Annotated in this window: 42 protein-coding genes; 25 read left to right on the forward strand and 17 right to left on the reverse strand. The window is 70.0% G+C overall.

The window, feature by feature from the left end:
• Positions 1-307 precede the first annotated feature (307 nt).
• Positions 308-1,279: an O-antigen polymerase gene (locus tag AB0N17_RS17775; RefSeq protein WP_366012238.1), complete on the reverse strand. Its 972-nt coding sequence runs from the start codon at positions 1,277-1,279 to the stop codon at positions 308-310.
• A gap of 371 nt (positions 1,280-1,650) precedes the next feature.
• Here AB0N17_RS17775 and lnt point away from each other — a divergent pair, with 371 nt between their 5' ends.
• The 4 genes from lnt to AB0N17_RS17795 all read left to right on the forward strand — a co-directional run bounded on the left by lnt (position 1,651) and on the right by AB0N17_RS17795 (position 6,749).
• A complete protein-coding gene (lnt, locus tag AB0N17_RS17780; protein WP_366012239.1) occupies positions 1,651-3,261 on the forward strand; it encodes an apolipoprotein N-acyltransferase in 1,611 nt (536 codons plus the stop codon).
• A 114-nt stretch (positions 3,262-3,375) separates the two neighbouring features.
• A complete protein-coding gene (locus AB0N17_RS17785; RefSeq protein WP_366012240.1) occupies positions 3,376-3,855 on the forward strand; it encodes an NUDIX domain-containing protein in 480 nt (159 codons plus the stop codon).
• A gap of 54 nt (positions 3,856-3,909) precedes the next feature.
• On the forward strand, positions 3,910-4,719 hold the full coding sequence (locus AB0N17_RS17790) for a 3-hydroxybutyrate dehydrogenase (RefSeq protein WP_366012241.1): 810 nt from the start codon (positions 3,910-3,912) through the stop codon (positions 4,717-4,719).
• Positions 4,720-4,796: 77 nt separating this feature from the next.
• The gene (locus tag AB0N17_RS17795; RefSeq protein WP_366012242.1) at positions 4,797-6,749 is read left to right on the forward strand and encodes a helix-turn-helix domain-containing protein; all 1,953 of its coding nucleotides are present in this window, start codon (positions 4,797-4,799) and stop codon (positions 6,747-6,749) included.
• A 45-nt stretch (positions 6,750-6,794) separates the two neighbouring features.
• On the opposite strand, the gene AB0N17_RS17800 is transcribed toward AB0N17_RS17795, so the two are convergent.
• On the reverse strand, positions 6,795-8,174 hold the full coding sequence (locus AB0N17_RS17800; protein ID WP_366012243.1) for an MFS transporter: 1,380 nt from the start codon (positions 8,172-8,174) through the stop codon (positions 6,795-6,797).
• 1,327 nt (positions 8,175-9,501) lie between these two features.
• Between AB0N17_RS17800 and AB0N17_RS17805 the strand changes: the two genes are divergently transcribed.
• Complete coding sequence (locus AB0N17_RS17805) at positions 9,502-10,674, forward strand: hypothetical protein (protein WP_366012245.1); 1,173 nt, start codon at positions 9,502-9,504, stop codon at positions 10,672-10,674.
• Positions 10,675-11,179: 505 nt separating this feature from the next.
• Here the strand turns inward: AB0N17_RS17805 and AB0N17_RS17810 are convergent.
• Both AB0N17_RS17810 and AB0N17_RS17815 read right to left on the reverse strand, forming a co-directional pair.
• Entirely contained in the window at positions 11,180-11,371 is a 192-nt protein-coding gene (locus AB0N17_RS17810) for a hypothetical protein (protein ID WP_366012246.1), read from the reverse strand.
• 438 nt (positions 11,372-11,809) lie between these two features.
• On the reverse strand, positions 11,810-12,940 hold the full coding sequence (locus AB0N17_RS17815) for a hypothetical protein (RefSeq protein WP_366012247.1): 1,131 nt from the start codon (positions 12,938-12,940) through the stop codon (positions 11,810-11,812).
• Between the two features lie 333 nt (positions 12,941-13,273).
• On the opposite strand from AB0N17_RS17815, the gene AB0N17_RS17820 reads away from it, so the two are divergent.
• The 8 genes from AB0N17_RS17820 to AB0N17_RS17855 all read left to right on the forward strand — a co-directional run bounded on the left by AB0N17_RS17820 (position 13,274) and on the right by AB0N17_RS17855 (position 23,963).
• A complete protein-coding gene (locus tag AB0N17_RS17820) occupies positions 13,274-13,759 on the forward strand; it encodes a transposase (RefSeq protein ID WP_366012248.1) in 486 nt (161 codons plus the stop codon).
• Between the two features lie 66 nt (positions 13,760-13,825).
• Positions 13,826-14,173 carry a tyrosine-type recombinase/integrase gene (locus AB0N17_RS17825; RefSeq protein WP_366012294.1) on the forward strand — a complete coding sequence of 116 codons (348 nt, stop codon included), beginning with the start codon at positions 13,826-13,828 and terminating at the stop codon, positions 14,171-14,173.
• A 476-nt stretch (positions 14,174-14,649) separates the two neighbouring features.
• The gene (locus AB0N17_RS17830; RefSeq protein WP_366012249.1) at positions 14,650-18,630 is read left to right on the forward strand and encodes a P-loop NTPase fold protein; all 3,981 of its coding nucleotides are present in this window, start codon (positions 14,650-14,652) and stop codon (positions 18,628-18,630) included.
• 371 nt (positions 18,631-19,001) lie between these two features.
• Positions 19,002-19,496 (forward strand): Pycsar system effector family protein, encoded by a 495-nt coding sequence (locus AB0N17_RS17835; protein ID WP_366012251.1) that lies wholly within the window; start codon positions 19,002-19,004, stop codon positions 19,494-19,496.
• Positions 19,497-19,516: 20 nt separating this feature from the next.
• Positions 19,517-20,221 (forward strand): Crp/Fnr family transcriptional regulator, encoded by a 705-nt coding sequence (locus AB0N17_RS17840; protein ID WP_366012252.1) that lies wholly within the window; start codon positions 19,517-19,519, stop codon positions 20,219-20,221.
• A 111-nt stretch (positions 20,222-20,332) separates the two neighbouring features.
• The gene (locus AB0N17_RS17845; RefSeq protein ID WP_366012253.1) at positions 20,333-21,118 is read left to right on the forward strand and encodes a hypothetical protein; all 786 of its coding nucleotides are present in this window, start codon (positions 20,333-20,335) and stop codon (positions 21,116-21,118) included.
• Positions 21,118-23,175 (forward strand): hypothetical protein, encoded by a 2,058-nt coding sequence (locus AB0N17_RS17850; protein WP_366012254.1) that lies wholly within the window; start codon positions 21,118-21,120, stop codon positions 23,173-23,175. Before AB0N17_RS17845 ends, AB0N17_RS17850 begins: the two co-directional genes overlap by 1 nt.
• Complete coding sequence (locus AB0N17_RS17855) at positions 23,172-23,963, forward strand: hypothetical protein (protein WP_366012255.1); 792 nt, start codon at positions 23,172-23,174, stop codon at positions 23,961-23,963. Before AB0N17_RS17850 ends, AB0N17_RS17855 begins: the two co-directional genes overlap by 4 nt.
• An 865-nt stretch (positions 23,964-24,828) precedes the next feature.
• Here AB0N17_RS17855 and AB0N17_RS17860 read toward each other — a convergent pair.
• The 6 genes from AB0N17_RS17860 to acs all read right to left on the reverse strand — a co-directional run bounded on the left by AB0N17_RS17860 (position 24,829) and on the right by acs (position 30,524).
• On the reverse strand, positions 24,829-25,095 hold the full coding sequence (locus AB0N17_RS17860; RefSeq protein ID WP_366012256.1) for a hypothetical protein: 267 nt from the start codon (positions 25,093-25,095) through the stop codon (positions 24,829-24,831).
• An 81-nt stretch (positions 25,096-25,176) separates the two neighbouring features.
• Positions 25,177-26,007 carry a 3-oxoacyl-ACP reductase FabG gene (gene fabG / locus AB0N17_RS17865; protein WP_366012257.1) on the reverse strand — a complete coding sequence of 277 codons (831 nt, stop codon included), beginning with the start codon at positions 26,005-26,007 and terminating at the stop codon, positions 25,177-25,179.
• A complete protein-coding gene (locus AB0N17_RS17870) occupies positions 26,004-27,068 on the reverse strand; it encodes an alpha/beta fold hydrolase (protein ID WP_366012258.1) in 1,065 nt (354 codons plus the stop codon). The genes fabG and AB0N17_RS17870 overlap by 4 nt, the downstream gene beginning before the upstream one ends.
• A complete protein-coding gene (locus tag AB0N17_RS17875; RefSeq protein ID WP_366012259.1) occupies positions 27,065-27,415 on the reverse strand; it encodes a hypothetical protein in 351 nt (116 codons plus the stop codon). The genes AB0N17_RS17870 and AB0N17_RS17875 overlap by 4 nt, the downstream gene beginning before the upstream one ends.
• A complete protein-coding gene (gene bktB, locus AB0N17_RS17880) occupies positions 27,412-28,626 on the reverse strand; it encodes a beta-ketothiolase BktB (RefSeq protein ID WP_366012261.1) in 1,215 nt (404 codons plus the stop codon). Before bktB ends, AB0N17_RS17875 begins: the two co-directional genes overlap by 4 nt.
• Positions 28,627-28,652: 26 nt before the next feature.
• Positions 28,653-30,524: an acetate--CoA ligase gene (acs, locus tag AB0N17_RS17885; RefSeq protein ID WP_366012263.1), complete on the reverse strand. Its 1,872-nt coding sequence runs from the start codon at positions 30,522-30,524 to the stop codon at positions 28,653-28,655.
• A 324-nt stretch (positions 30,525-30,848) separates the two neighbouring features.
• Between acs and AB0N17_RS17890 the strand changes: the two genes are divergently transcribed.
• The 5 genes from AB0N17_RS17890 to AB0N17_RS17910 all read left to right on the forward strand — a co-directional run bounded on the left by AB0N17_RS17890 (position 30,849) and on the right by AB0N17_RS17910 (position 35,601).
• Positions 30,849-31,922 (forward strand): histidine kinase, encoded by a 1,074-nt coding sequence (locus AB0N17_RS17890; RefSeq protein ID WP_366012265.1) that lies wholly within the window; start codon positions 30,849-30,851, stop codon positions 31,920-31,922.
• Positions 31,919-32,695 carry a LytTR family DNA-binding domain-containing protein gene (locus AB0N17_RS17895; protein WP_366012266.1) on the forward strand — a complete coding sequence of 259 codons (777 nt, stop codon included), beginning with the start codon at positions 31,919-31,921 and terminating at the stop codon, positions 32,693-32,695. The genes AB0N17_RS17890 and AB0N17_RS17895 overlap by 4 nt, the downstream gene beginning before the upstream one ends.
• A complete protein-coding gene (locus AB0N17_RS17900) occupies positions 32,692-33,039 on the forward strand; it encodes a hypothetical protein (RefSeq protein ID WP_366012267.1) in 348 nt (115 codons plus the stop codon). The genes AB0N17_RS17895 and AB0N17_RS17900 overlap by 4 nt, the downstream gene beginning before the upstream one ends.
• Positions 33,036-34,715 carry a cation acetate symporter gene (locus AB0N17_RS17905; protein ID WP_366012268.1) on the forward strand — a complete coding sequence of 560 codons (1,680 nt, stop codon included), beginning with the start codon at positions 33,036-33,038 and terminating at the stop codon, positions 34,713-34,715. Before AB0N17_RS17900 ends, AB0N17_RS17905 begins: the two co-directional genes overlap by 4 nt.
• A gap of 217 nt (positions 34,716-34,932) precedes the next feature.
• Positions 34,933-35,601 carry an adenylate kinase gene (locus AB0N17_RS17910; RefSeq protein ID WP_366012269.1) on the forward strand — a complete coding sequence of 223 codons (669 nt, stop codon included), beginning with the start codon at positions 34,933-34,935 and terminating at the stop codon, positions 35,599-35,601.
• A gap of 239 nt (positions 35,602-35,840) precedes the next feature.
• On the opposite strand, the gene AB0N17_RS17915 is transcribed toward AB0N17_RS17910, so the two are convergent.
• Genes AB0N17_RS17915 through AB0N17_RS17925 form a run of 3 tightly spaced genes read right to left on the reverse strand, consistent with a single transcriptional unit; the run spans position 35,841 to position 37,338 of the window.
• Complete coding sequence (locus tag AB0N17_RS17915) at positions 35,841-36,275, reverse strand: TIGR03668 family PPOX class F420-dependent oxidoreductase (protein ID WP_366012270.1); 435 nt, start codon at positions 36,273-36,275, stop codon at positions 35,841-35,843.
• A 33-nt stretch (positions 36,276-36,308) separates the two neighbouring features.
• Positions 36,309-37,136: an LLM class F420-dependent oxidoreductase gene (locus tag AB0N17_RS17920; protein ID WP_366012271.1), complete on the reverse strand. Its 828-nt coding sequence runs from the start codon at positions 37,134-37,136 to the stop codon at positions 36,309-36,311.
• Between the two features lie 34 nt (positions 37,137-37,170).
• Positions 37,171-37,338, reverse strand: coding sequence for a hypothetical protein (locus tag AB0N17_RS17925; RefSeq protein WP_366012272.1), 168 nt, complete (start codon positions 37,336-37,338; stop codon positions 37,171-37,173).
• A gap of 991 nt (positions 37,339-38,329) precedes the next feature.
• Here AB0N17_RS17925 and AB0N17_RS17930 point away from each other — a divergent pair.
• On the forward strand, positions 38,330-39,973 hold the full coding sequence (locus tag AB0N17_RS17930; RefSeq protein ID WP_366012273.1) for a M4 family metallopeptidase: 1,644 nt from the start codon (positions 38,330-38,332) through the stop codon (positions 39,971-39,973).
• A gap of 79 nt (positions 39,974-40,052) precedes the next feature.
• Here AB0N17_RS17930 and AB0N17_RS17935 read toward each other — a convergent pair whose 3' ends face one another.
• The 3 genes from AB0N17_RS17935 to AB0N17_RS17945 are packed head-to-tail and all read right to left on the reverse strand — an operon-like array spanning position 40,053 to position 44,805.
• The gene (locus AB0N17_RS17935; RefSeq protein WP_366012274.1) at positions 40,053-41,414 is read right to left on the reverse strand and encodes an MFS transporter; all 1,362 of its coding nucleotides are present in this window, start codon (positions 41,412-41,414) and stop codon (positions 40,053-40,055) included.
• Positions 41,415-41,422: 8 nt separating this feature from the next.
• Positions 41,423-43,435 (reverse strand): PEP/pyruvate-binding domain-containing protein, encoded by a 2,013-nt coding sequence (locus AB0N17_RS17940; RefSeq protein ID WP_366012276.1) that lies wholly within the window; start codon positions 43,433-43,435, stop codon positions 41,423-41,425.
• On the reverse strand, positions 43,432-44,805 hold the full coding sequence (locus AB0N17_RS17945) for an ATP-grasp domain-containing protein (RefSeq protein ID WP_366012277.1): 1,374 nt from the start codon (positions 44,803-44,805) through the stop codon (positions 43,432-43,434). Before AB0N17_RS17945 ends, AB0N17_RS17940 begins: the two co-directional genes overlap by 4 nt.
• A 327-nt stretch (positions 44,806-45,132) precedes the next feature.
• Between AB0N17_RS17945 and AB0N17_RS17950 the strand changes: the two genes are divergently transcribed.
• The 5 genes from AB0N17_RS17950 to AB0N17_RS17970 all read left to right on the forward strand — a co-directional run bounded on the left by AB0N17_RS17950 (position 45,133) and on the right by AB0N17_RS17970 (position 51,572).
• Positions 45,133-46,287: a PAS domain-containing protein gene (locus tag AB0N17_RS17950; protein WP_366012278.1), complete on the forward strand. Its 1,155-nt coding sequence runs from the start codon at positions 45,133-45,135 to the stop codon at positions 46,285-46,287.
• 190 nt (positions 46,288-46,477) lie between these two features.
• Positions 46,478-48,169: a hypothetical protein gene (locus AB0N17_RS17955; protein WP_366012279.1), complete on the forward strand. Its 1,692-nt coding sequence runs from the start codon at positions 46,478-46,480 to the stop codon at positions 48,167-48,169.
• 202 nt (positions 48,170-48,371) lie between these two features.
• Positions 48,372-49,046 carry a hypothetical protein gene (locus AB0N17_RS17960; RefSeq protein ID WP_366012280.1) on the forward strand — a complete coding sequence of 225 codons (675 nt, stop codon included), beginning with the start codon at positions 48,372-48,374 and terminating at the stop codon, positions 49,044-49,046.
• Between the two features lie 135 nt (positions 49,047-49,181).
• Positions 49,182-49,775 carry a PadR family transcriptional regulator gene (locus AB0N17_RS17965; RefSeq protein WP_366012281.1) on the forward strand — a complete coding sequence of 198 codons (594 nt, stop codon included), beginning with the start codon at positions 49,182-49,184 and terminating at the stop codon, positions 49,773-49,775.
• A 72-nt stretch (positions 49,776-49,847) separates the two neighbouring features.
• Entirely contained in the window at positions 49,848-51,572 is a 1,725-nt protein-coding gene (locus AB0N17_RS17970; RefSeq protein WP_366012282.1) for an acyl-CoA dehydrogenase family protein, read from the forward strand.
• 75 nt (positions 51,573-51,647) lie between these two features.
• On the opposite strand, the gene AB0N17_RS17975 is transcribed toward AB0N17_RS17970, so the two are convergent.
• Positions 51,648-52,490 (reverse strand): hypothetical protein, encoded by an 843-nt coding sequence (locus AB0N17_RS17975; protein ID WP_366012283.1) that lies wholly within the window; start codon positions 52,488-52,490, stop codon positions 51,648-51,650.
• Between the two features lie 257 nt (positions 52,491-52,747).
• Here AB0N17_RS17975 and AB0N17_RS17980 point away from each other — a divergent pair.
• Positions 52,748-54,327, forward strand: a 1,580-nt coding sequence (locus AB0N17_RS17980) for a GAF domain-containing protein (RefSeq protein ID WP_366012284.1), incomplete at its 3' end; no start/stop codon positions are given.

The raw sequence follows: 54,327 nt of genomic DNA on the forward strand, positions 1-54,327 counted from the left end.
GGTCCTCGTCCCCGGCCGTCCCGCCGGTCCTCGTCCACCCGGCCGTCCCGCCGGTCCTCGTCCACCCGGCCGTCCCGCCGGTCCTCGTCCACCCGGCCGTCCCGCCGGTCCCCGTCCACCCGGCCGTCCCGCCGGTCCCCGTCCACCCGGCCGTTCCGCCGGTCCCCGTCCACCCGGCCGTTCCGCCGGTCCTCGTCCGTCCGCCCCGCCCCGCCGGTCCCCGCCCGTCCGCCCCCTCCGCCAGTCCCCGTCCGCCCCCTCACCAGGTCGCGCTCGACGCGCCCGCCCCGCGGGCGTCCTGGGGCGATCAGGGCTCCGGGCTGCCGCCGACGCGCGTCCACGGGCGGGCCGTCGCCCAGCCGGCGAGCAGTCCCGCGCCCGCCGTCACCGTCGTGAAGCTCAGCGCGTCGCCCACCGACGCGAGCGCGGCCAGCGCGGTCAGGGCGGCGCCCGCGGTGAGGGCGACCGGAGTCGGGCGGGGCGTGCGCCACAGCGCGTGCAGGACCCAGCAGAACGCGGCGACGAGCAGGGCCACGCCGACCAGTCCCTGCTCCGCCGCCTGCTGCAGCAGGGCGGAGTGCGGTTTGCCGTCGGACAGCGGCATCTGCGATGTCGCACGGCTCAGCTCGCCGAACCGGCCCGGGCCGACCCCCAGCCCGCTCTCCCGGCCGGCCAGTCGCAGCGCGTCCTGCCACAGCTGGACGCGGTGCGGCCCGAACCGGTCACCGAGCACTCCGGTGAGCCCGTCGGGCAGTACGCCGGCGGCGGCCGCCAGGGTCGCGCCCGCCACCAGGGCCGTCACCACGGCCATGCCCGCGAGCCACACGCCCCGGCGGGGCTTCGAGCCGGCGGCGAGTGAGCACAGCAGGACGGCGGCGCCGGCCACGCAACCGGCCGTCGACCCCAGCACGGCCCCCGTCAGCGCGATCCCGCCGGCCCCGGCCCGCAGGCATAGCCGCAGGGCCGGTACCGGCGTCGCCCAGGCGGCACAGCACGCGGCGCCGGTTGCCAGCGCCAGCAGGGCGGCCGTGGCCCCGGCGTGCCCGAGCGGGGCGGCGTAACGGGGCCCTCGGGACAGCTCCGGCAGTGTCACGGCGAGGACCAGCCCGACGACCGCGCCGGCCGAGGGCGCGGCGACCGGCAGCAGTGCCCCGGAGACCCGGCCCGTGGCATGGCCGGCGGTCACCGCGAGCACTGCGAGCAGCAGGCCCTCGGGCCGTCCGTCGTGGGCCGCCGCGGTGATCAGCGACCACCCGGCGCAGGCCCCGAGCAGGATCATGCCCGCCCCGTCGGAAACGTTTCTTCTGACGCCGTGCGCGTCCGCACCCCCACGATTGCCGATACCGCCGATACCGTTCGTGCCGTCCGCACCGGCCGCACCGGCCGCGGACCTCGTCCCCGTCGACCCCACCTGCTCGCCCCTCGCACCCGGTCCCCCGACCTGTGGCAGGCCAAGGCGGTGCGCCGGGTCCGGCCGCACTGCCGAGGCTGGGCACACCGTAACGGCCGACGAGCGGTTCGGGGACGAGGTACGGCAAAAACAGCGTGCCGGGCATCAGCGGCATGACCGCATCGACCTGGGTTTCAGGGCGAGGTAAGGACACCGGCCGAGCTGTCGGCGGCCGGCTCGGCGGCCGTACACTCACCCGGGTGACCGTCACCGCAACCTCCGTCGACCAGCCGGATCAGCTCCAGCCGTCCCCCGCCTCCGGCGTGCGCGGCGGCCGGCTGCTGCGCCTGGTCCCGGCCGTCGTCTCCGCCCTCTGCGGAGTGCTGCTGTACGTCAGCTTCCCGCCCCGCCCCTTGTGGTGGCTGGCCCTGCCCGCCTTCGCGGGTTTCGGCTGGGTGCTGCGCGGCCGTGGCTGGAAGGCGGCCCTCGGCCTCGGCTACCTCTTCGGGCTCGGCTTCCTGCTGCCGCTGCTGGTGTGGACCGGCGTGGAGGTGGGTCCGGGTCCCTGGCTGGCCCTGGTCGCCATCGAGGCGGTCTTCGTGGCCCTGGTCGGCGTCGGCGTCGCCGCGGTCTCGCGGTTGCCGGCCTGGCCGCTGTGGGCCGCCGCCCTCTGGATCGCGGGCGAGGCCGTACGCGCGCGCGTGCCGTTCCGCGGCTTCCCCTGGGGCAAGATCGCGTTCGGCCAGGCGGACGGCGTCTTCCTGCCGCTCGCCGCGGTCGGTGGCACGCCCGTGCTCGGCTTCGGCGTGGTCCTGTGCGGCTTCGGGCTGTACGAGGCCGGCCGGCTGCTCGCCGAACGGCGCCGTACCCGGTCCCTGCGGCGCGGTGCGGCGGCCGTCGCGCTGCTGAGCGTGGCCGTCCCGGTGGCGGGCGCGTTCGCGGCCCGCTCCCTGGTCAGCGACAAGGCCGAGGACGGCACCGCGACCGTGGCGGTCATCCAGGGCAACGTGCCCCGCTCCGGTCTGGAGTTCAGCGCCCAGCGGCGGGCCGTGCTCGACTACCACGTGCGCGAGACCCTCAAGCTCGCCGCCGACATCAAGGCGGGCAAGGCGCCGAGGCCCGACTACGTGCTGTGGCCGGAGAACTCCTCCGACATCGACCCCTTCACGCAGCGGGACGCCGCCGCCGTCATCGAGGGCGCCGCCCGGGCGGTCGGCGTGCCCATCTCGGTCGGCGCTGTCGTCGAGAAGGACGGCCGACTGCTCAACGAGCAGATCCTCTGGGACCCGGTCAAGGGACCGACGCAGACCTACGACAAGCGGCAGATCCAGCCGTTCGGCGAGTACCTTCCGCTGCGCGGGCTCGTCGGCGCCGTCAACAAGGACTGGACCGGCATGGTCCGGCAGGACTTCAGCCGCGGTGACAAGCCGGGCGTCTTCGACATCGACGGCGCCAAGGTGGGGCTCGCCACCTGCTACGAGGCCGCGTTCGACTGGGCCGTACGGGACACCGTCACGCACGGCGCGCAGATGATCTCCGTACCGAGCAACAACGCGACCTTCGACCGCAGCGAGATGACCTACCAGCAGCTGGCCATGTCCCGCATCCGCGCCGTCGAGCACAGCCGGACCGTGACCGTGCCGGTGACCAGCGGCGTCAGCGCCGTGATCATGCCGGACGGGAAGATCACCCAGAGGACCGGCATGTTCGTGCCCGCCTACCTCGTCCAGAAGGTCCCGCTGCGCACGTCCACGACCCCCGCGACCGACCTGGGCATCCTCCCGGAGATGGCTTTGGTGCTGGTCGCGGCGGGCGGGATCGGCTGGGCGATCGGCTCCGGCCTGCGCGCCCGGCGGGCGGCCGACGCCTAGGTCCTTCCTTCGGATCAGGCCGGTTCCGGCCGACGGCACTTTCCGGCCCCGCGACCCCCGGCAAGATCCGGAGGAGAGGGCCTGGCGGGGTCCACCGGCCGTTAGGGTCGGCGTATGGCTACTCCTGAATTCATCCGCACCATCAGAGCCACCGCGGGTCATCAGCTGCTGTGGCTTCCCGGGGTCAGCGCGGTCGTCCTCGACGACGACGGCAGGGTGCTGCTCGGGCAGCGCTCCGACAACCGCAGGTGGGCGGTGCTCTCCGGCATCCCCGACCCCGGCGAGCAGCCCGCGGCGGCGGCCGTGCGCGAGGTGTACGAGGAGACCGCCGTACGGTGCGTCGCCGAGCGGGTCGTCTCGGTGCGGGCCCTGGACCAGGTGACCTTCGGCAACGGTGACGTCTGCCAGTTCATGGACGTCACCTTCCGCTGCCGGGCCGTCGGCGGTGAGGCGCGGGTGAACGACGACGAGTCCCTGCAGGTCGGCTGGTTCGAGGTGGACGCGCTGCCGCCCTTGGACGAGCGCCAGCTGTTCCGGATCAAGCAGGCACTGTCCGATGAACCCACATGGTTCGAGCCCACGACGTTTGGCTGAACTATGGGGTGTGCCCACATGTGGGCTCAGGGGGCCGCTGCTTAGGGTCGAGGCATGACCTCGCCCAGCACCCTGTCCGGCCCGCCCGCTCCTCCCCTCGACCTCGGCGGCCGTACCGCTCTGGTCACCGGCGCCGCCAGCGGCATCGGCCGGGCCTGCGCGCTGCGGCTCGCCGCCGCCGGGGCCGAGGTCCGGGCCGTCGACCGGGACGCGGCCGGCCTGGCCGAGCTGGCCCAGCAGGCGAAGCGCGCCGGCGACCTCACGGGCACCGTCGTACCGCACGTCCTGGACCTCACCGACCTCGACGCCGCCGAGAGCGCCGCGGCCGACACCGACGTGCTGGTCAACAACGCCGGGCTGCAACTCGTCCGCCCGCTGGAGGAGTTCCCGCCCGATGTCTTCCACACCGTGCTGACCGTGATGCTGGAGGCGCCGTTCCGGCTGATCCGCGGGGCGCTCCCGCACATGTACGCGCAACGCTGGGGCCGGATCGTCAATGTGTCCTCCGTCCACGGGCTGCGCGCCTCTGCCTTCAAGTCGGCCTATGTGGCCGCCAAACACGGTCTGGAGGGACTGTCCAAGACGGCCGCCCTGGAGGGCGCCGCCCATGGCGTGACCTCGAACTGTGTGAACCCCGCCTATGTGCGCACGCCCCTGGTGGAGAAGCAGATCGCCGACCAGGCACAGGCGCACGGCATCCCCGAGGAACGCGTCCTCTCCGAGGTCCTGCTCAAGGACAGCGCGGTCCAGCGGCTCATCGAACCGGAGGAGGTCGCCGAGGCGGTGGCCTACCTCTGCAGCCCGCACGCCTCCTTCGTCACCGGGACCTCGCTGGTCCTCGACGGCGGGTGGACGGCCCACTGAAACCGGCGTACGGCCCCGGCCCCGGGAGTTGTCCACAGGCCTGCCGGGCCGGGCCGCCGATGCGGAATCCTGTGACCATGTCTCGCGATCACGTCCAGCAGGCCGGGCCACCCGGCACCGACGCCGCCCCCCGGCCGGCCGGCAGCAGTGCCGAGGCCCCGTACCTCGAGCTGCTGGCCCGGGACGCCTCCGTGGAGGCCTACGAGCAGCCGGTGCTGCTCGCCCGCGCCGAGGGCCGCCCCGCCGACCGGATCGCCGCGCTGGACCACGCCAGGCTGCTCGCCCTGCGCGTCCGCGCCGAACTGGAAGGGCGCAGACGACGCGAGGCGGAGCTGTCCGCGCTCTTCGAGACCGCCCACGACCTGGCCGGCCTGCGCGACCTGGACGCCGTCCTGCCGGCCATCGTGCAGCGCGCCCGCTCGCTGCTCGGCACGGACGTCGCCTACCTCACCCTGAACGACCCGCCGCGCGGCGACACCTACATGCGGGTCACGGAGGGCTCCGTCTCCGCCCGCTTCCAGCAGCTGCGCCTCGGCATGGGCGAAGGACTCGGCGGACTGGTCGCCCAGACGACACGGCCGTACGTGACGGACGACTACTTCAAGGACGCCCGCTTCCAGCACACCCTCACCATCGACGCGGGCGTCCGGGACGAGGGCCTGGTCGCCATCCTCGGCGTCCCCCTGATGCTCGGCCCGAACGTCATCGGCGTCCTCTTCGCCGCCGACCGCAGGGCCCGTGTCTTCGAACGCGCGCAGATCGCCCTGCTCGGCTCGTTCGCCGCGCTCGCCGCGGCCGCGATCGACACCGCCAACCTGCTCACCGAGACCCGCGCGGCCCTGGCCGGGCTGGAGCGCGCCAACGAGATCATCCGGGACGGCAGCGCCGTCATCGAGCGCGCCTCCGACGTCCACGACCGGCTCGCCGAGCTCGTCCTGCGCGGCGGCGGAGTGCACGACGTGGCCGCCGCCGTCGCCGAAGTCCTCGAAGGCACCGTCGAGTTCACCGAGGCCGACACGGCACCGCCCGAGGCGCTGGAGGCGTCCCGCGCCGAGGGGCACGCCGTACGGCACGGCAGCGACTGGATCGCCGCGGTGGCCGCCGGCGGGGAACTCCTCGGCGCGCTGGTCCTGCGCGGGCACCCCGGCCTCGACCCGGTCGACCAGCGCACCCTGGAGCGGGCGGCGATGGTCACCTCGCTGCTCCTGCTCGCCCGTCGCTCCGCCGCCGAGGCCGAGCAGCGCGTGCGGGGCGAGCTGCTCGACGACCTCCTGGACGCCCGCGACCGGGATCCCCGCCTGCTGCGCGAGCGCGCCGCGCGACTGCACGCCGACCTGGACGCCACCCAGGTCGTGCTCGCCGCACGCCTGGACGGCCCGGCGGCCGACGCCGACGAGGAGGCCGCGGCCCGCCGTCGCCTGTGGTCGGCCGCGTCCCACCTCGCCGCGACCCGGCACGGCCTGGCCGCCGCACGCGACGGCGGCACCGTCCTGCTGCTGCCGCTCGCCGCCGGCGACACCGCCACCGAGGTGGCCCGCCGCACCGCCCGCCACCTGGGCACGGCCGTCCACCAGCCCGTCACCGTGGGCGCCTCGGCCCCGGTCACCGGCCTCACCACCCACCCCGAGACCGTCATCGCCGCCTACGCCGAGGGCCGCCGCTGTCTGGAGGCACTGCACCTGCTGGGCCGCGCCGGGGACGGTGCGGCGGCCGAGGACTTCGGCTTCCTCGGCCTGCTCCTGGCGGGCGAACGGGACGTCGCCGGCTTCGTCGACCGCACCGTCGGCCCGGTGGTGTCGTACGACGAGCGGCGCGGCACGGAACTGCTGCACACCCTGGACGCCTACTTCGCCTGCGGGATGAGCCCGGCCCGCACCAAGGACGCGCTGCACGTCCACGTCAACACGGTCGCCCAGCGGCTGGAGCGGGTGGGCCGTCTGCTCGGCCAGGACTGGCAGGCCCCGGGCCGCGCACTGGAGATCCAGCTCGCCCTGCGGCTGCACAGGCTGGCGGCACCGGGACGCCACTGACCGGCCCCCGCACGGAGGCCGGTCGATACCGCTCGGACCTACGGGTCACACGGCCCGGGCCCGGGTGGCGGGACTCGCGGCGGAGGCCTCGCCGTCCTCGGCCTCGACCTGGGCGAGATCCCGGTGCCGCGTCTCGCGCGACACGGCCACCGCGACCAGGGTGAGGACGGCCGCGGCGATCACGTACAGGGCGATCGGGGTGGAGCTGTCGTAGTCGTCGAGCAGCGCGGTGGCGATGAGAGGTGCGGGCGCACCGGCGGCCACGGAGGCGAACTGGGCGCCGATGGACGCGCCCGAGTAGCGCATCCGGGTGGCGAACATCTCGGCGAAGAAGGCGGCCTGGGGTGCGTACATGGCGCCGTGCAGCACCAGTCCCACGGTCACGGCCAGGATCAGGTACCCGAACGAACCGGTGTCCACGAGCGAGAAGAACGGGAACATCCACAGTCCGATCCCGGCCGCGCCGAACAGGTACACGGGCCGCCGTCCGACCCGGTCGGACAGCGCGCCCCAGGCCGGGATGACGGCGAAGTGGACGGCGGAGCCGATGAGCACGGCGTTGAGCGCGGTCTGCTTGGAGACTCCGGCCGACGTGGTGGCGTAGACGAGGATGAAGGCGGTGATGACGTAGTAGCTGATGTTCTCCGCCATCCGGGCGCCCATCGCCACGAGCACCTCCCGCCAGTGGTGGCGCAGCACGGAGACGAGCGGCAGCTTCTCCGGGTCGTCCGCCCGCCGCGACTCGGCCCGCTCCAACGCCTCCTTGAACACGGGCGATTCGTCGACGGACAGCCGGATCCACAGACCGACCATGACGAGCACCCCGGAGAGCAGGAACGGAATCCGCCAGCCCCAGCTGCCGAAGGCGTCGTCGGAGAGCACGGCGGTCAGCAGGGACAGCACACCGGTCGCGAGCAACTGCCCCGCCGGCGCGCCGGTCTGCGGCCACGACGCCCAGAAACCGCGCCGCCGCGCGTCTCCGTGCTCCGACACCAGCAGAACGGCGCCGCCCCACTCGCCGCCGAGGGCGAACCCCTGGATGAGCCGCAGCGTGGTGAGCAGCACGGGCGCGGCCGCGCCGACGCTCGCATGGGTCGGCAACAGCCCGATGGCGAAGGTCGCTCCGCCCATCAGGACCAGGCTCAGCACCAGCAGCTTCTTCCGCCCCAGCCGGTCACCGTAGTGCCCGAACACCAGGGCCCCCAGCGGCCGGGCCGCGAAGCCGACGGCATACGTCAGGAACGACAGCAGCGTTCCGACGAGCGGGTCGGAGTCCGGGAAGAACAGCTTGTTGAACACCAGCGCGGCGGCGGAGCCGTACAGGAAGAAGTCGTACCACTCGATGGTGGTGCCGATGAGGCTCGCGGCGACGATACGGGGGAGGCCGGCGGGGGGCGGGGGAGCGGGTGGTGCCTGGGATGCCATGTGCGCCACTTCCTCGTGTGCGGTGGGGACGGGTACGTGTCGGCACACCGTAGGAAGATGCAGGTCAGGGGCACATGTGGTGGGGCAACATAGTTTGGGGGTTGGCTATGCGTGTGGCCACTATGTCGACTCGCGGAGGCGCGCTTCAGGAGCTCGAAGAAGGTCGAAATGAGCGCCGTCCGGGACGCGTAGTTCGAGGGGATTTGACAGTGCGGTGCTGACTCCCGTGCTGGTTTGGTGCTGACTAAAAGCCCATGTCATCACCCGTCTTCACCTATCCCGTGCTGACTTGGTGCTGACTACGCTCCGTCTAACTCGGACAACTGGGGTTGATCGGCTCAGAGGCGTTGCACGGTGGGTTACCGGACTGAGAGACCAGATCCGACCGCGCTGCTCAGTCTCTGCGCGCACGGGCACGGGCGAGGCGCTGTGGCGGGCCCCGGGGCTTGTTCGTCCCAGCAGGTTCTTCGTCTGCTGGTGGTACACGCCTGACCTCGCTCCTGACCTGCGACAAAGAGCGGGAACATCGAGTGTCAGGCTGAGTCGGTCCGCACCTGGTCCGGATCTTGATGAGTGGTACGTGGTGCTAGCCAGTGGGCCGCGGTACCACATGGCACAGGTTGTAAGGGCCGTCCATTAGGGTCCAGGGCAGTCCATGACGGGCACGTAATGCCAGGTCAGGACCACCTGGCCCAGGGGAGTCGATGCAGTCGGTGATAGGCGTGTGAGAGCGGCGTTCGACGAGAGCCCCGCCGACGCGGCCCGGCGGATTTGCGACGCAGCGCGTTGCAGCGTCTGGCGTTGGCGCGTTGCACTCGGCCGTCCTCTCTCGTAGCACCCGAAGCAAGGATGCGGTGACGACAAGCGTCGTACGGTCGATGCGCAGCACGTGACCTCGGAACTCCCCACGACGAATCAAGCCGTCCTGTTGGCTTCTGTAAATCATCGGCTTGCTCCGACTGGGGTGCTGCGTAGATGGGGACGTGATACGACGGCGCTCTGTCGGCTTGCTCCGGCGGGATGTCGCCGTGTAGTTGATCAAGACGGAATTGGGACTTGTATGGGGGCGCCGCGTCCCCGTGGCCAGCGAGGTGATGGTCAACGCGGTGGGGGGTAGGGCGCCCGCCGGTCTTGGTCCGAGCACTCGCGACTCTCGCACCTGTGCCTCCGTTGGAGGCCAAAGCGGACTGTGGCACTTCCTCAGGTGGGGCACCTCAACAGGGGCCCGGAAGGGTGAGAACGGCTGACTCGGTTGAGCCCTGCGGTCGTCGGGACGCAGTGGAAATGGAGTGAGAGTGGCCGGCGGAGCGACCTACGATCGTCTGTCATGGGTGTATACGCGAGCCGGAATCGGACGGATGCGGCGCCGAAGCGGGCGGCCGAGCCACAGGCCGAGTTCTTCGAGAGGGTCGCCGGTCCGTTCTGGGACCAGGTTCGGGATGTGATCAACGAATGGTGGTCGCGCTTTCCGGACAGGGCTCGCCCCGGCCTGCTCAGCCGGCTGCGGGACCGAAACTGCGACACGAATGTCTACTCTGCGCTCTGGGAGTTGTACCTGCACGCGATGTTGCTCGGTTCCGGTTGCAGCGTGGAGGTCGAGCGGCAGACGGGAACGGGTGGCTATAAGCCCGACTTCCTGGTTACGCGCGGCAACGAGCAGTTCGTCGTGGAGGCGATCTGGAAGGCTCAGAAGCGTGACGCTGGGTCTTACTCGCTCCCACCGCAGTTGAGCGATTCCATCGATCGCTTGTCGAGTCCGAACTTCTTCGTTGCGTGCGAACTGCACAGTGCCGGTACGGCAACGCCGCCGCAGAGACGGCTGACGTCCGGGCTGACGCGATGGCTTGCAAGCTTGGACCCTGACCAGGTCATCGCCGACCATGAGCGCAACGTGCCGCTTCCCAGTCACACTTGGCAAGAGGCTGGCTGGTGCCTCACCTTTCAAGCGATCCCCCGCAGCCCAGGAAAGCGTGGCAATCCATCCAGCAGGACAATCGGCGTGTACCCCTCGGCATGGGTGGTCGAGGACGGATCGGAGCGAGTGCTCGACGCCGTCACACACAAGGGTGGGAAGTATGGTGACCTGGAGCTGCCATTCATCGTGGCGGTAGGCCGTGCAGCCGACTTCCCCGAAGATGAGGACATCGAGAGAGCGCTGTACGGGAGTACGGTCGAGTACGCCTACGACCGCGGATCGGCCTTCAGTCGAAAGCCCGATGGCTACTGGACTGCCACCTACGACCATGCCCACAGCCGTGTCAGCGGCGTGCTCGTCGTGAACAACCCGGCACCCTGGACCTGGACGAAAAACACTCCCGTTCTCTGGCGAAGTCCGGATCCTGGCTCGCTTCCTGCTCCAGTCTTTCCTACCTGGGCAACCGCGCAACTGGCTGGGATCCAGGTCGAGCGCCAGCCCGCGATTCGCTCCGTCCACACCGCTCTCGGTCTGCCGGAACGCTGGCCGACCGGCGACGCCTTCCCGCGGAGTGACCCGACATGACGGCAGCGGGACCGTCAGCCTCGACAGCGGCACCCCGGTGAGCTGACCACTGGGAGTCGGATGTGGCTTCCGGACGGTTTCTCGCCCGCCGGGCCGCGCCTTAGGCTGCGACCGCTCCGAAACCTGGCGATCTCTTGGAGAGTGTGCAGGATGAATGAGCTCTCATGACCGCACTGGCGGCAGCAGCGTTGGTCGTGTCCGGGGGCAGCACCACCGCCTCCGCTTACGACGCCTCGCCGCGAACCACGCACGGTCCCTGCCAGTACACCCAGACACCGAACGAGCCGGCGGCGCGGTCGGTTCCCCTGCCGCCCGACCCGCGGCACACCCCCAGTCACGGCACGGTCGACATGACCGCCGACCCGCCAGCTGGCCTGGTAAAACACGCGTCCCAGGACGATGTGAAGCTCGCCAGAAACCTAGGGTGCGGGGTACAACGCCCGATATGAAACAGCGCCCAGCCGGGCAGCTGGGCGCCGCCATCAGCTGCGTGGACTCTCCGGAGCTACGCGGCGAGTAGGCCGATAACCGTCAGCGCGACACTCGCAACCGAGATAAATGCTGCACCTCCCCCACCCCAGCAGGCGAGAGGGCTTGCCCCGAGCTGTGCCGCGAACAGTCCCGTGACGATGCCGACAAGCGCGGAGAACAGAATGGCCACAATTACCCACATGGCCATGTCGTGCGAGCCGCTCAACGAGATTTCCTTCCGGTTCAGGAAGGGCGGCCAGGAGAGCGGAAGGGCAGGCTCAACCGAGCCGCCCTGTGCTAAGGGTGGCTTCGCATCGCCCTTGTCCAAAAGTGCGGGCGATGGGTTGAGCACTGCTGGCCGACTCAGCAAAAACTCAGCAATCTGCCTTGGGTTCCCTAGCCTCAGGATCGCGCTGTCCTCAGCGTCCTGCCGGGTTGGTTGCCGCGGTAGATCAGCGTATCTATCAGGCTCTGCGAGGTCGCATGTCGGCGCGACTGACCAGGCTCTGGCGCTGAAGCTCTCAACCTCCAAGCGCAGTAAGGAGTTTAGCACCGGCTATGAGCACCCGTGACCGATGTCTCTAGTCTCGTGCGGACTCTCTTCGGGAAGCCCCAGCTCAAGGTCTGCCCATCCACTCCGGTCAGGGGCTGGCTGTTAGTTCTTTCAGTCGAGGTCTCGTGACGCGATCAGCCGGTTGGTGAGTTCCACCGTGGCGAGGTACCACCAGAAGATCCAGTCGAGGAACGCTTCGTCGTAGTCGCCGCGCTGGTCGGCCCTGCGGTGGCGCAGGTCGTAGCGGTTGGCGATCTCGAACAGCGCCCCTTCGTCGGGCTTGCCGACCTGCTCTTTGATCAGGGTGCGGCGTTCTTCGAGGATGCCCGCGAGGGTGACGATCGCCGATCGCTTGCTCTCGGCTGATGTGCCGCGTCCCCGGAAGAGGGCGATGGCGTGGCGGATCCGGGTGGCGATGTCTGGGACGCTGTCGTTGAGGGTGCGGTGCACCAGCGTGCTGCGGGCGTCGTCCGTGACGGCGACCAGGCGCCCGAGGTCTTCTCCTTCGGCGGCGAGTTCGTACTCGATGCCGGCCTCGCGCAGCAGCTGGTTGACCTTCCACCGGTACAGGACGCGTGCCGGGCCGTTGTGGAACTCCGAGTGGTGCCATCCGCAGCCGCTATAGGAGTGGTAGCGCCGCATGCGGGGGCGGCTCACCAGGTCGTGGAACACCTCGATCAGCCCGTAGAAGGTGTCTGCGTTCCACGTCTCCGGTGTCAGAGGCCACAGATCGGGGATGCCTAGACGCCTGTCGATCACCTCGGAAGCGTCGGGCAGCTCGCTGTGATCGTCGACGCATTCCTCGCTGAACACCTCAACCAGGTAGCCGCTGTCGGCGAACTCGCCGACGAGCCGCGCAAAGTCACGCCGGGTGTCCCGCGCGGTACTGCCGTCGTGGGCGGGACCGTTGCCACGGCGCTGCGGCCAGTACGGCCGGGGGGCGGCCGCGTGCCTGAGCTCGGACGCCCGGTTAATGAGCTCCGCAAACCAGTCGTGCTGGTCCATCACGGCCCGTTTGGTGCCCCAGCCGGTGACAGTGGTTGACCAGGGATCGACTGTTGGCGCGGTGTGGTTGGGCAGGTCTTCAAAGTCAGCGACTGCGGTTGTGCCGACTAGGGCCTCCGTCATCAGCCATTTTGCCCGGTCCTGCCAGGAATTCGTGGATCGGAGAATGCGCTCGCCCTCGGACACGAACAGCGATGTGGGCCAGAGGAGTTCGTAGTTGCTCAAGTCCAGACTCACCGCTACATCATCGCCCATCAGGGTGTGTCCCAGCCCCGAGTGATGAGTTGCCGTCTAAGTCCCGGATGAGCTCCTAGAACTGCGGACACCCGACGGCATGCCACTTCCTGGCAAGGACCTCCCTTTCGACGGTCCGGTGCACAGCGCCTGGATGTTGAAACTCGCCAAGGACTCCGCGGTCAAGGCCCGTACCCAGGCGATCAACCAGCTCAAAGCCGTCCTGGTCATCACCGACCCCGTCCTTCGGGAACAGCTGTCAGCCTGGGCAACCGCGAGCTGTTCCGCACCTGCGCGCGCCTCGGCCTACCCGGCGGTGGGGGAGACGAGGACGCGGTGGCCCAGGCCACCCACTTGACGTTGCGCATGCTCGCCGAGCGCATTGAGCAGCTCACTGGGCAGATCGATGAGCTGAACCAGCGCCTGACCCGGCTCGTCGAACGCCACGCCCCCCAGCTGCTCGTACCGGTGGGCATCGGCCCGGACAGCGCCGTCACTCTCCTGATCACCATGGGAGACAACCCCGAGCGACTGAACACCGAGGCATCGTTTGCTGCCCTTTGCGGAGTCAGCCCCATCGAGTACTCCTCCGGCCGGCGGAACACGCGCCGGCTCAACCACGGCGGCGACCGCCAGGCGAACGCAGCCCTGCACCGCATGGTCTTCACCCGCCTGCGCCACGACCCCCGTACCCAGGCGTACTACGAACGCCGCACCCAGGAGGGCAAGACACGACGCGAGATCATCCGATGCCTCAAGCGATATGCCGCCCGAGAGGTCTTCAACCTGGTCAGACCGGTTTCCCTCGCCCCCGCGCTATAGGGGCGTCCGCGAAATCCGCACGTCCGGCTGTATGGCACCTTTCGCGTAGAGGAGGGTGTCAACCGCCTGGAGGGGGACTACCTCTTCTCCAACGTCGGGCGCACCAACATCCTCATGTACTCCCTCGTGGACCGGCTGTGGCGTAATGCGAAGAAGGCGGCGGGCATCTCGCGGAGGATCACCACGCACTGGCTCCGGCACTTCTTTGCCTCGGCGGGCCTGTCGAAGGGCGTTCCGGTGACAGACATGGCTGAGTGGCTGGGGCATCGCGACCCGAGGATCACCCACCAGACCTACGCGCACGTGATGCCTGACGCTCCGGAGCGTCTGAGGTCTCTTATGGATGCTGTCTTCACGATGCAGACCGAGCTCAACTTGCCCCTTGAGTTCGAGGCAGTGGTCGAGGCGGCCTGACGCGATTGGGAACGCGTGGTGTCCGCAGCCAGATGTATGGCTGCGGACACCACGCGTTGGCTTGGCTGCGTCCGGACCTGCTGTCAGGTAAGTCACCGCCACTGCCACATGCAAGCTACGGTGAACGAGGATTCTTGGTACCTGTGTCAGGTCCTCGGGCAGAGGGCATCTCCTCGTTTCCCGCCAAACATCAGTCTTCCCCTGTCCGTTTGGCGATTCTGCTTGGACCCCCGAGCAGTGTATATGGGTAGGTGGTAGAAGCCTGATCGTGCTGTGCAAATCAGCATCAGGTGATCGCCCCGGGCGGTGTGGGATGGCTGCTGGGGAGGGGACGTGGTGGTCGTGGCCGCTCACCGGCCTACAGAGCACGGACCGGACGGGGGGTCCGGCTGCGCACGGTTTCGGTCTGGTTGTCAGTGGTGACCCATATCATCTGCTCACCCGTGTGGAGCAGGTTCGGAGTGGGGCGGTACGACATGGCACGACGACGTCCGTGGATCATCGAAGACAGCGCGATCACCTCACCCGAACAAGATCGTTTTGATCACCTATCGGTGAGCCGTGAACTACTCGATATTGTCCGCGGCTCCACGCAGCCGCTCGCTGTCGGGCTGCTCGGGCCGTTCGGCAGTGGTAAGTCCTCCGTCGTCCGTCTCCTCGCAGATGAGCTGAGAGACGACAAGAAGTGGGCGATCCTTCACTTGAGCGCTGAGCGGCACACCGGTTCAGCCCGCGCGAGGGGCCTGCTGTATGGGCTGCTTGACGAAGCCGTGCGGCAGAAGCTCATCACAGTCGAGCAGTGGGAATCCGAACGGGCATGTCTGGATGGGGGCCGGCAACGCACCGCGCCGCGCCCAACCGGGAAGTCTGCCAAGCCGGGGCGCGCACGGTGGTTCACCTACCCCCTGGCTGGCGGCGCGGCACTGGCGTGGCTTCTTGCGTCCCTGGTCACGATTTGGCTACTGGGCGCGATCGTCGTGGTGGCCAGCCACCTATGCGGTCTCGGAGCTGCCGTATCAGCCTGGGCATGGTTTGCGGCTCCGGGAGCTGCACCGCTGACAACGGCCCTGTCGGGCACCGCTGTCGTGGCCTACGTTCTCGGGACTGCCAAGGACGGCGCGCTGTCCGCGCTGAAGAAGCACGAAATTACCCTCACGACACCGCGCCCGGATTCCACGGACGACCTGGAGCAGGTTTTTTCCGGGCTGATTGACGCCATTGATAGACGGCTGGTCATTGCTATCGATGACATCGACCGTCTGGCCGCAAGTGAAGTCCTCGAAGCCATCACTACCATCCGCAGCCTCCTGCTCACCGGCACGTATCACAAGCAGCCACCTGTGTTCCTGCTGTCTTGCGACGAGGACATCGTTCGAGAGGCGATCGTTGGAGTGCGTCCGGGTCTAGCGCACCGGCCTGTCTCCCAGTCCGGGGGACAGCGTCTTCCCGCCAGGGCCGCTGAACGCAAGGCGACGGAAGAGGCAGCGCAGGAGTACTTGAATAAGCTGTTCACCGTCCGGCTTGTGCTACCTGCCCACCATGACGCAGACCTCCGGCAGTATCTCGAGCAACTCTTGAGCCATCCCGAGCCGCACGAACTGGTGGCCCGCCTGGGTGGCATATCGGCCTTGCGTGACGTACTTGAAACCTTGATCCACCCGGACGTCCGTGATCCCCGGCACGCTATTCGCCTGCTCAATGCCTTCCTGACCGACTTCGGCCTCGCCATCCGACGCGAGCAAGGAGACGGCACGCCCGCATGGATCGCCCCCGGCGAAGTCACTGGCCACCCCATCACCCTGGCCCGGCTGACTGTGCTGCGGCACGACTACCGGGCTCTGTATGACGAGATTCGTGCCGAGCACGACCTACTTGCCCTCCTGGACGACGCCCTGCTCGATGCGCCCAGCGCCCTGCGCGATCCGCTTGTCGCTCCTTACACCGTCACGTCAGAGGAGGTCAGCTCGGACGACGGATCCGAGGACGATGCGGAGGTCCTGCCCCGTCTGGATACTGCGACCCACCCCGGATTGCACTACCTACGCGCCACGGCCTTCCGAGCTCGGCTCGGACGCCCCGCACACCTGACACCACTCCTCACTCTGGGCTCCACCCCCGCCAGTCGTGCTCTCGGCAGCGACCAGGCCGCGGCTGTCAAGCGTGAACTCTTCCAACGCGACGCCGACGCCTTCCGGGAACGCCTCAAGGCCACCGACATGCGCGCACGCGTGCTGCTTGCTGCCACCCATGCCTTGGAATCAGCGCGCCCTGGCCAGGACCTCGACAACACGATGGCAGCGACCGTGCAAGCTCTCGCGAACACGCCCGGCCTCGCGAATCACCTCAGCGCCGGCGACGATCCCGTGAGCCGCGCTCTGCTCAATCTGACCGACCGCATCGCCAGCCGCCGGGTCGAGGCCCGAGCCGTCGGGGCACATCACCTCATCGGCATCCTCGACCTCATGCCGCCCGCTCACCTTCCCTCCCTCTACGGCAGTCTCAGCACTGCCCCAGCACCGGTGCCTGGAGGTACCTCCGCGGCAGAACAGCCGGCGTTCGCCTGGGCTCAGGCGCTGATTCGCCTTCCCGCCGACAAGCATGGTCGGCAATTGCGGCCCGCCCTGGAAAAGCACTTCCGTACCCTCACCCGCACTGGCGGGCCAGGGGAGTTGAAGGCATGGCTCGTGGAGCATGCCGAAGCATCCGCAGCACAGCGCGACCTGTGGCCGCCGGACGCTTACCACGCTCTCCTCGCGATGGCCGCCCGAGCCGGGGATACCACCGCCATGGCCCAGGTACGCCAGGCCGTCGATGAGGCAGCCGACCACCACCACTGGCAGCGACCAGTCATCCGCGGCGTCCTGGCATGGCTGTCCGCCGACGACGAGGCACTGCGTTCTCAGGCAGTGGACCTCCTGTGCCAGCGCACGATACCCGACGACGAGTGGGGCCGTGCCACCGCCTCGGAAGCGGCAAGCGATGCCACACTTGCCACGGAACTCCTCGGCCAAGCGGCCGCTTTCCTCATCGACGACGACGATGCCGCAAGTGCAGAGAAGACCGTTGTTCTTCTCCACGACTGGTTGCGGATTCTCGGTGACCGCACCGTCCCCGACGGTCGCCAGGTCAGTGCCGTCGTCGCCGAGGCCCTGGCTCAGACCGCGCACACATGTCAACAGCTCGCCGTGGCGGCAGCCGGCATACTCCCCGACCTCCAGCAGCAGGACGCAGCAGCCTGCGTCGTGGCCATCGCTGGCCATGTCGGAGAAGTGCCCCTGACAGACCCTTCAGTAGCCGACGCACTCGCGGAGGCTCTTCTCACCTTCATGCGGATCACGACCAATGATCCGGCAGCCCAAGATGCAGCCCGCTCCTGTCAGGTGACCCTGACGGCCCACTTGACTAGCGACGATGCTCAAGGCTCCTTCGCGCGTCGACACCTTGCCGCAGTCATGACCACCGACGCGGGCCAAGAAGCGGGTCCCTCGCTGATCGACGAATTCAACACCGTCCTCGCACAGCACCACGTTCCGCTCAGCTCGGATCTCTTCTCTAGCCTCCACGTATTGCTCAGTGACCCGCCCACGAGAGCCGCTCGGCTCGGCCAGGTACTGCAGCACCTGTACAACCGGATGAGTACACAGCCGCCCCAGAACGCGGGCTTCGCTGCCCACTACGTTGCGGGCCAAACCGTCAACACGCAATGGCTCGTATGGATCGCCCAGCACTGGGCCTCCATCCCTCACCACGAGCGTTCACTCGCCATGGCCGCAGCACACCGACCGGACCTCTCTCAGAGCAACGGACTGCCCGACCTGCTTGCCCAGCATCTCTTGGAGACGGACGAAGCAGAACCGTGGAAGGACGCCGCAGCGCTCTGGAACGCAATCACCCCAGAACGCCAAGCGGCCCTGCTAGTGGCCGCGAACGGCCGGTGCCCCGACCTGGCCGATCAAGCAGCCCAAGCATCAACAGACATCCTCATCACAGCACTCAACACAGCAAGCGCCAAGGAGTTGCCGGAGCTACTTACCCTCATCTCGAACAGCCCGCAGGCTTCCCGAACCATTGCGGACTACCTCGACGACACGATCGGGGCCCGTGACTGGAACGAAACAGACTCGGTGCTTATCGCTACTGCCTGCCCAGATACTGCGCCGCTCTGGAAAGTCCTCCTGACTGCCCTTTCAAGGGGTCGAGAGACGATCGAGCGTGTCGGCCCGCTCATCTCTGCGCTCCTCACGCACAGGCCCGACAGTGCTCCTCACAATCTCGTAGACGAGATCGCTCCAGTGCTTCGTGAGGCGGCCGTCGCCAATGCCACGACACTCGGCTACGCCGTTCGGCCTGTACCTGACGTCGCCAAGGCGCTGCGGCGCACCCTGCATGGACATAGCAAGACCCTTGCGGAGAAGGAACGCACCAGTGCCTTCAAGCGGGCGGCTGGCATCCGATGACGGTCGAGGCTGTGACCGGCTGCGGACTTCTGTGGATCGGTCGTGGCACGTTCCGACGCCTGCATCGGACGTGTTCGGTAGGCGACGGCCTCCGCTAGCGGCCCTGATGGGCCCCGGCCTCCGAAGGCTGCATGACGGCGGTGCTGTGGCGCCTTGCCGCGTAGCTCCGGCCCTCGCGACGAACGACGGCGCCCAGAGGAATGGCTGGGCGTCGTGTACCGAGTGGTCGCCTCCTTTCTCATGACACGAGAATGTGAGGGTGTCCGTTCTCAGCCAAACTGTCGTAAGTGGGTTTCCCGCCTGGTTGCTGTGCCCAGGCTTCACCCCTGGACCGGGGAGTTAGCGCCTGGTGGACAGCTGGGGGTGGCTTGATGGCGGTTGAGCCGACGGAGACCGCGTGGCGTATTCAGGCAGCAGTCGCTGATTGGACAGCCAAGGCTGATTCGAAGGCATCGTTTGCACTGACGATGGAATCGACAGCGCTGGCTGTCTTGGGACTGCTGTCGAGTTCCAAGTTGAGTACAGGTGGTCTCAGCTCCACTCTGGCGCGGGTGTTGTTGTGGATTGGTGCCCTGCTCATGGTGGGCGGAGTCGGCTGTGCGGCCTGGGCAATCTCCCCGAACCTTCGCAAGGAACGGCGAGGGCCCGAGGTCGACGACGACTTCCTGTACTTCGGACACGTCCGGCACTTGGACCCAGAGGTGCTGGAAGCGGCGCTTCGGGTCAAGGATCCACTGCCTTCATTGTCCCGGCAGGTGGTTGTGATGAGCGAGATCGCCTGGAACAAGCACCGTCGGGTGCAGTGGTCGCTGATGTTGGCGGTCGCCGGATGTGCCGCCTTTGGCCTGGCCACCGTAGTCGGATGACAGGCCAGGAGGGTGCTGCCATGAACTTCCGCTCCCTGGTATCCACCGACGTGTGGCGTGACTTGATCGATCGTGGGCGTCGACGGACCTATCCATCCAACTCCGTGCTCCTTGCGCAGGGTGAGTCCCCCGGCTCCGTGATCGCACTGGTCGATGGCTTGGTAAAGGTCGTGCAGAGCAACGAAAACGGCGACGCACTGACACTGATGCTGCGTGGGCCAGGCGAGGTCCTTGGGGAGATGGGCGCCTTACTCGGCCGTCCACGTTCAGCCACTGTCACAGCGGCACGCCGCTGTACCGGATTCGTGCTGCCTGCTCATGCTTTCCGGGGTTATGTGGAGCGGCATCGGCTGGAACCGGTCATTTACCAGTTGACCGTCGAACGGCTGAACAGCCATGAGCGCCTGCGGGCCGATCTGGTGCACCTGCCCCCTACGGGACGCATGGCCCGCGTCGTGAGCCACCTCGCGGACGAAGTCGGCCACCCACAGGGGGCGGCCGGACTGCTCGTGGAACTGGGTATGCCCCGTGCGGAGCTGGCAACGATGGCCGCGATGCGTCGCTCGTCGGCACTCGTGGCCCTGGGGCAACTCCAGTCGGCCGGAATTCTCACACTCGGCCGTCGCCGCTTGACCATCACCGATGTAGTCCGGCTGAGGGCGGCCGCCCGGGGCGAAGAGATCGCCGACGCCGAACGCCGCGAGAACACGTCACCTGCGATGTGACCTCCCGCACGTCCGTACCGTCCAACGCTGGACCGTCTTGTCCCTGCTTCTCCACGAGGGTGGCGTTCGCCGCGAGGTGCGGCGAAACACTCGCGACGAGAGGAGCGGAACGTGTTGCCTTCATGGGAGCCGTTGTGGCCCTACCGAGCTGTCCTGGCCGTCGACGCCAGAAACTTCAGCGCGCTGGACAGCAAGGGCATGCAGCAGGTGAACGCCGACATCCCGCCGTTGCTGGCGCAGGCGCTCAGTGCCAGCAACGTCAGCGCTCACTGGGAGCGACGGACGTTCGGCCAGCACACCGGCGACGGATACGTCGCCGGCATGGATCCGGAAGTCCTGCCCGCGCTGGTGGGGTGCTTCCCCGATGCCCTCAGGACGGCACTGGCACGCCGACGTGCCGAGGCCCCGGCGGGCCCGCCCCTGCAACTGAGGGTCAGCATTCACATCGGCCCGCTGCCTAACAGCGGATTGGGCGTGCCGATGGTGCACACCCACCGACTCCTGGACGACGACGCGCTGCGGTCCGTCCTGAACCGAGCGAACCCGGAGATCACCAACACCGTCGTGATCATCTCGCAGCGCGTGTACGAGGACGTCTTCGAAAGCGGCTGCCTCAACGGCGACGTTCTACCGAGCCAGTACACCCGTCACTTGGCGAAGGTGAAAAAGTTCCAGCAACCGGCCTGGATTCACATCCCCGGTTTCGACTGGAGGCTCGCCAACCCGGACATCTTCGAACCGGTTGATGCGGCTGAGGAGGCCGTGGCGCAACCGGAGGCGCCTGCGCCCGTAGCGCCAGCACGGGCGGCTGACCCGGTGCCGGGCACGGTGAACTTCAGTCACTACGGCAAGGACGGCATCCAGGCCGTCAACAACTACGGTGGGCGAGGGCAGTGATGAGTGAACACGAGCTGCCCCACGACGGCGTCGAACACGGCGGGTCGCCGGCAGAGCGCCCCGAGCTTGGACTACAGCAACCTACGACACTCCCCTCACTTCCTGCGGAACATGAGCCCAAGGCGGAACCGGAGCCTGCGCCGGTATACCTCACCCACTACGGCGAAAAGGGCCTGCAGGCGTACAACCTGCACTTGAACGGTGATCAAGTCATCCCGATTCCCATCACCGAGAGCGACCCCGCGTTCAAGGCAAGCCAGGACCACCGGTTCATCCCGCCGCGCAACGCGGACGTATGGGCCTCGGGCGCCAAGCAGCTACACGAGTACGGCATCATCGTGCTCTGCGCAGCCTCAGGCACGGGCCGACGAACGGCGGCCATACGCCTGCTGCGCACGGCGACGGACAGCTCGCTTCCTCTGTTCGACCTTGAGCCGGAATGGTCTAGCCCCAAGGTTCAGCCGCTCCCCGCACTGGCCGCACAGGGGTACATCCTGGACCTCTCCGATCTGCCCGAAGAGCCGGCTGGCCGGCTGGGCGCCGATCTCGTCCAGCACGGAGAGGCACTGCGCAAGAACGGCTCCTTCCTCGTCGTACTGGCCACTCCGACCGACTGGTACGGCAACTGGAGCGAACCCACGCTTCCCTTCACCGTCCGCTTGGAGTCTCCCGACGCCAAGGCCCTCGTCTCGGCCGAACTCAGGGCGCACCAGCGGGCCGAACGCGTGGCCTGGCTGGACGCATCGGAGCTCACGGACATCTGGCTCGCCAACCCCTCCGCGCGCGAGGCCCGCCGCCTGGCCGGCCTCCTGATCGAGGCACCCGACAGCGAGCAGCTCAAGCCGCTCATCGACCAGTTCGGGGACTGGCACACAGAAGTCGAGCGACTGCTCAACAAAGACAGGGTGAAGGAGAGCGACCCACCGCTGCTGGCCACCCGGGTCATGGTCTGGGCCGGTGCCCTGTTGCACGGGGGACAGCGAAGCTCTGTCATCAAGGCAGCCGATGAACTCCTGATCCAACTCGGTATCACTCGCTCCCCCTTCAACGTCCTCACCGATGCCACCACATCCAATCGCCTGGCGGCCGCGAAGATCGATGCCGACGGCGATCGGGCGTATCACGATCGCAGCAAGCAGGGCTTGCCGGCAGCCATCCTGCGCCACCTGTGGGACGAATTCCCTACACAGAACGATCTGCTGCGTAAATGGGCGGTCGGGGTGGCCGCAGACCGGACGATTCCGGATGAGGACGCCCGTCTCGTCGCCGCAGCATTGTTGCGACTTGCGGTGGACCGTCATGACCGAGTCATCCTTGATGGACTGGCGAATGATCTCAAGGGCCCTCGACGAACCCTGGCCGTCCAGGCCCTGACAGAGGCCGCCGACAATGCCGAATTCGGTCGTTACATCAGGGACCGTCTGCGCACGTGGATGGATGCCAGGAACCCCTCGGACAGCAAGATCGAACTTGTGATCGAGATCTGCGGCGGCCCCTGGGGAATCCAGCAACCAGCCCTCGCTCTGACACGACTGGGAAAGGCGGCAGGGCATGCGGAATTCGGGTCAACAACCTTGACCAACGCTTTCCGAGAGCTCGCTCGGCGCCGGCCGGACGACGTACGCAAGGCCGTCGCCCAGTGGCTCGCGGACGCGGAGCGCCGGGAGGACGACGCGAGACTACGCCGCCAGACACTGGGAGCCTTCCTGGCCCTGGTCTCCAGCGACGAAGGCACCGACCTGATCCTGGAAGACGCGCACACTCTCAAAGTCCGACCGCGCGCAGTAAATGCCTGGCAGAAGTTGCTGTCGACCGACGACGCCGTACGGGCGGTCGACGCACAACTGAAGCACTGGCAGGAGCGCTTCCAGAACGATCCCGACCGCCGGGAAGTCGTGCTGGACCTGCTCGCCGACATCTTCACCCCGCCCAGCCGCCGCTCCGGCCTCGATCGGCTCATGGTGACCGAGGAGTCGGCCATCCATCCCTTCTGGCGGGAGGTCTTGGAGCAGGCTGTCCTTCGCTATGGGGCGTCCAGGGAGGCGTCGTCCTCTTGACAGTGAACGGCCCCGGCCCGTGGTGGAGAGGTCGGCGCAGTCGGATCCGCTCCCAGTGGCCAACTCGCCTGCCCGGTATCCGCTTCTGTGCCCGCGGCACACTCACCTATCAGGCTCCTGCCGATTTGAAGGTCGGCTGCTCAGCCGTCGCGCGGGCCACCGCGCGCCTGGCCTTGGACGATCTCGGACGAGACATCACGAGCGATCACTTGCCGGAAGAGCTCGACGCTGCGCAGGAGCAGCTCACAATGGCAGTCGCTCGGTGGCGCACGGTCGACGACGCTCCCGGTCTGTGGCTGAAGGCGCGCATCAACCTGATGCTCGGCGAACAGGACACGGCTCGGGCCCAGGGATATCAGGACGCCCTCCGCGTGGTCACGCTGCAACTCGCGCAGGAGCACGAACGCAGGGATCTGTTCCGCCGAATGGTCTTGGATCGGCCCGACGCCACGCGAATCTGGTGGCTCGAACGCCACCTGGACGATCTGGGCACCCTCGACTGGAACGTGTTCAATGAGAAAGTCCTGCCGCTCGTCGACATGGCTGACGACACACAAGCCACGACGGAACGTATAGCCCGAGCCCTCCTGTACGTCTGGCAGAAACTGGGCGACGACCCGGGGCAGCACGCTCGCTTCGTCACCACTGCCCGCGCCGTTCTGGATCAGATGGGGTGGGAGGACGCTCCGTGGGCGGAGTCAGATGAGGCGGTAGGCGCTGCCCCACCTGACAGCAGGCATGACGGTGGAAAGCCAGCCCGGGTCGCCGAGATGGGCGCGGACCGATGAGGCTAGCCGCTCTGCGCTGGGTGCTTGACCCGGCAACCAGCCTCCTTGCATTGCGGCTGCGCGCTCAGGAACGCGGCCGCATGTCCTACGACGCGGCCTGGCGGCTTGCCCGGGTGACACGTCACCCCGACGAAATGGTGTACCGACACCACGGACATCTCGCCGAAGACTTGCGCGACGAGCACCGGTGAGCAGATGAGAGGGGCGCTACACACCAGCGGCGCGACACGGGATGTCTCAGCCGTGACCGCCTCACGGGGCCTGCTCACATCGGCGCCGCTGGCTTGTGTACCGCTCCCGACGGGGCGGGGAATGGTCCCCCCGCGAGTCGGGACGTTGACTACAGTCTGTGAGATCCGCTGGTCGTCCAACAGGCCCTCGCTGATGCTGCGTCGAGCCCTCGATTGCTGCCCACCCAGCACCGTTGAGTTCCCGTGCTGGTTCCGTGCTGACTTTGAGGCCGCTGGGGTGGCATATCCGCAGGTCCTAGCCCCGATCGAATGAGTTGTCGTACCACTCGATGGTGGTGCCGATGAGGCTCGCGGCGACGATACGGGGGAGGCCGGCGGGGGCCGGGGGAGCGGGTGGTGCCTGGGATGCCATGTGCGCCACTTCCTCGTGTGCGGTGGGGACGGGTACGTTCGGCACACCGTAGGAAGATGCAGGTCAAGGGCACATGTGGTGGAGCTACATAGTTCGAGGGTTGGCTATATGCGTCCAGCCAGCATGCCAGCTCGCGCAAGGCTGGTTGAGGTCCTCTGCGGGGGGCGAAAGGAGTGTGTGGGCGATGGCGTCCGGGGTTGGTCGATCAGGCGGAAGCCGGTGGCCTGCACGGCGGCGGCCACCGGCTGGGGAGTGCCCCGGCTCAGCCCAGGAACTGACGGAGTACGCCGAGTGAGACGGCGTTGAGCTCCTTCGCGAGGCCGGTCTGGGCGCGCACGGTGTCCGCAGCCCAGTCGGTACCGGCCTGGGAGGTCTGCTCCTGGGCGCGGACCGCGGCGACCACCGATTTCTCACAGGCATCGACGACAGCGAGGCCGGTCTGCTTGACGGCCTGACGGCACTGGTCCTGGATGTCCGCCAGGTCGCGTACGGCCGCGTCGAAGGTGGCGCCGTACTCTTCTGCTCTCATGCCCTGCATGAATACCTCCTGTGGGGTGGGTTGTGTTGGATGGCCCTCCCCCCGCGCGGGCGCGGGAAGGGAGTTGACGGTTCACATGTCGAGGCCTCCGTTGACGCCCCAGACCTGTCCGGTGATGTAGGCGGAGGCGTCATCGGCCAGGAAGCGCACCAGCCGGGCCACTTCCTCGGGACGGCCGAGCCGCCCCAGCGGGACCTGGCCGACGATGCGGTCGAGGACCTTGGCCGGGATGTGCTCCAGCATGTCGGTGGCGATGAAGCCGGGTGTGACGGCGTTGACTGTGATGCCGGGTCCGCAGGGGTCCTGTTGATCGGTCTTGGCCAGCTGGAAGGCTGCCTCTCGGGCGAGGGTCTTGGTGAGGCCGAAGAGGCCGGACTTGGTGGCCGCGTAGTTGGCCTGGCCGATGTTGCCGGTCTCGCCGATCACCGAGGAGATCATCACGATCCGGCCCGAGCCCTGCTCGACCATGCGGCCGAGGGCCGCCTGTGCGAGATAGAAGGGACCGGAGAGGTTGACGTCCAGCACCTGCTGCCAGTCGTCGTCGGTCATGCGGGCCACCGTGCGGTCGACGGTGATGCCGGCGTTGTTCACCAGGATGTCGATACGGCCGTGGCGTTCGACGACGTCGGCGACCAGGCGGCGGCAGTCGTCCGCGGAGCTGACGTCCGACTGGTGGGCGGTGACCCGCTCGTTCTCGGTTCCGAACTCGGTGCGGCACTCGTCGAGGAAGTCGCTCGCGCGGCGGACATTGCCGGCGTAGGCGGCGGCGACCGTGGCTCCCGCCCCGGCCAGGCTGCGGCTGATGGCGGCGCCGATGCCGCGGGTGCCGCCGGTGACGAGGGCGACCCGGTCCTGAAGGCTCTGGCCGGCGGTGGTGGTGACGAAGGGGGCGGTGATGGTCACGAGGTGCTCCTTGCGGGGGTGGGGGCCGAGCGGACGGTGAGCCAGTCGGCGATGTCGGGCCAGATCCTGTTCCGGGCCTTGGAGCCGGCCATGAGGCCGATATGTCCGCCCGGGCGGTCGAAGTGGGTGACGTCGGTGGAGCCGACGCGGTCGAGGAAGGGGACGGTGCCCGCGCGCGGGGCGATGTGGTCGTCGGCCGCGGTCACCACGAGGACGGCCGCGTCGATCCTCGCGGGGTCGACTCGGTGGCCGCGCAGCCGGAGTGTGCCTGCGGCGAAGCGGTTGTCCTGGTACAGCCAGGTGATCCATTCCCGGTAGGCGCGGGCCGGGAAGGGCGGATTGTCGGCCACCCAGCGTGCCATCGACTGGAAGGCCTCGCGGTCGACGGTGCCTTGCTCCACCTGGTCCCACAGCCTGCGGTAGGTGGTCACGTAGTTGCTCACCGGCTTGAGCATCTTGTTCGCCCAGTCGATGGCGTGGCCGGGGACGGATCGCAGGTCCGCGAGGGTCGTCACGTCGTAGGTGTCGGCCGTGACCCAGCGCCGGTACACGCTGCCCTCGGTGTCGTAGGGCATGGTGAGCAGGACGGTGTTGACGACCGGGCCGCCCGGGTGCAGTGCCGCGTACATGGCGGTGAACGCCGCGCCCATGCACCAGCCGACCAGGGACACCCGGTCGCTGCCGGAGCCGCGCAGCACCCGGCGTACGGCCCAGTGCAACTGGTCGCAGACGTAGTGCTCCAGGCCCCGGTCGGCGTCCTCCTCGTCGGGGACACCCCAGTCGAGCAGGTAGACGTCGAACCCCTCGGCGAGCAGGAACTCCACGAAGGAGTTCCCCGGCCTGAGGTCGAACACGTCCGGCCGGTTGATCAGGGCGAACACCAGCAGCACCGGGACGGGGTGACGGCGCCGGTCGCTGCGGTAGCGGTAGAGCGTGGTGGTGCGGTGGGTCCAGACGACGTCGCGGGGGGTGGCCGCGACGTTCGCCTGGTCCGCGGTGAGGATCAGGTTGGCGGCCTCGGCCAGCACCCGGGCCGGACGCAGCGGGTGGCGGACGCTCATGGCCCCGCCTCCTCACCGGGCGAACGGTCCGGTAGTTGGTTGCGCAGGTCCTCGACCTCTTGCAGCACGCGTTCCAACTTGTCCTCGGTGCGGGCGAGTTGGCTGCCCAGCCGGGTCATGTCCGCCCGGCCCGCCAAGCGCATGTTGCGCAGCATCAGGTCGCAGGTCTCGCCGCTGATGCGGGTCAGGGCGGCGAAGTTGCTCGCGGTCAGGCCCAGCAGTTCGGCGAAGGGGCCGCCCGAGACGAGCTGCTCGGTGGTCTTGGCGGCCTGCTGCTCCATGGCCTCGTACCAGTCGCGGAACGGCTGCTGGGCCCAGTCGCCGAACGGGCTGTCGGTGGCGGTCACTGGTCTCCTCCCTCACGTTCGAACAGTGCGGCGATGCCCTGGCCGCCGCCGATGCACATCGACACCACGGCGTAGCGGCCGCCGACGCGGCGCAGTTCGTGCAGGGCCTTGACGGTGAGGACGGCTCCGGTGGCGCCGACCGGATGGCCGAGGCCGATGCCGCTGCCGTTGGGGTTGGTGCGCTCGGGCGGCAGGCCGAGCTCGCGCGTCACGGCCAGGGCCTGGGCGGCGAACGCCTCGTTGACCTCGTAGACGTCGATGTCGTCGACCTTCAGACCGGTGTCCTCCAGCAGCAGGCTGATCGCGGGGGACGGTCCGACGCCCATGTAGGCCGGCTCGACTCCTACATGGCGGTAGGCCACTAGACGGGCCAGCGGCTCCAGGCCGCGCTCGGCGGCGACGGCCGCGTCGGCGAGGACGACGGCTGCGGCAGCGTCGTTGATGCCCGAGGAGTTTCCGGCGGTGACGGTGCCGTCGGGTTTGAAGGCCGGTCGCAGCTTGGCGAGGTCGGCCTCGGTGATGCCGGGGCGGGTGTGCTCGTCGGTGGTGGCCTGGATCGTGCCCTTGCGGGTGGGGACCTCGACCGGGACGATCTGGTCGGTGAAGCGGCCCTCGGCGGCCGCGGCGGCGGCCCGATGGTGGCTGGTGAGGGCCAACTGGTCCTGGTCCTCGCGGGAGACCTCCCAGCGCTCGGCGACGTTCTCGGCGGTGATGCCCATGTGGACGCCGTCGAAGGGGTCGGTGAGCGCCGCGACCATGGCGTCGAGCATCCGGCCGTCCCCCATCCTGGTGCCCCAGCGGGCCTGCGGGAGCCAGTAGGGGCCGCGGCTCATCGCCTCGGCGCCGCCGCCCACCGCGACCTGGCAGTCGCCCAGTGCGATGCTCTGGGCGGCCGAGACGACGGCCTGCAGGCCGCTGCCGCAGAGTCGGTTGACGTTCATCGCCGGGACCGACACCGGCAGTCCGGCCTGTACGGCGGCCACGCGGGCGAGGTAGAGGTCGCGCGGCTCGGTGGGGATGACGTGGCCGAAGACCACGTGTCCGGTGTCCTCGGGGGCGAGACCGCTGCGGTCCAGCGCCTCGCGGGTGACCAGGGTGGCCAGGTCGGCCGGCGGGACGTCGGCGAGCGCGCCGCCGAACTTGCCGATGGGGGTGCGGACACCGCTCAGGACGACGATGCCGCGCTTGGTGTGCTCGGTGTGCTTCTGCATGGGGGGTCAGTTCTCGTTTCGTGCGGTCAGTGGGTGGGGTGCGTCACGGCGGTGCTGAGGGCGGCCATCACGTCCGGTTCGCCGAGCGTCGTCACATCGCCCGTCTCCTGGGCGGTGAGCAGGTCGCGCAGCAGGCGGCGCATGATCTTCCCGGAGCGCGTCTTGGGCAGGTCGCCGGCCCAGACGATCCTCTTGGGACGGGCCAGCTTGCCGATGCGGATCCCGATGTGCTCGCGTAGCTCGGTCTCCAGCGCCGCGTCGCCCGGGCGGCCGCCGGTCGGCGTCACGAACGCCACCACGGCCTGGCCGGTCAGCGCGTCCGGGATCGCGACCACGGCCACGTCGGCGACGGCCGGGTGCGCGGCGACGGTCGACTCCACCTCGGCGGTGGAGAGCCGGTGGCCGGAGACGTTGATCACGTCGTCGGTGCGGCCGAGGATCCAGAAGCAGCCGTCCTCGTCCAGTCGGGCGGCGTCGCCCACCAGATAGGTGTCGTTGCCGAAGCGGGAGAAGTAGGTGTCGAGATATCGCTCGTCGTCCCCATACAGGGTGCGGAGCATGCTGGGCCACGGCTCGGTGAGAGCCAGGAGTCCGGTCCCGGTGGTGACCGGGGTGCCGTCGGCCTCGAGGAGTTCGGCGGACACGCCCGGAAGCGGACGGGCGGCTGATCCCGGCTTGGCTTCGGTGGCCCCCGGCAGCGGGGCGATCATGATGCCGCCGGTCTCGGTCTGCCACCAGGTGTCCACGATCGGACAGCGGCCGCCGCCGATCACCCGGTGGTACCAGTGCCAGGCCGTGGGGTTGATGGGCTCGCCGCAGCTGCCCAGCAGCCGCAGCGACGACAGGTCGTAGCGGCCCGGCAGCTCCTCGCCCCAGCTCATGGCCGCCCGGATGGCGGTGGGAGCCGTGTACAGCTGGGTGACGCCGTAGCGCTCCACCAGCTCCCACCAGATGCCCTTGTGAGGGTGGTCGGGCGCGCCCTCGAAGAGCACCGAGGTGACGCCGTTGAGCAGCGGGCCGTAGACCAGGTAGCTGTGGCCGGTGATCCAGCCGATGTCGGCGGTGCAGAACCAGACGTCCCGTTCCGGGGCCAGGTCGAAGACGATCCGGTGGGTGTAGGAGACACCGGTCAGGTAGCCACCGGTGGTGTGGACGATGCCCTTGGGGGCGGCGGTGGATCCCGACGAGTAGAGGATGAACAGCGGGTGCTCGGCCGGCAGCGGCACGGCGGGGCACTCCGGGTCGGCCGCGGCGCACAGGTCGGCATACCAGCTGTCGCGGCCGGGCCGCATGGGGCACGGCGCCTCGGCGGCGCCGACGACCACGACGTGTTCCAGGTCGGGCAGGGTCTCCAGGACCTCCTCCAGGGCCTGCTTCACCGCGGTGACCCGGCCCTTGCGGCGGGAGCCGTCGACGGTGACCAGGACCTTGGCGTTGCAGGCCGCCATCCGCTCGCCGACCGCCTGCGCGGCGAAGCCGCCGAAGACGACGTTGTGGACGGCGCCGATCCGCGCGCAGGCGAGCATCGCCACGATGGCCTCGGGGATCATCGGCAGGTGGATGCCGACCACATCGCCGGCGGTGACGCCGAGTCCCTTGAGCGCGTTCGCGAACCGCTGCACCTCCTCGAGCAGCCCCGCGTACGTGATCGTCCGGGTCTCGCCCTCCTCGCCGTGCCAGTGGTAGGCCACCCGGTCACCGAGACCGGCGGCCACATGGCGGTCGAGGCAATTGGCGGAGGCGTTGAGCGTGCCGTCGGTGAACCAGCGGTAGAAGGGGGCCTCGGTGTCGTCCAGCACGGTGGTGAACGGCTTGGTCCAGGACAGGTGGCGGGCCTGTTCCGCCCAGAAGCCGAGCCGGTCGGCGGCGGCCTGGGCGTAAAGGGCCTCCGTGTCCACCTGAGGACGTCGTGGGAAGGCGGCCGGCGCGGGGAGGGTTCCGGCTGTCGTTCGCCGGTCGCTCTGCGAAAGCGAGTACGGATGCGGAGTGCGGTCCGTCACGGTGTTGCTCCTCTTTCCGTGGGGGTGGTCGCGGCCCCGCCGGTTCGGTCCTCTGGGGTCCTGGGCGGAATGCCTGGTTCCGACCTTGCGCCTGCATTCACCCCGCCGGAAGGGCCCTGCGACGGGCCGCGCTCCGGACGCGACGAGCGGTCCCCGCGGCGCGACGAACGGCCGCCCGGGCGGTGCACGGCACGGCGAGCCGCGTGGACGTACGGTGAGTACGTGATCGGTGTCCACCCGGCCGGGATCAGGCGTCGGCGTCATCCGCTCAGAGCCGGCGGCGCCGACGTGGCCGCGGTGCTGCGGTCAGCCCGTGGGATGGCCGGCGAGCTGGCGGAGGGTCTCACGCCGCGGGCCGCCGACCGGGTCGCACGCCGGGCGCGCAAGCTCCTGGACGCCGACGGGGTCGTCCTGTGCGACCTGTCCGGCCCGCTCGGCACCGCCGGGAACGTTCGCGAGGACGTGCGCGAGCTGGCGGGACGGGCGCTCACCGGAGGCCGCCCGGTGCGCGGCGGCAGCGCCGTCGCCGCGCCGCTGCTCACCGGTGCGGAGCCCATGGGGGCGCTGGTGGCGGCCGGTGACGAGGTCGTGGGCGAGCAGGTGGAGGCGCTTGCGGACTGGCTCGGCGAAGCCCTGGAGCGGGCCGTCCTGGGCCTCGCCAGGGAAGAACTCGCCCTGGCCGAGCTGAGTCGGCTGCGCGCCCAGATCTCGCCGCACTTCCTGTACAACGCGCTCTCCGCGATCGCGTCGTTGGTGCGTTCCGACCCGGAGCGAGCCCGGGATCTGCTGGTGCAGTTCTCCGAACTCGCCCGCTACGCCTTCTCCGGGCGTGGACACTTCACCACCGTCGCCGAGGAGTTCCGCGCCATCGAGGTGTACCTGCAGCTCGAAAGGGCCCGCTTCGGCTCCCGGCTGTCGACCTCGGTACGGGTCGCCCCCGAGGTACTCCCGGTGACGCTGCCGTTCCTCACCCTTCAGCCGCTGGTCGAGAACGCGATCCGGCACGGCATCGAGCCGCGGCCGGGCGGCGGGACGGTGACCGTCACCGGCGCCGCCGTGGGTCCCGACTGCACCGTCACCGTCGAGGACGACGGCGCGGGCATGGACCCGGAACTGGCGGAAGCGGTGCTGTCCGGGCGACGCGAGCGCTCCGGGATCGGCCTCGCCAATGTGGACCAGCGGCTTCGTACCGTGTACGGCCCGGAATACGGGCTGGTCGTGGAGACCGCGCCCGACGCGGGCACCCGCGTCACCTTCCGGGTGCCGCTGTCCTCTCCGGGGATGGCGACGAGATGACGCAGGAACTGTCCGTACTGGTCGTGGAGGACGAGCCGCTCAGCCTCGACGAACTGGTGCACCTGCTGCGCTGCGCCCCCGGTGTGGGGGAGGTGGCCGCGGCCCCCGACGCGATGTCCGCGCTCAAGCTGCTGCGGCACCGCGAGCTCGACGCGGCCTTCCTCGACATCGGAATGCCCGGACTGGACGGCATGGAACTGGCCGCGGTGCTCTCCCGGCTGGCGCGGCCACCGGCCGTCGTCTTCGTCACCGCCTCACAGCAGCACGCGGTCGACGCTTTCGGGATCGGAGCCGTGGACTACCTCCTCAAGCCCGCCTCCGCCGGACGGGTACGGCAGGCGCTCGACCGGGTCCGCCGGGCCCGCGCCGCCCCCGTCCTCCCTGCCGCGGCACCACCCCGACCGGCCGGTGACCTGGCCGTGCTCAAGGTGGAGTCGCAGGGTCGCACCCGGTACGTGCGGCGGGAGCAGGTCCGTTTCGTGGAGGCGCACGGTGACCATGTGCGGCTGGACACCCGGGACGGGCGGTTCCTGGTCCGCATGTCACTGTCCACACTCGAACGCAGCTGGGCCCCGGCCGGGTTCCTGCGGGTGCACCGGGGCTTCCTGCTCTCCTTGCGGGCCGTCGAGGACCTGCGGACCGATGCCGTGGGCCAGTTGGTCGCGCATACGGCGGGCGGTGACGTCCCGGTCAGCCGCCGCCACGCCCGGCAGCTGAAGGAAGAGCTGTTCGCCGCGGCCCAGGAGGGCCGGGCCGGCGGGGGGCGGCGATGAGCCGACCACGCCGTGTGGCGGTGGTGAGCCCCCAGACCCGGCTGGCCCTGGCCAGACGGTCGGGGGCCGGTCGGCACCTGGTCCTGCCGCCGGAGTTCGACGCACGTGCCGCCCGGCGCGCTTACCTGCGGCAGCGCCGACTCGCCGGCATCACGGCGCTGACACTGGCCACCCTGTTGCTGGCCCTGCCGCTCCTGATCGCGACCGTGCCGCAGCTGGGTACGATCCGGCTGGCCGGCATTCCGCTGTCCTGGCTGTTGGTCGGCGTGTTCCTCTACCCGTTGCTGCTGGTCGCCGCACTGGTCCTGCTGCGCCGTGCCGAGCGGGCGGAGCGGACGCGATGATCATCGCCCTGATCTCCCTGGTGGCGCTGGCCGCGCTGGGGATCGGGATGTTCAGCGTGCGGGTGGTGCGAAGCACGGGTGACTTCCTGGTCGCCGCGCGCAGCGTGTCTCCGGCGCTGAACGGAGCCTCCATCGCGGGCGAGTACCTCTCCCTGGCCTCCTTCCTGGGCGTCGCCGGCCTGGTGCTGGAAAGCGGTGTGGGTGTGTTCTGGTTTCCGGTGGGCTTCACCGCCGGTTTCCTGGTGCTGCTGGTCGCGGTCGCGGCGCCGCTGCGGCGCTCCGGCGCCTACACCGTGCCCGACTTCGTGGAGAACCGGCTCGGTTCGCCGCTCGCCCGGCGCCTGGCGGGGACAGCCGTGCTGCTCATCGGCTGGACCTATCTGGTGCCGCAGTTCCAGGGCGCGGGCCGCATCCTGGCCCGCTTCGTCGGTGTCCCGTACCCGTCGGCGGTGCTGCTCGCAGGGACCGTCGTGGCCGTCACCGTGGCGCTCGGTGGCATGCGCGCTGCGACCTACGTCCAGGCCTTCCAGTACGCCGTGAAGCTGCTGTTCCTGGCGGTACCCGCACTGGCGCTGATCATCGCGGTCGGGCCGGCGGGCCGGTCTGCGGCCGTCCACCCGGAGGGGGGTACCCAGTTCCGGCAGGCGACCACCGTCGAGTTCCGCACACCCGCGGCCCTCGAGGTGCGCACTTCGACCAGTGTCACCGTCGACGACCGGACGGCCACCTGGGCGCCGGGACGCCACGCTGTCGCGGACGGCTCCCGAGTGCGCTTCCCCCGAGGAGCCACGGTTCCCGAGGTCCGCGGCGCCGCGGAACTGGGTGGTGCGGACTGGCGCACGCCCCTCCTGCACCTGTCCGGTGGCGCACATCCGCTGTTCCAGACATGGTCGCTCCTGGTGGCCACGGTCCTGGGCACGGCGGGCCTGCCGCACATCCTCGTACGACTGCACACCAGCCCGGACGGCAGGGCTGCCCGCCGCGCGGTGGTGGTCACCCTGGCCCTGCTCGGCCTCTTCTACCTCGCTCCGGCCGTGTACGGGCTGCTGGGCCGTACTGCGGTCCCACAGCTGTACCTCACCGGGCCCACCGACACGGTGGCCCTGGTCCTGCCCGCGGCGGTGCTGGGGCCGCCGTGGGGTGCCGCGCTGTCTGCGGTCGTCGCGGCCGGCGCATACGCGGCCTTCCTGGCCACCTCGTCCGGGCTGCTGCTGGTGATCGCCGGAGGCATCGGCCATGACCTGCTCACCGGCTCACTGCGCGATCTACGGGTGACAGTCGGGGTGGGGGCCGCAGTGGGAGTGCTGCTGGCGTTGCCCGCAGGCTCGCTGGAGATCAGCGTCGTGGTCGGCTGGGCTTTCGCCATCTCCGCGTCCACGCTCTGCCCCCTGCTGTTCCTCGGTATCTGGTGGCGGGGGCTGACGGCAGCCGGTGCCGGGGCCGGAATGGTGGTCGGCGGGGTATCGGCCGCCGGCGCTGCGGTGGCCTCCGCGCTGGGCGCTGCCCCTGCGGGCTGGCCCGGGGCCCTGCTGGGGCAACCTGCTGCCTGGTCGGTGCCGCTGGCCTTCGCGGCGATGGTCGTCGTCTCACGGCTGGGGCGGCCTCCCGTCGGCGCGGAGGACCTCATGCTGGCGATGCACGTGCCCGAATCTGCGGAGCCGGTCCGGCGTGGGTGATGAAGACTGCCTGTCTGTCTGACGTCTGACTGACGTCCGCCGTCCGACGTCCAAAGGCGATCCGGGCGGACGGTGCTGTCTGCCGGCGGCCGACCGCTCGCCGTGCTCGAGCGACCGTTCGTCGTACCCGGCCCACCACCTGCCAGACCGTCCTTGCTCGCGCAGCACGCCGCCGAGCACGGTGGGCACACCGGCACGCACCGACGGAAGGCACTTCATGGATCTCCTCCTCATCGGCCCGCCCGGCGCGGGTAAGGGCACACAGGCCGCACGGCTGCGGCAGGCTCTGGGCATCCCCCATCTGTCCACCGGAGACCTCCTGCGCCGCCATGTCGCGGAAGGCACCCGGCTCGGCACCTCCGCAGCCGCGCACATGCGCCGCGGAGACCTCGTCCCGGACGAGCTGGTGACCGAGATGGCCCTGGACCAGATCCGCGAGCGGTCCTGCGCGGCGGGCGTCGTGCTGGACGGCTTTCCGCGCACCCTCACGCAGGCCGAGGCCCTCGACACCGCGATGGCCGGTGATGGGCGACGGCTTGCCGCGGTTCTCCACCTGACCGCCCCCGATGAGACGCTGCTGCGCCGCCTGACCGGACGCCGAACCTGCGGCGGCTGCGGGAACAGCTACCACCTCGACACCAGGAAACCGCGCACCCCCGGGCAGTGCGACAGCTGCGGGCACCGCCTCGTCCAGCGCGGCGACGACACGACCGAAACCGCCCGGGCGCGCCTGGCGGTCCACACGCGGCAGACGCAACCGCTGCTCGCGCGCTACCGGAGGGCCGGCGTCCTCCACGAGATCGACGGCTGCGGAGACGTCGGTGACATCACCCGCCGCCTCCTGGCCGTACTCGCTCCGCGTGCTACGGGGTCCTCGACCCTTTGAAACAGCCCGCGTCGGGTTCACCTTGTACCTCGAGTTCCGACCGGGCCCTTTCTCGGACTTGCCGCAGCCCTTTGCTGCTACAAGCGGCTCCTCGAACTCGCCATGGAGGACGCGGTCTGATACACCAGCAGGATTTCGCTGTCTGACCTGTGGGTTTCGCCCGGCGGCTGGAGTGTGGCGGGCCGCGGAGTGGTCAGGGGTGGCCTTCGGCAGGCCGCCCCTCACCGCTTGACGTACGGTCAACCCCCCGACGCGGCACGCCAGCCGTGCCACCGGCGGACGGCGATCACGAGCGCCGGACCGGTCGGCGGTCGCTGCCGGTAGGGCGCGTACTTCTCCCGCAACACGGCGACGGCCGCCGGATACTCGCCCTGCGTGCCGGGCGGCAGCACGCGGGCGTCACCGTCCGCGCGGACCCACCACAGCCGCTCCCAGTCCTCGTCGTACGCGTCGACGAGGAGGCAGACAGCCGGGTGGGCCGCGACGTTGTCCAGCCGTTTCAGTCGCTGCGATCTCTTCGGCTTCCAGTCGACGGCGGTGACGATCTCCTCACCCTGGGCCGCGAAGACGACCGGCACCAGATGCGGGCGCAGGCCCGCGTCCACCGTCGCCAGGCGCGCCACCCGCGCGGTCGTGAACCGGCGGCGCGCCTCGTCCTCGGTCATGACCGGCACGGTCAGCTCCTGTCCAGCGGCAGCCGCGAGCTGTCACCGGTGGCCGGACGTGGCCTCGGCCAGTTCGTCCAGGGTGCGCAGCGTCTCGTTCTCCGGCAGGGTAGGCAGATACAACAGGACACGTTCGACGCCGAGTTCGGCGTAGGTGTCGAGCGCCTTCTGGTCGTGCCGGCCCGCGTACACCACGACGGACGGGCGGTCTCCGGCCGTCCGCCGCATGCGCGCGATACGTTCGCCCAGCTTCTCGAGCGGCGGACTGCTCGGCATCCACGCCGCACCGTACGCGGCGACGCGTTCGAAGGCGCGCTCGCTGTCACCGCCGACCCAGATGGGCGGATGCGGCTTCTGGACCGGCTTGGGCCAGGCGTAGACGGGGTCGAAGTCGACGAAGTCGCCGTGGAACTCGGCCTTCTCCTTGGTCCACAGCTCGATCATTGCGCGGATGCGTTCGTCCATGAGCCGTCCGCGGACGGCCGGATCCGTCCCGTGGTCGCGCATCTCCTCGCGGTTCCAGCCCGCTCCGACCCCGAACACGGCCCGGCCTCCGGAGATCAGATCCAGGGAGGCGACCTCCTTCGCGGTGTGGATGGGATCGCGCTGGACCACCAGAGCGATGCCGGTGCCCAGGAGCAGGTCACGGGTCACCGAGGCGGCAGCGGCGAGCGCCACGAACGGGTCGAGCGTTCGGTAGTAGATCCGTGGCAGCTCACCACCCCCCGGGTACGGGGTCTCCCGCTTGACCGGAATGTGCGAGTGCTCGGCCAGCAGCAGGGAGTCGAATCCGCGCTCCTCCAGGGCGGGTCCCAACGCCTTGGGGCCAATGCCCTCGTCGGTGACAAATGTCGATACTCCGAACTTCATCCGCGACTACCTCGTCTCGTCGGCACACCTGTTCTCAGTGTGACGCGGCCGGTCGCTCTTCGTCGGGCGTGGCGTCCTGCGGCGTGGCGTCCGGACCCTGTGCCCGCCGGGCCCGGCCGGTGGCGGCCACCTGGTCCTCGACGTTGCGCAGTTCCTCGTCGAGCCGGCCGCCGAACAGGGTGCGCTGCCCTTGGGCCGCCATCAGGATCCGGGGAGTTCGCCGGCCTGGAGGGCGGCGAAGTCGGCGTGGGCTTGTTCGACGGCTTCAGGGTACGCCTCGCGTTCGGCGTGCTCGGCGAGCGCCGGGCTGAGCTGTTCACGGACCCGGGGAACGACGCGATCGGCCGTCTTCCGCCCCGCGTGATTTTCCGAGCGTGCTGATCCAGGGAGACTCCCTGTCGCTCATCCGCGCAGACGTCGCCGAAATCGTAGACGCATGCGACCAAAACGACGTTGGTGAAGCCCGCGAGGCTGCGGCCACCCTCCTGTCCCACCTTGACGAGCTGCTGGCCGGCTCCACGGCAGCTCTGAAGGCTCACGACATGTCAGCCCCTTCCGCCAGGCTCCCGGCGCATGTGGTGGGGCTACATAGTTCGGGGGGTGGCTATGCGTGTAGCCACCAGGTCGGGTGGCGGAAGGGCGGCCCAGGGGCTCGCAGGGGGAGGCGGTACCAGGGCTGTCCCTGTGCACCGCTGGTGAAGGCCGGGTGGGGGAGTTGTCATATCTGGTCCACGCGCGTAGCGGATACTGCCGGGACTGAGGTTGCCTCATGTGTGCATCTCCAACCCCCCACGCTTCACGGAGACTTCATGTACCCCGCCGTTTTCGGCCTGCTTGCCACCACGCTGCCCCTGAGCGGAGCGGAAGCCGCCGCAGGCCCTGACTGAGCCTCCCGCGCCCGCCTCCCGCGTCCGGTGCCGATGATCTGACGGAGTTTCGGTCACCGACGGCGAGGAGGAGCCGGCCCGCGCGGACGCGACGTCCGCGGGGGTCCGGTCGGCATGCCGTGAATCCGGCCTCGGACCTCGTTCGCGGATTGGCGCTTTGTCGTCGGCGCCCATCCCGGGTGCCATGACATGGGCATGTCATTCGTGCAAGCCTCTCTCCCACCGCCGCACGAGCACATCCACATCCACAACCGTCCCGGTCGGCCCCACACCGGCCGGACGTACCCCCCCACAAAAGGAGCTTGTGTGACCTCCCGCGACACACGCCACAGGCACACCGCTTTGGCCGCGGCCACAGCCGTCGCCGCCACCACGGCACTTCTGAGCACCACGCTCATCACCACCGCCACCGCTCAGGCCGCCACGGGCGCGGCCCACCGTTCCGCGGCTCCGGTCACGCTGTCGGCGGCCGCGCGTACGGGCCTGATACAGAAGGCGCAGGCCGGCGCGGCCGAGACCGCGCAGCGCATAGGCCTCGGCGCCGAGGAGAAGCTGGTCGTCAAGGACGTCGTGAAGGACGCCGACGGCACCGTCCACACCCGCTACGAGCGCACCTACGCGGGCCTGCCGGTACTCGGCGGCGACCTGGTCGTCCACACCGCCGAGTCCGGCAGGACCGAGGGCGTGACCAGAGCGACGACGGAGCAGCTGAAGCTCGCGTCGCTCAAGCCGCAGATCGCCGCCGCCACGGCGGAGAAGCAGGCCGTGGGCCTGGCCAAGGCGGCGGGATCGGCGAAGACGGCCGCGGACCAGGCTCCGCGCAAGGTCGTCTGGGCGGTGAGCGGCAAGCCCGTCCTCGCCTACGAGACGGTCGTCGGCGGCCTGCAGGACGACGGCACCCCGAACCGGCTGCACGTCATCACCGACGCGGCCACCGGCAAGAAGCTCTTCCAGTACCAGGGCATCGAGACCGGCGTCGGCAACACCCACTACAGCGGCAAGGTGGACCTGTCGACGACGCAGTCAGGCTCGTCGTACACCCTCACCGACGCCTCTCGTGGTGGGCACAAGACGTACAACCTCGACCACAAGACGTCCGGCACGGGCACGCTGTTCTCCCAGTCCGGCGACACCTGGGGCGACGGAACGGTGTCGAACGCGGCGACCGCCGCCGCGGACGCCGCTTACGGCGCGCAGGAGACCTGGGACTTCTACAAGAAGACCTTCGGCCGCAGCGGCATCAAGAACGACGGTGTCGGCGCCTACTCCCGCGTGCACTACGGCGACTCGTACGTGAACGCGTTCTGGGACGACGGCTGCTTCTGCATGACGTACGGCGACGGCTCCGGGAACAACGACCCGCTGACCGCGCTCGACGTGGCCGGCCACGAGATGAGCCACGGCGTCACCGCCAACACCGCGGGGCTGGAGTACAGCGGGGAGTCCGGCGGTCTGAACGAGGCCACCTCCGACATCTTCGGCACCGGCGTGGAGTTCTATGCCAACAACTCCAGCGATCCCGGTGACTACCTCATCGGTGAGAAGATCAACATCAACGGCGACGGCAAGCCGCTGCGCTACATGGACAAGCCCAGCAAGGACGGCGGCTCCGCCGACTACTGGTCCTCCAGCGTGGGCGGCCTGGACGTGCACAACTCGTCCGGTGTCGCCAACCACTTCTTCTACCTGCTGTCCGAGGGCAGCGGCGCGAAGACGGTCAACGGCGTGAACTACGACTCGCCCACCAAGGACGGCTCCAAGGTCACCGGCATCGGCCGCGACAAGGCGCTGCAGATCTGGTACAAGGCGCTGACCACGTACTTCACCTCGACGACCGACTACAAGGGCGCCCGCACCGGCACCCTCAAGGCGGCGTCCGACCTCTACGGCGCCTCCAGCACCGAGTACAAGACGGTCGAGGCGGCCTGGACCGCGGTCAACGTGAGCTGACCCTCAGGAGGCCAGGGGCGGCAGCCGGGACTCGTCCCGGCTGCCGCCCCGAGCCGTGCCGGAGCGGCCACCCACCGGATCAGGGATGCGGGGCCACGCCCTCGTCGACGGGCAGCGCGACGGGCTCCTCCTCCGGCCGTGTGCCCGCCGCGGCGGAGGCCGTGCCCGCACCGCGTGCTCCACGAGCCGCACGCCCGGGGGCTCCCGGGGCCACCCGGCGCAGGGCCAGATGAAGCACCGGCATCAGCACACAGGTGACGGCGGCGGACTGCCACAGCAGCGCGTCGAGCCGGCCCGCCGCCAGATACGCGCCCGCGGCCACCGCGGCCAGCGCACACACACCGCGGTCCACGATGCTCTCCACCGACAGCAGCGTGGCACGCGGGGCCCCCTTCGGGATGGCGTCGTTGATGAGCTTGCGCTGCACCGGATAGGCGAACCCGGTGATCGCGGCGAACGCGCACAGCAGGCCGACCACGGCCCAGGGGCCGCCGGCAATGGTGCCGGCGAGTGCGGCGGCGAGTGCGACGCTCAGCAGGGACACCCACACCGCGGGCGACAGCCGCCGGCTCAGCCACTGGGGCCGGGCGGAGGTCACCGCCTCGGCGACCGTCATCGCCGCGAGGACGGTGCCGTGGCCGCTCTCCGCGATGCCGTGCTCGAGCAGCACCGGCTGGAACAGATTGACCTGGCAGATCCGCGACAGCGTGAAGACCGCCACGCCCTGCACCATGAGGAAGGCCAGCCACGGGGATGAGCGAAGGGTGCGCAGGGCGGCGCCCGTGTCCCGCAGCAGAGTTCCCCTGCGCCGCCCCCGCGTGCCCGCCCCCGCGCCCGTGTCGCCGGCGGCGATCCGGGGCAGGGCGAGGGCGCAGCCGAGAGAGCCCGCCGCGCTCGCCGCGCTGAGCACGTACGGCGACTGGTGGGCCACGGCCATCAGCGGTCCGACGAGCGGCCAGCAGACGACCTTGGCGGCGAGCCCGAGGGCACGCGCCGTTCCCTCCGCCCTGAGGTAGTGGGCGTCCGCTCCCTCGGCGTGCAGGCCGTCGTACAGGCAGGCGCTCGCCGCGCCCGAGGTCAGGGAGCGCCCGGCGGCGATCGCGAGGAAGTGCACGAGGAAGCCCGTGTACGAGGGGGTCAGCACCGGCACCATGTTCGCCGCCGTCATGACCACCGCGCCCGCGCGCAGGCAGTTGCGGGCACCGACGCGGTCGGCGACGACTCCCGTGGGTATCTCGAACAGGCAGAAGGCGACGTAGTAGATGCTCTGGATGCCGAAGATCTGGCCGTCCGACAGGCCCGCGGCACGCTGGTAGGCGTAGAACACGGGCATCCACCACAGCAGGTTGAACAGCAGCTGGAACCCGTTGTTGAGGCGGATGATGCGGCGGGCGGCCGGGGTCAGGGCCGGGTCGGCGGAGCGGCGCCACACAGCGGTCATGGAGCGCCTCACCGGGCGTACGGGCGGACCTGGACCAGGTGGAACGCCCCCTCGGTGGTCATGAGCCACTCGATGTCCAGCGCGTCGTCGGGGTCGTCCGCGCTGAAGTGGGACTGCAGCAGACGCCCCACCAGGGCCAGTTCGCCCAGTGACGTGCGGGTGTCCGACGGGAGGTCCGCACCCGACGAGCCGACGTCCACGGTGCGCCCGCCGCCCTCGACCGTGTTGTACAGGTACTGGTGGGGCAGGACCTTGCCGTCGACCACCCGCTCCGGCGAACCGGCCGTGCAGTTGACGTACACGTTGCGGAAGTCCTCCCGCCGGGTCGGATTGCAGGTCACCAGCACACCCCCGAGGCCGGCGGGCACGTACCGCTGGATGATCACTCCCATGTAGGTGTCGTCCAGCACGATGCCGGCCTCGTGCCGCAGACGTACGCTCCGTGGCGACAGCAACGAGGACCACACCTGCCGCACCGCGTCCAGCAGCTGCTCCTCACCGCGCACGGTGGTCACCGAGTCGTAGATCCCGGCCGCCGAGAAGCCGGGCAGGTCCTCGGCGTTGGAGGACGAGCGCACCACGAGACGACCTCCGCCGGCCGTCAGACCCGGCGCCGCGCCGGTGACGGCCCGTGCCACCTCGTCGGGGATCGGCGTGCTGTGCATCAGGCGCTGCAGGTCCAGACAGAGGGAGTCGATCACGTCGAGCGCTTCGAGTTCGAGCGCCATCTTCAGCTTGCCGATGCCCTGCTGCAGAGCGGCCGACGAGGTCAGGAAGAGATGGTGCAGGCGGAACGGGAGCGCCACGCCCTCGGGTGCCCGGACGGTGGCCGCCACGCGTTCGGCCGCCGCGTCCCGCAGCCGCTCCACCGGCGCCTCCGGCTCGCCGAGCCGCAGGGCCAGGTGGGTGAGCAGATCGGGCCGTGGCGGGCGCGGGCGTGCGTAGAACGAGGTCAGGTCCGCCGTGCGGCTGTCCAGGACGTGGTGCAGTTCGCCGAGGTTGGCGGCCTTGGTGCCGTAGCTGTCGCGGTCGGCGCGCCGCAGCCGGTGCAGCGCCATGACCGGTGCCTCGTCCAGCAGGGGTGCGTCGAGGCGGATGCGCTGCTGGTGCCAGACCGGCCTGTCCAGGGCCGGGGCGTCGGACAGCCGCTCCAGGGTGATGGCGTCCTCGGACACCCGGTAGCGGACCCATGCGCCGTCCAGTCCGTCCCGCCGCACCAGAGCGTCCAGGTCGCGGACGATGGCGTTCGGGATGCCCCAGCCCGACGCCAGGACGTTGGTGTGCGAAAGCGGCGTCGTGGGCTCCGTGTTGACGAACCCCGCCACCCGGGGCACGTCGTCGGGCAGGCAGGCCATCGCGACGACGTCCGCCCACCCGAGCTGTGGGGCGGCGGCGCGGTACTCCGCCGGGTTGCGGAAGTAGCGCAGCCGGCCCTCGGCCACGCCCGGGTTGAGGCAGGTCCGGGTCCGGTTGCCGAACAGCTCCTGGCTGAGGATGCGCGGTACGCGTGCCTCACCGACCGAGGCGAGTTCGTGCTCCTGCCCGTGGTTCGCCGGTTTCAGCAGCAGGGGGAGGCGTCCGTCCACCCGTGTGCGTACGTAGTGGTAGAACTCCTCCAGCAGGGCGGCGTGCATGGTGTCCGCCTCGGTCGTCTCCAGGACCAGGAAGGGCCGCTCGGATCCGTCGGTGTCCTCGTCGCTGTGCAGGGACAGCACCCCGAGCAGGAAGCGGCGGTCGGGCGCCATGTACACGGAGGCGTTGAACGCGTCGAGGTCCGTGTCGAGTTCGTCCATCCGCATGCCGAGGATGCGCGTGGCGATGTAGTCGACGTGGAAGGGGTGCACCCGGGTGTCCAGCAGGTGCCAGGTGTCCTCGGACCTGTCCACCACGACCTTCAGATACGGGTGTCCGGCGAGGACGCCGGAGAGCGTGCGGAACAGCGGCAGTGAGAGGTTGGCGCCGACGACGGTACGGTCGCCCGCCGTTTCGGGGACGTAGGCCTTGTGCGGTGCGTGGGTCATGGCCGGGCCCCCTCGGTGGCGTCCGTGGGCAGGATGCGCGGCAGCGCGTCGACCAGGGCGGTGAAGTCACGCACCACGGACTGCGGCCGGTCCGCCGACAGCAGGCACAGGCCCGCCATGGTGTTGGCCCCGGCGGCCGGCTCGTAGACCGGCACGGGGGCCCCGTCCGGAAGAGAGCTCTCGCGGACGACGGACAGTGTGCTGCCGGCGCCGACCGGCGCCGAACGGACGACCGCCGAGGCGTCCCATCGATGGCGGCGGCGCCAAGGGGTGCCGTCGCCCTGCACGGCGAGGACCACCAGCGATCCGGCCGCGCCCGAGGCGTCCTCGGGCGTCAACGCCCGTGCGGGCCAGGTGGGTGAGCCGCCGAGCAACTGGTCGGTGAACATGCCGACCAGGTCCAGGCCGAAGACCTCCTCGATCTGCGGCACCGTCATCGCCCCGCCGAACCGCGCGGCCGTCTCGATGACCCACATACGGCCTTCCGTGCCCAGCTTGATCTCGGTGTGGGTACCGCAGTTCTCCAGCCCCAGGGCATCCACGGCGTGCCGGGCGAGGTCCACGATGGCGTGCTGGGCCGTGCTCCCCACGGCGGCCGGGGTGATGCCGGCGCGCTCGGTGAAGGGCGCCACCGTCGGCATCCGGCCGCTCAGGCAGACGGGACGGAACTCTCCGTCGACGACGACGCCCTCGACGCTGACGTAGTCACCCCAGCCGGGGCCGTCGAACCACTCCTCGGCGCATCCGTCGACGATCTCCTCGACGATGAAGTCCTCCGAGGCGCCGGGAACATGGAGCTCCGCGAAGCCGAGCAGCGCGGACTCGGCCATCACCGCGCGCGACCGCTGCCAGGCGTCCGGCGCGTCCGTGGGCCGCTCGATGATCTGGTGCGCGGTCGAACCGGCGCTCCAGGCCGCCTTTAATAGAAGTGGGCATGACAACTCGACGGTCGCGCGCTCCAGTTCGGCCGCACTGGTGACGGCGCGGAACCGCGGTTGCGGTACGCCCCGGCGCTCCCACGCGGCGCGCATCAGGCGTTTGTCACGCGCCAGGGCGGCCGCGGGCCCGGCGCCCCTCAGCCCGAGCCGCCGCGAGGCCTCGGCGACCGCGACCACCGCGTACTCCGAGAAGGTGAGGACGGCGTCCGCCCCCACCTCGCGAGCCCGGGCGGTGATGAGGTCGACCAGGTCGCCGCCGGGGGTGTCCAGGGGCGTGCGGACCGACGCGCACAGCCGCGCGGCGTCATGAGCCACGAGGGCGGGCAGTTCACTGAGGGCCAGCAGGTGCACCGTGGACCTCGCGGCCACTCGCGTCAGGGCATGGCCCACCGGAGGACCGCCCTTGGCATGCACGTACAGCACCTTGCTCACGGGACTCCAACTCCTTTGTCGTCGTCGGGCGGCCACCGGGCCGCGCCAGTGTGTGGTCCGGTGGCCGCGTCGGTACATCGACCACTGCGCACGCCCCCTCCAAGCGAACCAGCACCCGCACGCGTCCGGGACACCGAGACTCCCGAAGCACTCAGGCAAATGCCTTACTGCTGAAGCCAGTTCGCGTCGGACGGGGGGGTGCGGTTGTGCGCCGGCCGCGCCGAGGCCGCAGCCGGAGCGTCTGCCCCGCTCGCATGCCCCATCCCTCACGGGATACGCATGAGGTATCACCCAAAGTGATGTAGTGCAGGGTTGAAGGAGTTGGACGTGAACGAGGTTGATCTCAAGGCGTTGCTCGAGCCCCTGTCCGTCTCCCGGTGGGAAGCCGACGGCGTCCTGGGCGTGATCGACGACGGGGACGCCGCGTTCGGGGACCGGCACACCACCCACCGCCTCCTCAGAGGAGTGGCGATCGGGATGGCCGACCGGCCGGACGACGACCTGTTCGCCACGTTCGCCGACCTCGCTCCGGCCGCGGCCTTCGTGCGCGACGCCGCAGGCCGTCACCTGTGGGCCAACCACGCCTACGCCCACCTGTACGGCCGCACGCGCGACACCGTGATCGGCCGTCACCTCGCCGACGTCGACGAAGCCGGTGACATCGCCCGCTTCCTCGCCCTCGACCAGGAGGTCCTGACGCGCGGCCGGCCGGTGCGGCACACCCTCACCTACCGGCGCGGCGACGGTCTCCCGGGCCGCGCGGCGGGCTACCGCTTCCCCGTCCGCTGGGGCGCGGCCCGCTGTGTCGCGGGCATCTACGTCGACGTCACCGACCACGCCCAGGCGCTCGACCGGCGACAGCGCGCCGAGGCCGACTTACGGACCCTGCGCGACCACAGCGGACTGCTCTGCGTCCGCCTGACCCCGGACGGCCGGGTCAGCGAGGCCGGCACCGCGGTCGCCGACGTCCTGCGCATCCGGCTCTCCGACCTGATGGGCCTGCCGGCCGACACCCTGATCGCCAGGACACCCGAACGAAGCGCCCTGCACCGGATCTGGGACGACCTGATCAGCGGCCGGCGCCGGAGCGCCCGCGCCTGTGCCGTACTCGTCGACCGGGACGGCTGGCGGCGCCGGGTCCGCATCCATCTGAGCGCCGTGTGCGGCACGACGCCCGGGGTGTCCGGCGTGTGGGCCGTCGGCACTCACCTCGGCCTGCGTCACCAGGCCCGGCCGGACCTGACGGCCACCCAGGTCCGCATACTCACCCTGCTGGCGGCCGGGCACAGCAACGCGGACATCGCGGGGACGCTGCGGCTGTCCCGGCAGACGCTGGACTACCACCTGAGCCGCCTGCGCGGCCTGCTCGACGCCGCCACCCGCCCGGCGCTGGTCGCCCGGGCCTATGTGCTCGGCATCCTCTCGGCGCAGGCCTGGCCGCCCCGGTCCTCGACGGCGCCGAACCCCGCGAGCCCGGTCTGAACCACCGCTCCCGTCCCCGGGCCGCTCAGGGCCGGCCGGAGCGCACCGGGGTGGCGCCCGCCGCTCTCCGGCTGTCGCCCATCGCCGATGAAGTCAGGACTTGATCCATTACGCTGCTCCACACACGCTTTGCGCACCAAGTGCGACCGGTTCCCGGCACTTAGGCGGTCGGGTGATTGAGGGGCGATGCATGGACTACTACGATCTCGGCACCTACAGCCGCCCCGTGACGACCTCCTCGCCCGAGGCGCAGCTCTGGTTCGACCGCGGACTGATCTGGACGTACGGCTTCAACCACGAGGAAGCCGTCTCCTGCTTCGAAGCCGCCGCGGCGGCCGACCCCGGCTGTGCCATGGCGTACTGGGGCATCGCCTACGCACTCGGCCCCAACTACAACAAACCGTGGGACTTCTTCGACCAGCAGGACCTCGCGCGCACCGTCGAACGTACCCACGCCGCCGTGGAACTCGCCCACGAGAAGGCGCAAGCCGGGGCCTCGCCCGTCGAACGGGCCCTGATCGCAGCGCTGCGCGCCCGCTATCCGCAGACGGAGGCCGTCGACGACTGTTCCGTGTGGAACGCGCCGTACGCCGACAGCATGCGCTCGGTGTACGAACTCGCCCGGGACGATCTCGACATCACCACTTTGTACGCCGACGCGCTGATGAACCTCACTCCCTGGCGGCTGTGGAACCTGCGCGACGGCCGGCCGGCCGAGGCAGCCCGCACCCTGGAGGCCAAGGCCGTCCTGGACCGGGCGCTCGCGACGGATGCCGGGGCGGGGCACATCGGCATCCTGCACATGTACATCCACCTGATGGAGATGTCCCCCACGCCCGAGGCCGCCCTGACCGTCGCCGACCGGCTGCGCGGCCTGGTGCCCGACGCCGGCCACCTGCGGCACATGCCCTCGCACATCGAGGTGCTCTGCGGCGACTACCGTCGAGTGGTGTCGGACAACGACGACGCGATCGTCGCCGACGAGAAGTTCCACGCGCGCGCCGGAGCCATGAACTTCTACACGCTGTACCGGTCGCACAACCACCACTTCAAGATCTACGGTGCGATGTTCCTCGGTCAGTACCGGACCGCCCTGGGGGCCGCCGCCCGGCTGGAGGCGTCCATCCCCGAGGAACTGCTGCGCGTACAGAGCCCGCCCATGGCCGACTGGCTGGAGGGCTTCCTCGCCATGCGGGTCCACGTACTGATCCGGTTCGGCCGCTGGAGCGACGTCCTGCGGATGCCCATGCCCGCCGACCCGGCACTCCACTGCGTGAGTACGGCGATGCTGCACTACGCCCGAGGCGTCGCCTTCGCGGCCACCGGGCGGATCGCGGACGCCGAGGCCGAACGCCGGCTGTTCGGCGAGGCGGTCGCCCGGGTGCCGGGGACGCGCATGCTGTTCAACAACACCTGTACGGACATCCTGGCGATCGCGTCGCAGATGCTCGACGGTGAACTCGCGTACCGCCGGGGCGACCACGACGCTGCCTTCGCAGCGCTCGAGCGGTCGATCGACCTGGACGACCACCTTCCCTACGACGAGCCGTGGGGATGGATGCAGCCCACCCGGCACGCGTACGGCGCCCTGCTCCTGGAGCGGGGGCGGGTCGCGGAGGCCGAGGCGGTCTACCGGGCGGACCTGGGACTCGACGACACCCTTCCGCGCGCCCTGCAGCACCCGGACAACGTCTGGGCCCTGCACGGGCTGCACGAGTGTCTGGTCCGGCTGGGCCGGGCGGGGGAGGCGCAGATCGTGGCTCAGAAGCTGAAGATCGCCCTCGCGCTGGCGGACGTGCCGATCGACGCTTCCTGCTACTGCCGCCTCGACGCGGTCCCGGGCCCGGCCGGTTCAGGGGGCTGTTGCACGACGGAGGAGTGAGCGGCCACGCCGGCGCGAGCGAGAGCGACCCGTCGGCCGCCTGAGCGCGGAAGGCCCGCCGCAGTTGGGATTTGACCAACTGGTCGTGTAGACAAGGCGGTTGATGCGGCCGGCAGGCCGCAACAGGCGGTGCTCGCGGTGACTTCCGGGTCACGTTCACCGCGGTCGCCGACCCCCCTCATGCGCAGCGAAAGGCACGTGAATGGTGAACAACGGCAGGATGCGCCACGGCGGACGGCTGGTCGCGCTCGCGGCGGCAGCCCTGGGCGTGGTCGCGGGCACGGCCGGTCCGGCCTCGGCCGACGACCAGCCCACCCGGGCACAGCTCTTGGCCGACTGCGACTCGGGTGCGGGGAAGTGCACCTTCGACGAACCGCGGTTGGGCCAGGCGTATCTCGGAGACTTCCATCGGGTCTCCGACTCGCTCTACAACTGCAGCACCTCGGCCGCCACCCAGTCGATGACCTGGACGGACACGGTGGGTTCCACGGACTCGGCCGGAGTGTCCGTGACCGCCGGCGGCAAGATAGCGGGAATCATCGACGTCAGCGTGACGGCGACGTACAACCACACCTGGTCGAGCACGCACTCGGAGGCCAGTTCCGTCAACATGACGGTGCAGCCCGGTGAAGTCGGCTGGATCTCGCGTGCGCAGGTGATGCAGCGCGTCTCCGGTACCTGGCAGACCCACTACGACGACCGGAAGTGGGGTCACTACTTCTGGTTCGTCCCCGACGTCGTCACCGGGCCGGCCCCGAACGGGACGGACGGCCGGAACAACGCGGTGGTCGTCAAGTCCAGGAAGATGACCGCCGAGGAGAAGCGGTCCTGCTCCAGCCGCTCCGGTGAGGCCAAGACGTTCGTCGTCCGGGACTGAGCCACCGGTCGCGCCCCCGGCTGCCTCGCGGTCCTCGATCCGCGGGGCAGCCGGAACGGGCGTCCGGGCGTGAGCCGCGTCGCATCGGGGCGGGTGGGCTTGCTATGCAACGAGTTGCATAACAGGATCGGCGTCATGGCGCTCGAACACGCGATCTTGGTGTCGCTTCTGGAGAAGCCGGGATCCGGCTATGAGCTGGCACGGCGCTTCGAACGGTCCATCGGCTACTTCTGGACCGCGACCCACCAGCAGATCTACCGCGTGCTCAAGCGCATGGAGAACGACGGCTGGGTCGACGTCCGGGACGTCCCGCAGCAGGGCCGGCCCGACAAGAAGGAGTACAGCGTCGCCGACCTCGGCCGGGCGGCGCTGTCGTCCTGGTTGCACGATCCGATCGAACCGGAGACCGTCCGCCACGACCTGGCCGTCAAGATCCGGGGCGCCGCCTTCGACGACCCGGCCGCCCTGATCCGCGAGGTGGAGCGGCACCGGCAGGCGCACCGGGACCGGCTGGCGCACTATCTGGCAGGCGAGGCACGGGACTTCACGGAGTCCTCGGCGCACCCGGCCGGTCCGCAGGCACCGCTCGACGCCGAGCGGGAGCTCCAGCACGTCGTACTGCGCGGCGGAATCGCGTACGAGCGGATGATGACCGACTGGCTGGACGACGTCCTCGCCACGCTGGCCCGGTTCGGTCCCGGCCGCGGACCGACGCCGCCCGCTGCGTAGATCTCCCGCCCCGTCGGTCCAGCCGTCGCAGTTCCGACTCCACCCGTCCCCCAGCCGAAAGGCACCCTCACCATGGCTGACCAGCTGCTGTTCAACCCGCGCAGCTACGACCCCGCACACTTCGACCCCGAGACGCGCCGCTTGCTCCGCGCCACCGTCGACTGGTTCGAGGAGCGCGGGAAGAGGCGTCTGATCGAGGACTACCGGACTCGCGCGTGGCTCGGCGACTTCCTCGCCTTCGCGGCGAAGGAGAACCTGTTCGCCACCTTCCTGACGCCGTCGTCCGCCGCGGGGGAGGGGGAACCGGACAAGCGGTGGGACACCGCCCGGATCGCCGCGCTCAACGAGATCCTGGGCTTCTACGGCCTGGACTACTGGTACGCCTGGCAGGTCACGATCCTCGGCCTCGGCCCGGTCTGGCAGAGCGACAACGCGGCCGCCCGCTCCCGGGCCGCCGAACTCCTCGACCAGGGAGAGGTGTTCGCCTTCGGCCTGTCCGAGAAGGCGCACGGCGCCGACATCTACTCGACCGACATGCTGCTCGAACCCGACGGCGACGGCGGCTTCCGGGCCAGCGGCTCCAAGTACTACATCGGCAACGGCAACACCGCCGGACTGGTCTCCGTCTTCGGCCGCCGCACCGACGTCGAGGGCCCCGACGGCTACGTCTTCTTCGCCGCCGACAGCCGCCACCCGGCCTATCACCTGGTCAAGAACGTCGTCGACTCCTCGAAGTTCGTCAGCGAGTTCCGCCTGGAGGACTATCCCGTAGCGGCCGCGGACGTCCTGCACACCGGTCGCGCCGCCTTCGACGCCGCCCTCAACACCGTCAACGTCGGCAAGTTCAACCTGTGCACCGCCTCGATCGGCATCTGTGAGCACGCGATGTACGAGGCCGTCACCCACGCCCACAACCGCGTCCTCTACGGCCGCCCCGTCACCGGCTTCCCGCACGTGCGGCGCGAACTGACCGACGCCTACGTCCGGCTCGTCGGCATGAAGCTGTTCAGCGACCGCGCTGTGGACTACTTCCGCTCCGCCGGCCCGGACGACCGCCGCTACCTGCTCTTCAACCCGATGACGAAGATGAAGGTGACCACGGAGGGGGAGAAGGTCATCGACCTCATGTGGGACGTCATAGCGGCCAAGGGCTTCGAGAAGGACAACTACTTCGGCCAGGCCGCCGTGGAGATCCGCGGACTGCCCAAGCTGGAGGGAACGGTCCACGTCAACCTGGCGCTGATCCTCAAGTTCATGCGCGCCCATCTCCTCGACCCGGTCGACCACCCCCGCGTGCCCACCCGCCTCGACGCGGCCGACGACGACTTCCTGTTCCGGCAGGGCCCGGCCCGCGGCCTCGGCTCGGTCCGCTTCCACGACTGGCGGCCCGCCTTCGACGGCTACGCGCACCTGCCCAACGTGACACGCTTGCGTGAACAGGCCGAGGCGCTGTGCGAGTTCGTCGCCGCAGCCGCCCCCGACGCCGAACAGAGCCGCGACCTCGACCTCCTCCTCGCGGTCGGACAGCTCTTCTCCCTCGTCGTGCACGGGCAGCTCGTCCTCGAGCAGGCAGCCCTGACCGGACTCGACGAGGACGTGCTCGACGAACTCTTCGCCGTCCTCGTACGGGACTTCTCCGCGCACGCCGTCGAACTGCACGGCAAGGACTCGGCGACCTCGCAGCAGCAGGACTGGGCGCTGGGCGCGATCCGGCGGCCGGTCGTCGACGACGCCCGTACCGGGCGGGTCTGGCAGCGGGTGGAGGCGTTGTCCGGCGCGTACGAGATGGCTCCGTAGCCGCGTCCACGCCTCACCGGTGGCCGGGCCGCACGGGGCCCGGCCACGACGGCCGCCCTGGGACGCGGCGCGCCCTCAAGGGTGTTCACGGAGCTGGAGGAGACCCGCGAGCGAGAAGCAGAGGGCGCCGGTGAGGGTGCCCCAGTTGGCGATGCCGGTGCTGACCAGGTCACCGGTGGCGGGGCGGGTGAAGGCGGCCAGAGCCGAGACCATGAACAGGACCGAGCCGACCTGGTTCACCGCCACGATCCACCAGCCCAGGCTGCGTGCCCGGACGCACGGCCGGCCGTGGCAGATCTCGGCGAGGCCCAAGTGCCCGGAGACCAGGAAGAGCAGACAGCCGATCACGTCGGGCGCCCAGATCAGGCGGTTGGTCTGCTGCACGCTCAGACCCTTCAGGAACGAGTCCAGCAGGTTGACGGCGAAGACGAGCGTGCCCGCGAAGAGGACGAACGTGCCCAGCCAGTCCACTCGCGCCGGTTCGTAGCTCCACCACCGCCAGGGGCGGGTGACCAGCCGGCCCTCGCCGCCGACGACGTGCCGCGGTGCGTTGATCACCTGGAGCAGCGAGACATAGCCACCGGTGTTGAAGAACAGGCCGCCGACGAAGTAGATCGAGGCGCACTCGGTGGCGTCACCGGAGCCGAACTGGGCGACGGCCGCCCCGGCCGCGAAGAGCAGCCCACCGACGACGAAGGCGAGGGCGGCGACGGCGTTGAGCCGGCGCAGCCGGGCGACGGCCACGGCGTCCGCACGGGTGGGCCGGCCGGCCGCCGCACCGGGCGGACGGACGGCGAGCACTCCGCGGCGCCGTGCGGGGCGGGACTCCCAGACGGCGGTGCCACCGTCGGGAGGGTGCCAGGTGAGCCTGGTGGTGAACGGTCCCGCGCCCTCGGCGCGCTGCTCCGGCTGCCCCACGGGCCGAGGGTAGACCGCGAGCGGGGCGCGGGGGCCCGCGAAACGCTGTCCCGCTCGATCGGGTGGCGGGGTGGGTGGCCGTTCCCCGGGGCCCCTCGGCGTCGGCTGCCCGGAGGCGACAGAAACGATACAAAGGGGATATGAGTGCAGTTTCGGGTCGATCCGGGCGCGACGAGCCTCGTGCGCCCAGGAGGACTCGTCGGCCCGACCGGCGCCGGCCGGGGGGAGAGGAGCGGCGGACCGGCTCCCTGCTGAGCGTGCACAGCCTCGCCGGTCAGGTCTTCCTGCTGCAGCTGGCGGTCGTGCTGCTGCTCGTCGGAGCCACCCTGGTGGTGCTCGTGGTGCAGGCGCGAGGCGACGTCATGGCGGACGCCCGCGAGCGGACGCTCGCCACCGCGCAGACGTTCGCGAACGCCCCGGGGACCGTGGCGGCACTGCACAGCGCGGATCCGAGCGCGGTGCTGCAGCCGCACGCCGAGGCGGCCCGCAAGGCCGCGGGCGTCGACGCCATCATCGTGTACGGGCTGGACGGCGTCACCCTCACGCACAGCGACCCGCGCCGGATCGGGAAACACGTCATCGGCCCTTACGCGGCGGCGGCGAGCGGCAGACCGTTCACGAGTACCTTCAAGGGGTCCCTGGGGCTCTCCGTGATCTCGGCGGTTCCCGTCCGGGATCCCGACGGCTCGGTCATCGCCATCGTCTCCGTGCCCGTCACGGTCGAGACCGTGCAGCACCGGGTGAACCGGCAGCTGCCCGTCCTCTTCGGCGGCGCCGCCGCGGCCCTCGCCGTCGCGGCGGGCGGGTCGGGCCTGGTCAGCCGGCGGTTGCGGCGCCAGACCCACGGCCTCGGGGCGGCCGAGATGACCCGGATGTACGAGCACCACGACGCGGTGCTGCACGCGGTACGGGAAGGAGTGCTGATCGTCGGCGGTGACGGGCGGCTGCTGCTGGCCAACGACGAGGCACGGCGGCTGCTGGACCTGCCGGCGGACGCGGAGCGGCGGCACGTGACGGATCTCGGGCTGGAGGAGGACCTCGCCGGGCTGCTGGCCTCCGACGGCCAGGTCACCGACGAGGTGCATCTGGCGGCGGGCAGGCTGCTCGCGGTCAACAAGCGGCTCACCGCACCGCACGGACCGGTCGGAAGCGTGGTGACGCTCCGTGACAGCACCGAGCTCCGGGACCTCACCGGCCGGGCCGACGTGGCACGCGAACGGCTGCGGCTGCTCTACGACGCCGGACTGCAGATCGGCACCACGCTGGATGTGAAGCGCACCGCCGGGGAACTGGCCGAGGTCGCGGTGCCCCGGTTCGCCGACGTCGTCACCGTCGAACTGCTGGAGCCGGTCCTGCGCGGCGAGGAGTCCCCCGGCGCGACGGCCGTGACCACCGAGTTGCGCCGCAGCGCCGTCGCCGGGCCGGACGCGGACGATCTTCTCCACCCCGTCGGCGAGCTGATCCGGTTCGTCCCGGCCCACCCCGTCTCCGTGACCATGACCGAGGGGCGGCCGGTCCTGGTCGGAGACCTGAGCGCCTCCGACGGCTGGCGGGCCCAGCACCCCGAGCAGGCCCGGCGCATCCTCGACCACGGCATCCACTCCCTGCTCGTGGTGCCGCTGCGGGCCCGCGGCGTGGTGCTGGGAGTGGTGGACTTCTGGCGCGCGAAGGACTCCGCGCCGTTCGAGGAGGAGGACATGTCCTTCGCCGAGGAGCTGGCCTCCCGGGCGGCGGTGTGCATCGACAACGCCCGCCGATACACCCGCGAACACACCATGGCCGTCACCCTGCAGCACAGCCTGCTGCCGCGCGGGCTGCCCGAACAGTCCGCCCTCGA

The sequence above is a fragment of the Streptomyces sp. NPDC051133 genome (assembly GCF_040682635.1).
In the GTDB taxonomy this organism is placed as follows: Bacteria; Actinomycetota; Actinomycetes; order Streptomycetales; family Streptomycetaceae; genus Streptomyces.

What these genes read in the sequence shown, in the direction of transcription:
- AB0N17_RS17935 (WP_366012274.1), bottom strand. Translation starts at nt 41,414, where the DNA reads ATGACCGCTGTGTGGCGCCGCTCCGCCGACCCGGCCCTGACCCCGGCC.
- AB0N17_RS17925 (WP_366012272.1), bottom strand. Translation starts at nt 37,338, where the DNA reads ATGGCGGCCCAAGGGCAGCGCACCCTGTTCGGCGGCCGGCTCGACGAG.
- AB0N17_RS17870 (WP_366012258.1), bottom strand. Translation starts at nt 27,068, where the DNA reads ATGAGCGTCCGCCACCCGCTGCGTCCGGCCCGGGTGCTGGCCGAGGCC.
- AB0N17_RS17850 (WP_366012254.1), top strand. Translation starts at nt 21,118, where the DNA reads ATGAGTGAACACGAGCTGCCCCACGACGGCGTCGAACACGGCGGGTCG.
- AB0N17_RS17800 (WP_366012243.1), bottom strand. Translation starts at nt 8,174, where the DNA reads ATGGCATCCCAGGCACCACCCGCTCCCCCGCCCCCCGCCGGCCTCCCC.
- bktB (WP_366012261.1), bottom strand. Translation starts at nt 28,626, where the DNA reads ATGCAGAAGCACACCGAGCACACCAAGCGCGGCATCGTCGTCCTGAGC.
- AB0N17_RS17905 (WP_366012268.1), top strand. Translation starts at nt 33,036, where the DNA reads ATGATCATCGCCCTGATCTCCCTGGTGGCGCTGGCCGCGCTGGGGATC.
- AB0N17_RS17955 (WP_366012279.1), top strand. Translation starts at nt 46,478, where the DNA reads ATGGACTACTACGATCTCGGCACCTACAGCCGCCCCGTGACGACCTCC.
- AB0N17_RS17900 (WP_366012267.1), top strand. Translation starts at nt 32,692, where the DNA reads ATGAGCCGACCACGCCGTGTGGCGGTGGTGAGCCCCCAGACCCGGCTG.
- AB0N17_RS17920 (WP_366012271.1), bottom strand. Translation starts at nt 37,136, where the DNA reads ATGAAGTTCGGAGTATCGACATTTGTCACCGACGAGGGCATTGGCCCC.
- AB0N17_RS17910 (WP_366012269.1), top strand. Translation starts at nt 34,933, where the DNA reads ATGGATCTCCTCCTCATCGGCCCGCCCGGCGCGGGTAAGGGCACACAG.
- AB0N17_RS17840 (WP_366012252.1), top strand. Translation starts at nt 19,517, where the DNA reads ATGAACTTCCGCTCCCTGGTATCCACCGACGTGTGGCGTGACTTGATC.
- AB0N17_RS17830 (WP_366012249.1), top strand. Translation starts at nt 14,650, where the DNA reads ATGGCACGACGACGTCCGTGGATCATCGAAGACAGCGCGATCACCTCA.
- AB0N17_RS17805 (WP_366012245.1), top strand. Translation starts at nt 9,502, where the DNA reads ATGGGTGTATACGCGAGCCGGAATCGGACGGATGCGGCGCCGAAGCGG.
- AB0N17_RS17860 (WP_366012256.1), bottom strand. Translation starts at nt 25,095, where the DNA reads ATGAGAGCAGAAGAGTACGGCGCCACCTTCGACGCGGCCGTACGCGAC.
- AB0N17_RS17835 (WP_366012251.1), top strand. Translation starts at nt 19,002, where the DNA reads ATGGCGGTTGAGCCGACGGAGACCGCGTGGCGTATTCAGGCAGCAGTC.
- AB0N17_RS17960 (WP_366012280.1), top strand. Translation starts at nt 48,372, where the DNA reads ATGGTGAACAACGGCAGGATGCGCCACGGCGGACGGCTGGTCGCGCTC.
- AB0N17_RS17785 (WP_366012240.1), top strand. Translation starts at nt 3,376, where the DNA reads ATGGCTACTCCTGAATTCATCCGCACCATCAGAGCCACCGCGGGTCAT.
- AB0N17_RS17965 (WP_366012281.1), top strand. Translation starts at nt 49,182, where the DNA reads ATGGCGCTCGAACACGCGATCTTGGTGTCGCTTCTGGAGAAGCCGGGA.
- AB0N17_RS17970 (WP_366012282.1), top strand. Translation starts at nt 49,848, where the DNA reads ATGGCTGACCAGCTGCTGTTCAACCCGCGCAGCTACGACCCCGCACAC.
- AB0N17_RS17940 (WP_366012276.1), bottom strand. Translation starts at nt 43,435, where the DNA reads ATGACCCACGCACCGCACAAGGCCTACGTCCCCGAAACGGCGGGCGAC.
- AB0N17_RS17775 (WP_366012238.1), bottom strand. Translation starts at nt 1,279, where the DNA reads ATGATCCTGCTCGGGGCCTGCGCCGGGTGGTCGCTGATCACCGCGGCG.
- AB0N17_RS17790 (WP_366012241.1), top strand. Translation starts at nt 3,910, where the DNA reads ATGACCTCGCCCAGCACCCTGTCCGGCCCGCCCGCTCCTCCCCTCGAC.
- AB0N17_RS17795 (WP_366012242.1), top strand. Translation starts at nt 4,797, where the DNA reads ATGTCTCGCGATCACGTCCAGCAGGCCGGGCCACCCGGCACCGACGCC.
- AB0N17_RS17895 (WP_366012266.1), top strand. Translation starts at nt 31,919, where the DNA reads ATGACGCAGGAACTGTCCGTACTGGTCGTGGAGGACGAGCCGCTCAGC.